The sequence below is a fragment of the Mucilaginibacter sp. GW821-FHT07H05 genome, from assembly GCF_059418485.1.
The window spans coordinates 692,055-749,725 of record NZ_JBWKPY010000001.1 but is presented as its reverse complement, the minus strand read 5'-3'; the positions used below and the strand labels follow the sequence as shown (position 1 = coordinate 749,725).

General features: G+C 44.4%; 52 protein-coding genes (2 of these 52 cut by a window edge). 25 read left to right on the top strand and 27 right to left on the bottom strand.

Annotated features, from left to right (window positions below; genetic code table 11):
- Positions 1-682, bottom strand: the 5' portion of a protein-coding gene (gene serC / locus AC07M6_RS03195) for a 3-phosphoserine/phosphohydroxythreonine transaminase (RefSeq protein ID WP_494887466.1). 389 nt of this gene lie to the left of the window's left edge; the window shows 682 of its 1,071 coding nt (coding positions 1-682); its start codon is at positions 680-682; the stop codon falls past the left edge of the window.
- A gap of 455 nt (positions 683-1,137) precedes the next feature.
- Here serC and AC07M6_RS03190 point away from each other — a divergent pair, with 455 nt between their 5' ends.
- Together AC07M6_RS03190 and AC07M6_RS03185 are read left to right on the top strand one after the other, a co-directional pair.
- On the top strand, positions 1,138-2,070 hold the full coding sequence (locus AC07M6_RS03190) for an MFS transporter (RefSeq protein ID WP_494887465.1): 933 nt from the start codon (positions 1,138-1,140) through the stop codon (positions 2,068-2,070).
- Positions 2,071-2,072: 2 nt separating this feature from the next.
- Complete coding sequence (locus tag AC07M6_RS03185; protein ID WP_494887464.1) at positions 2,073-2,378, top strand: hypothetical protein; 306 nt, start codon at positions 2,073-2,075, stop codon at positions 2,376-2,378.
- 56 nt (positions 2,379-2,434) lie between these two features.
- On the opposite strand, the gene gldC is transcribed toward AC07M6_RS03185, so the two are convergent.
- The 5 genes from gldC to AC07M6_RS03160 all read right to left on the bottom strand — a co-directional run bounded on the left by gldC (position 2,435) and on the right by AC07M6_RS03160 (position 5,083).
- Complete coding sequence (gldC, locus tag AC07M6_RS03180; protein WP_494887463.1) at positions 2,435-2,764, bottom strand: gliding motility protein GldC; 330 nt, start codon at positions 2,762-2,764, stop codon at positions 2,435-2,437.
- Between the two features lie 5 nt (positions 2,765-2,769).
- Positions 2,770-3,045, bottom strand: a complete 276-nt coding sequence (locus tag AC07M6_RS03175) for a hypothetical protein (protein WP_494887462.1) — start codon at positions 3,043-3,045, stop codon at positions 2,770-2,772.
- Between the two features lie 16 nt (positions 3,046-3,061).
- Entirely contained in the window at positions 3,062-4,405 is a 1,344-nt protein-coding gene (locus AC07M6_RS03170; RefSeq protein ID WP_494887461.1) for a DEAD/DEAH box helicase, read from the bottom strand.
- Between the two features lie 81 nt (positions 4,406-4,486).
- Positions 4,487-4,849, bottom strand: coding sequence for a DUF5615 family PIN-like protein (locus AC07M6_RS03165; RefSeq protein ID WP_494887460.1), 363 nt, complete (start codon positions 4,847-4,849; stop codon positions 4,487-4,489).
- Positions 4,850-5,083, bottom strand: coding sequence for a DUF433 domain-containing protein (locus tag AC07M6_RS03160; protein WP_494887459.1), 234 nt, complete (start codon positions 5,081-5,083; stop codon positions 4,850-4,852). It lies immediately after the preceding gene.
- 116 nt (positions 5,084-5,199) lie between these two features.
- On the opposite strand from AC07M6_RS03160, the gene AC07M6_RS03155 reads away from it, so the two are divergent.
- The gene (locus AC07M6_RS03155) at positions 5,200-6,540 is read left to right on the top strand and encodes a dihydroorotase (RefSeq protein WP_494887458.1); all 1,341 of its coding nucleotides are present in this window, start codon (positions 5,200-5,202) and stop codon (positions 6,538-6,540) included.
- A gap of 166 nt (positions 6,541-6,706) precedes the next feature.
- Here the strand turns inward: AC07M6_RS03155 and AC07M6_RS03150 are convergent, their stop codons facing one another.
- Complete coding sequence (locus AC07M6_RS03150; protein WP_494887457.1) at positions 6,707-7,759, bottom strand: winged helix DNA-binding domain-containing protein; 1,053 nt, start codon at positions 7,757-7,759, stop codon at positions 6,707-6,709.
- 31 nt (positions 7,760-7,790) lie between these two features.
- Positions 7,791-8,759 carry a helix-turn-helix transcriptional regulator gene (locus AC07M6_RS03145; RefSeq protein ID WP_494887456.1) on the bottom strand — a complete coding sequence of 323 codons (969 nt, stop codon included), beginning with the start codon at positions 8,757-8,759 and terminating at the stop codon, positions 7,791-7,793.
- 84 nt (positions 8,760-8,843) lie between these two features.
- Between AC07M6_RS03145 and AC07M6_RS03140 the strand changes: the two genes are divergently transcribed.
- The 3 genes from AC07M6_RS03140 (at position 8,844) to AC07M6_RS03130 (ending at position 10,983) form a co-directional block, all read left to right on the top strand.
- Entirely contained in the window at positions 8,844-9,086 is a 243-nt protein-coding gene (locus AC07M6_RS03140; RefSeq protein WP_494887455.1) for a putative signal transducing protein, read from the top strand.
- A gap of 77 nt (positions 9,087-9,163) precedes the next feature.
- Positions 9,164-10,177 (top strand): glycosylasparaginase, encoded by a 1,014-nt coding sequence (locus AC07M6_RS03135; protein WP_494887454.1) that lies wholly within the window; start codon positions 9,164-9,166, stop codon positions 10,175-10,177.
- A 62-nt stretch (positions 10,178-10,239) separates the two neighbouring features.
- Complete coding sequence (locus tag AC07M6_RS03130; RefSeq protein WP_494887453.1) at positions 10,240-10,983, top strand: copper homeostasis protein CutC; 744 nt, start codon at positions 10,240-10,242, stop codon at positions 10,981-10,983.
- Positions 10,984-11,189: 206 nt separating this feature from the next.
- On the opposite strand, the gene AC07M6_RS03125 is transcribed toward AC07M6_RS03130, so the two are convergent.
- On the bottom strand, positions 11,190-14,060 hold the full coding sequence (locus AC07M6_RS03125) for a TolB family protein (RefSeq protein WP_494887452.1): 2,871 nt from the start codon (positions 14,058-14,060) through the stop codon (positions 11,190-11,192).
- A 69-nt stretch (positions 14,061-14,129) separates the two neighbouring features.
- Between AC07M6_RS03125 and hscA the strand changes: the two genes are divergently transcribed.
- The gene (hscA, locus tag AC07M6_RS03120; protein ID WP_494887451.1) at positions 14,130-16,007 is read left to right on the top strand and encodes a Fe-S protein assembly chaperone HscA; all 1,878 of its coding nucleotides are present in this window, start codon (positions 14,130-14,132) and stop codon (positions 16,005-16,007) included.
- A 201-nt stretch (positions 16,008-16,208) separates the two neighbouring features.
- Here hscA and bioB read toward each other — a convergent pair whose 3' ends face one another.
- The 3 genes from bioB to AC07M6_RS03105 all read right to left on the bottom strand — a co-directional run bounded on the left by bioB (position 16,209) and on the right by AC07M6_RS03105 (position 18,962).
- Positions 16,209-17,210 carry a biotin synthase BioB gene (gene bioB / locus AC07M6_RS03115; protein ID WP_494887450.1) on the bottom strand — a complete coding sequence of 334 codons (1,002 nt, stop codon included), beginning with the start codon at positions 17,208-17,210 and terminating at the stop codon, positions 16,209-16,211.
- A 27-nt stretch (positions 17,211-17,237) separates the two neighbouring features.
- Positions 17,238-18,587: a magnesium transporter gene (gene mgtE / locus AC07M6_RS03110; protein WP_494887449.1), complete on the bottom strand. Its 1,350-nt coding sequence runs from the start codon at positions 18,585-18,587 to the stop codon at positions 17,238-17,240.
- A 93-nt stretch (positions 18,588-18,680) separates the two neighbouring features.
- A complete protein-coding gene (locus tag AC07M6_RS03105; RefSeq protein WP_494887448.1) occupies positions 18,681-18,962 on the bottom strand; it encodes a hypothetical protein in 282 nt (93 codons plus the stop codon).
- Positions 18,963-19,073: 111 nt separating this feature from the next.
- Between AC07M6_RS03105 and AC07M6_RS03100 the strand changes: the two genes are divergently transcribed.
- A complete protein-coding gene (locus AC07M6_RS03100) occupies positions 19,074-19,574 on the top strand; it encodes a P-loop NTPase family protein (RefSeq protein WP_494887447.1) in 501 nt (166 codons plus the stop codon).
- Here the strand turns inward: AC07M6_RS03100 and AC07M6_RS03095 are convergent.
- From AC07M6_RS03095 to ribD, 3 genes are read right to left on the bottom strand one after another with little or no spacing between them, the layout of a single operon-like run.
- A complete protein-coding gene (locus AC07M6_RS03095) occupies positions 19,571-20,185 on the bottom strand; it encodes an IMPACT family protein (protein ID WP_494887446.1) in 615 nt (204 codons plus the stop codon). The genes AC07M6_RS03100 and AC07M6_RS03095 overlap by 4 nt on opposite strands.
- Complete coding sequence (locus tag AC07M6_RS03090; protein ID WP_494887445.1) at positions 20,185-21,051, bottom strand: EamA/RhaT family transporter; 867 nt, start codon at positions 21,049-21,051, stop codon at positions 20,185-20,187. The genes AC07M6_RS03095 and AC07M6_RS03090 overlap by 1 nt, the downstream gene beginning before the upstream one ends.
- Before the next feature lie 8 nt (positions 21,052-21,059).
- Complete coding sequence (ribD, locus tag AC07M6_RS03085; RefSeq protein WP_494887444.1) at positions 21,060-22,109, bottom strand: bifunctional diaminohydroxyphosphoribosylaminopyrimidine deaminase/5-amino-6-(5-phosphoribosylamino)uracil reductase RibD; 1,050 nt, start codon at positions 22,107-22,109, stop codon at positions 21,060-21,062.
- Between the two features lie 33 nt (positions 22,110-22,142).
- On the opposite strand from ribD, the gene prmC reads away from it, so the two are divergent.
- Positions 22,143-23,006: a peptide chain release factor N(5)-glutamine methyltransferase gene (prmC, locus tag AC07M6_RS03080; protein WP_494887443.1), complete on the top strand. Its 864-nt coding sequence runs from the start codon at positions 22,143-22,145 to the stop codon at positions 23,004-23,006.
- A 67-nt stretch (positions 23,007-23,073) separates the two neighbouring features.
- Here prmC and AC07M6_RS03075 read toward each other — a convergent pair whose 3' ends face one another.
- The gene (locus AC07M6_RS03075; protein WP_494887442.1) at positions 23,074-23,973 is read right to left on the bottom strand and encodes a site-specific tyrosine recombinase; all 900 of its coding nucleotides are present in this window, start codon (positions 23,971-23,973) and stop codon (positions 23,074-23,076) included.
- Between the two features lie 27 nt (positions 23,974-24,000).
- Between AC07M6_RS03075 and aroQ the strand changes: the two genes are divergently transcribed.
- The 9 genes from aroQ (at position 24,001) to AC07M6_RS03030 (ending at position 36,085) form a co-directional block, all read left to right on the top strand.
- Positions 24,001-24,420, top strand: coding sequence for a type II 3-dehydroquinate dehydratase (gene aroQ / locus AC07M6_RS03070; RefSeq protein WP_494887441.1), 420 nt, complete (start codon positions 24,001-24,003; stop codon positions 24,418-24,420).
- 66 nt (positions 24,421-24,486) lie between these two features.
- Positions 24,487-26,967, top strand: a complete 2,481-nt coding sequence (locus AC07M6_RS03065) for a mechanosensitive ion channel family protein (RefSeq protein ID WP_494887440.1) — start codon at positions 24,487-24,489, stop codon at positions 26,965-26,967.
- 95 nt (positions 26,968-27,062) lie between these two features.
- Positions 27,063-28,241 carry an acetyl-CoA C-acyltransferase gene (locus AC07M6_RS03060; protein ID WP_494887439.1) on the top strand — a complete coding sequence of 393 codons (1,179 nt, stop codon included), beginning with the start codon at positions 27,063-27,065 and terminating at the stop codon, positions 28,239-28,241.
- Positions 28,242-28,249: 8 nt separating this feature from the next.
- Positions 28,250-29,164 carry a hypothetical protein gene (locus AC07M6_RS03055; protein ID WP_494887438.1) on the top strand — a complete coding sequence of 305 codons (915 nt, stop codon included), beginning with the start codon at positions 28,250-28,252 and terminating at the stop codon, positions 29,162-29,164.
- Positions 29,165-29,366: 202 nt separating this feature from the next.
- On the top strand, positions 29,367-30,860 hold the full coding sequence (locus AC07M6_RS03050) for a POT-type proton-dependent oligopeptide transporter (RefSeq protein ID WP_494887437.1): 1,494 nt from the start codon (positions 29,367-29,369) through the stop codon (positions 30,858-30,860).
- A 129-nt stretch (positions 30,861-30,989) separates the two neighbouring features.
- A complete protein-coding gene (locus AC07M6_RS03045; RefSeq protein WP_494887436.1) occupies positions 30,990-31,721 on the top strand; it encodes a polyprenol monophosphomannose synthase in 732 nt (243 codons plus the stop codon).
- A gap of 121 nt (positions 31,722-31,842) precedes the next feature.
- Positions 31,843-32,865: a Holliday junction branch migration DNA helicase RuvB gene (gene ruvB, locus AC07M6_RS03040; protein WP_494887435.1), complete on the top strand. Its 1,023-nt coding sequence runs from the start codon at positions 31,843-31,845 to the stop codon at positions 32,863-32,865.
- Between the two features lie 38 nt (positions 32,866-32,903).
- Entirely contained in the window at positions 32,904-35,192 is a 2,289-nt protein-coding gene (locus tag AC07M6_RS03035) for a GH92 family glycosyl hydrolase (RefSeq protein ID WP_494887434.1), read from the top strand.
- A gap of 74 nt (positions 35,193-35,266) precedes the next feature.
- Positions 35,267-36,085, top strand: coding sequence for a polysaccharide deacetylase family protein (locus tag AC07M6_RS03030; protein ID WP_494887433.1), 819 nt, complete (start codon positions 35,267-35,269; stop codon positions 36,083-36,085).
- Between the two features lie 52 nt (positions 36,086-36,137).
- Here AC07M6_RS03030 and AC07M6_RS03025 read toward each other — a convergent pair whose 3' ends face one another.
- On the bottom strand, positions 36,138-36,734 hold the full coding sequence (locus tag AC07M6_RS03025) for an acyloxyacyl hydrolase (RefSeq protein ID WP_494887432.1): 597 nt from the start codon (positions 36,732-36,734) through the stop codon (positions 36,138-36,140).
- Positions 36,735-36,929: 195 nt separating this feature from the next.
- Here AC07M6_RS03025 and AC07M6_RS03020 point away from each other — a divergent pair, with 195 nt between their 5' ends.
- Positions 36,930-37,940, top strand: a complete 1,011-nt coding sequence (locus AC07M6_RS03020; RefSeq protein ID WP_494887431.1) for a hypothetical protein — start codon at positions 36,930-36,932, stop codon at positions 37,938-37,940.
- An 8-nt stretch (positions 37,941-37,948) separates the two neighbouring features.
- Here the strand turns inward: AC07M6_RS03020 and AC07M6_RS03015 are convergent, their stop codons facing one another.
- On the bottom strand, positions 37,949-38,281 hold the full coding sequence (locus tag AC07M6_RS03015) for a Dabb family protein (RefSeq protein WP_494887430.1): 333 nt from the start codon (positions 38,279-38,281) through the stop codon (positions 37,949-37,951).
- Between the two features lie 362 nt (positions 38,282-38,643).
- Between AC07M6_RS03015 and AC07M6_RS03010 the strand changes: the two genes are divergently transcribed.
- Positions 38,644-41,874 (top strand): SusC/RagA family TonB-linked outer membrane protein, encoded by a 3,231-nt coding sequence (locus AC07M6_RS03010; protein WP_494887429.1) that lies wholly within the window; start codon positions 38,644-38,646, stop codon positions 41,872-41,874.
- Positions 41,875-41,885: 11 nt separating this feature from the next.
- Positions 41,886-43,352 (top strand): SusD/RagB family nutrient-binding outer membrane lipoprotein, encoded by a 1,467-nt coding sequence (locus AC07M6_RS03005; RefSeq protein WP_494887428.1) that lies wholly within the window; start codon positions 41,886-41,888, stop codon positions 43,350-43,352.
- 72 nt (positions 43,353-43,424) lie between these two features.
- On the opposite strand, the gene AC07M6_RS03000 is transcribed toward AC07M6_RS03005, so the two are convergent.
- The gene (locus AC07M6_RS03000; protein WP_494887427.1) at positions 43,425-44,852 is read right to left on the bottom strand and encodes an amidohydrolase family protein; all 1,428 of its coding nucleotides are present in this window, start codon (positions 44,850-44,852) and stop codon (positions 43,425-43,427) included.
- A gap of 149 nt (positions 44,853-45,001) precedes the next feature.
- Here AC07M6_RS03000 and AC07M6_RS02995 point away from each other — a divergent pair, with 149 nt between their 5' ends.
- The gene (locus AC07M6_RS02995; protein ID WP_494887426.1) at positions 45,002-45,196 is read left to right on the top strand and encodes a cold-shock protein; all 195 of its coding nucleotides are present in this window, start codon (positions 45,002-45,004) and stop codon (positions 45,194-45,196) included.
- Positions 45,197-45,374: 178 nt separating this feature from the next.
- On the top strand, positions 45,375-45,899 hold the full coding sequence (locus tag AC07M6_RS02990) for a hypothetical protein (protein ID WP_494887425.1): 525 nt from the start codon (positions 45,375-45,377) through the stop codon (positions 45,897-45,899).
- A 21-nt stretch (positions 45,900-45,920) separates the two neighbouring features.
- On the opposite strand, the gene AC07M6_RS02985 is transcribed toward AC07M6_RS02990, so the two are convergent.
- The 6 genes from AC07M6_RS02985 to AC07M6_RS02960 form a co-directional block, all read right to left on the bottom strand.
- The gene (locus AC07M6_RS02985) at positions 45,921-49,235 is read right to left on the bottom strand and encodes a glycosyl hydrolase (RefSeq protein ID WP_494887424.1); all 3,315 of its coding nucleotides are present in this window, start codon (positions 49,233-49,235) and stop codon (positions 45,921-45,923) included.
- A gap of 260 nt (positions 49,236-49,495) precedes the next feature.
- Entirely contained in the window at positions 49,496-49,939 is a 444-nt protein-coding gene (locus tag AC07M6_RS02980) for a QcrA and Rieske domain-containing protein (RefSeq protein ID WP_494887423.1), read from the bottom strand.
- Positions 49,940-49,970: 31 nt separating this feature from the next.
- Positions 49,971-50,879 (bottom strand): DUF5777 family beta-barrel protein, encoded by a 909-nt coding sequence (locus AC07M6_RS02975; RefSeq protein ID WP_494887422.1) that lies wholly within the window; start codon positions 50,877-50,879, stop codon positions 49,971-49,973.
- 22 nt (positions 50,880-50,901) lie between these two features.
- Positions 50,902-51,450 (bottom strand): YceI family protein, encoded by a 549-nt coding sequence (locus AC07M6_RS02970; RefSeq protein WP_494887421.1) that lies wholly within the window; start codon positions 51,448-51,450, stop codon positions 50,902-50,904.
- 5 nt (positions 51,451-51,455) lie between these two features.
- Entirely contained in the window at positions 51,456-52,769 is a 1,314-nt protein-coding gene (locus tag AC07M6_RS02965; protein ID WP_494887420.1) for an outer membrane beta-barrel protein, read from the bottom strand.
- Complete coding sequence (locus AC07M6_RS02960) at positions 52,769-53,404, bottom strand: RNA polymerase sigma factor (protein WP_494887419.1); 636 nt, start codon at positions 53,402-53,404, stop codon at positions 52,769-52,771. The genes AC07M6_RS02965 and AC07M6_RS02960 overlap by 1 nt, the downstream gene beginning before the upstream one ends.
- Positions 53,405-53,935: 531 nt before the next feature.
- Between AC07M6_RS02960 and AC07M6_RS02955 the strand changes: the two genes are divergently transcribed.
- The gene (locus AC07M6_RS02955; RefSeq protein ID WP_494887418.1) at positions 53,936-54,742 is read left to right on the top strand and encodes a glycosyltransferase family 2 protein; all 807 of its coding nucleotides are present in this window, start codon (positions 53,936-53,938) and stop codon (positions 54,740-54,742) included.
- Here AC07M6_RS02955 and AC07M6_RS02950 read toward each other — a convergent pair.
- Positions 54,723-55,940, bottom strand: coding sequence for a glycosyltransferase family 4 protein (locus AC07M6_RS02950; RefSeq protein WP_494887417.1), 1,218 nt, complete (start codon positions 55,938-55,940; stop codon positions 54,723-54,725). The two genes, AC07M6_RS02955 and AC07M6_RS02950, sit on opposite strands and share 20 nt — an antisense overlap.
- Positions 55,940-57,361, bottom strand: coding sequence for an oligosaccharide flippase family protein (locus AC07M6_RS02945; RefSeq protein ID WP_494887416.1), 1,422 nt, complete (start codon positions 57,359-57,361; stop codon positions 55,940-55,942). Before AC07M6_RS02945 ends, AC07M6_RS02950 begins: the two co-directional genes overlap by 1 nt.
- Before the next feature lie 243 nt (positions 57,362-57,604).
- Between AC07M6_RS02945 and AC07M6_RS02940 the strand changes: the two genes are divergently transcribed.
- Positions 57,605-57,671 carry the beginning of a hypothetical protein gene (locus AC07M6_RS02940; RefSeq protein WP_494887415.1) on the top strand. 1,598 nt of this gene lie beyond the right edge of the window, so 67 of the gene's 1,665 nt are visible here — the first part of the coding sequence; its start codon is at positions 57,605-57,607; its stop codon lies off the right edge, out of view.

Genomic DNA, 57,671 nt, shown 5'->3' with positions numbered 1-57,671 from the left:
CACCTTCAATTAAAGTCTGATAGTTAAACATCGAAGGTATTTTCCTGCCTGTTTTGCCTAACAATTCATCCTTAATAATAACCAGTGTAGTACCGGCAGGGCCCATATTTTTTTGCGCGCCGGCGTAGATCACACCAAAATCGGCCACGTTGATTTTACGGCTGAATATATCCGACGACATATCACAAACTACCGGTATCGGCGATGCCGGAAATTCCTGCAACTGTGTACCGTAAATGGTATTGTTTGATGTAAGATGCAAATACGCGGCATCGGCAGGTATGGTAAAATCTTTAGGGATATAAGTAAAGTTAGCATCCTTAGCGGTTGCAATAACTTCCACATCGCCAAAGTATTTGGCTTCTTTCAATGCTTTGTTAGCCCAAACGCCGCTTTCAACATAAGCAGCTTTGCCACCTTCCGGCAGCAGGTTGTAGGGTACTAAAGCAAATTGAGTGCTGGCACCGCCTTGTAAAAACAATACCGAATAACCTTCGGGTACGCCTAACTCTTCTTTAACAAGTTTAACGGCTTCATCTAAAACAGCCTCAAAATCGGGCGAACGGTGCGATATTTCCAGGATAGATAAACCTATTCCGTTAAAATCGATCACGCCTGCGGCGGCTTGTTTCAGTACCTCATGTGGTAAGATGCCTGGTCCGGCACCAAAATTATGTTTCATGTTATAATTGATTAAATTAAAACCCTTGTTTTTAGCGACCGGGCTTTAAGACGCCCCGAAGGTAAATATTTGAAATATAATTTTGATGATAAATCATATCATTTATTGCAAAAAAAACAGGAATGTGGATAATTTTATAAACCTTTCATAATCTGATAGCTATAAATAGACTATTTCAATAGACATTGTGGGATTTTTTGCAATTATGATAATAGTTTTCAACACATCTATGCCCACCCCCATTTGCTTAGCTTATTGGGGCTAAAGCCATTCTTTTGCATAACGATCCGTTAGCTAAACCTAACGACAATGAATAACATCCATCTGTTCATTGCTGCCCCATTTATGGGGCGGAATAGCTTATTAAGCTTAAGAGGCTTTAGCCAAACGTTAAGACGACAATTTGACTTTTACCTGTCTTTTATATCCATATGGATAAACCTATCTTTGGCTAAATGTTATCCCCTATCCAATTATATAAACAAGCTTATACCGGGCTTTCGCTCAACAGCTGGTACTTATCGGCGGTGATCCTTATCAACCGCAGCGGTACTATGGTTATTCCGTTTATGACCATTTACTGCACGCAGCAATTGCATTTCAGCATTATCCAGGCCGGTTATATTTTAGGGATATTTGGACTTGGATCCATCAGCGGGGCATTTTTAGGCGGCAAACTAACCGATAAATATGGGTTTTATGATGTGCAGGTAGGCGCGTTGTTATTAGGCGGACTGCTGTTTATCCTGTTAGGCTTTCAAAAAACCTTTGTTACCCTGGCCTTATTTACTTTTATACTGAGCCTTTGCAACGAGGCCTTCCGGCCGGCAAACTCTACAGCTATCGCGCATCACAGTTCGCCCGAAACTAAAACACGTTCTTATTCATTAAACCGCCTGGCTATCAACCTGGGCTGGTCTATAGGCGGGGCGCTGGGGGGCTTACTGGCATCAATTAACTATCATCTGCTATTTTGGGTTGATGGCTGTACCAATATATTAGCCGCGTTATTGCTATTAAAACTGCTGCCACGATCGGGATTTAGCAGATCGGGGAAAGTAAGCGGCCCGGGGACGCTGCCTGCATCGGCCTACAAGGACAAGATATACCTGGCATTTATAGTGATGGCGGTTTTATATGCTACCTGTTTTTTTCAGCTATTCACCATCCAGCCCTTGTTTTACAAAACCGAGTGGCATTTTAGCGAACGCTTTATTGGCCTACTCATGGCGCTCAACGGGATCCTGATCGTTGTATTTGAGATGGTGATCATCAATAACCTGGAGGGTAAAAGGCATCCCTTAAATTATATAACTATAGGCGTAGTACTTACCGGCTGCACATTTATGCTGCTGAATTTTTTACCGGCGGGCACCTGGTCGGGGTAATTGTGCTGATACTGATAACCATTGGCGAGATGATGAGCATGCCCTTTATGAACGCCTTTTGGATAGTGCGTACATCCGAACATAACCGCGGGCAATACGCGGCGTTATATTCCATGTCGTGGTCAACCGCGCAGATCTTAGCGCCTACAGTAGGCAGCCAGATTATCCTGTACGGCCATTTTACCATGCTATGGTGGGTATTGGCCGCCATGTGCTTCATATCGGCAACAGGTTTTACCCTGCTCTACCGTTTTGTTAAGTCTGGAGTCTTAAGTCGGAAGTCTTTAGTCCTAAGTTCGAAGTCCTAAGTTTCCGTTTAAAATCCTGACTTAAGACTATAGACTCCAGACTAAGGACTTCCCACTTACCGCGTAATCTCCATTTTTTCGGCAAAGTGGGCGCAGTAATCGCGCAGGTCCTCTATAATATTGGTTTCACCGGTGGCTTTTAAAAAGCTATCGCCAAGGGTCAGCAATGTTTCGTGGAAAAAGCGTTTCATTTCATCAACCGGCATGTCTTTAGTCCACAGGTTAATGTGCATGGTGTTTTTATAGTTATGGTCCCATACGGCCAGATTCATGCCCTTTACGGGGATAGCCTCCTTAGTAGTGGCATCAGTTGATTCCCAGGTAATGGTCTCGGGCAGGTTTTGATCGTCCAAACTAACGATCAGTTTTATTTCAGCAGTTTTCATTTGTATTATTTTCGGACAAGTAAGAATATGATGGTAGCTAAAGCGATAAAGCTTATTTCCACTATCCACAGTTTTTTGGTTTCAGGGAAAAAATTACGAAACATCAGATCAAGCACAAATATCACAAAGGCAAAAAGCAGGAAGATCCAGCTAAGCGTATGGCCTAAATGCAGCTGCTGGTATTGTACACCTGCTATGCTGGCCCCGTTTTTCCACATATACACAGCCAGGATTAAAAAAGCTGTAGTGACGAAGTTTAATGGCGTAATTCTGAATTTCATTTTTATATAAAGACGATCAATGTTTCTTTTTGAATTTTTTGGTCGGATTTTTTGAGCCCAAACGCGGATTGGCCTTTAATTTTTTAGCATCGAATTTTTTATGCTGGGCCAGGGTTTTCTTCTCGTGGAAGGCGCCTTTAAAATCGGGATCTTCCTTGCGTTTTTGCAGGTCTATTTCTTTGTTCTGATCCTGGCGTTCTTCGTAAGGGGTTTCCTCAACAAAAACGTCATCAGGTATGGGATACACGTCGATGATCTGCCTGATCAGCCTTTGGATCTTACCCATATAGTATACCTCGGTAGGGTTGCAAAAGGTAATAGCCTCCCCTGCCTGCAAAGCGCGGCCTGTACGGCCTATACGGTGTACATAATCTTCATATACCACCGGCACATCAAAGTTGATCACGTGGCTCACATTACTTACATCTATCCCGCGCGATGCTACATCAGTTGCCACCAATATCTTCACCTCGTCATCCTTAAACGAATTGATGGAATTGATGCGGGTATTTTGTCCTTTATTGGCATGCAGTACTTTAACCAGCTTTTGATTGTACTTGCGCACCAGGTATTTGTACACATCCTCGGCCACGACGCGGGTTTTGCAGAATACGATTAGCTTGGTGATCACATTCTCTTCCGCGTCCAGTAAATTACGCAACAGGTTGATCTTAGTTTTAATGTTGGGTACGTGATACAGCTTTTGTTTGATCGTTTGGGCCGGGGTTGCCTGCGGGGTAACCTCTATAATAGTTGGGAACTCCAGGAAATTAGTGGAAAGCTGCTGAATCTTATCAGACATGGTAGCCGAAAACAACAGATTTTGGCGTTTGCGCGGTACCACTTCCAGTATCCGGTTAATTTGCGGCATAAAGCCCATATCCATCATCTTATCGGCTTCATCCAGTACCAATACCTGCAGGGTTTTGGTAACGATGTGACCGGCCAGATAAATATCCATCAGGCGGCCGGGTGTAGCTACGATGATGTCCACCCCCTTTTTAATGTTCTCTATCTGCGTTTTAGGGCCTAAGCCTCCGTATAATACAACAGTGCGCAGGTCGGTATATTTAGAATAGGCTCTTACATTCTCTTCAATCTGCATGGCCAGCTCGCGGGTTGGCGATACAATGAGCGCCCGCGCGTGTTCGCCCTGGGCGTATTTCAGCTTCATAATAATGGGCAATACATAAGCAGCGGTTTTACCCGTGCCGGTTTGCGCAATACCCATCACATCCTGTCCGTTAAGTATGGGCGGAATGGCTTTTTGCTGTACAGGCGTCGGTTCGGTATAGCCGGCGTCGGCTATAGCGTTTAAAACCTGCTTGTTAAAATTAAAATCTTCGAAGGCTGCTGCCATAGCCGGCAAAGATAGGTCTTTTAGTCGGGAAGTCGGAAAAGTCCGGAAGACGGAAAGATATTTGACAGAGATGTGTTGGTTTTAGATAGGTAGTTTTCTAAACCTTATCCGGTTATCTTCAATAGTGATAATAAAATCCCCATCTAATTGGCCTGAAAGTTTTTCAAAAAGTAATTCCAGTTTGGTTATTATGTTTAGAGGAGTAAAATCCGATACGCGGAATTGTATAACTGATACTTGTTGATATTTATTAAAGGCTAATAATTGACCAAAATCCATATCGGCGGTTAAAATGATCCTGTTTTCTTTTATAGCCTTTTCAATGATTAAATTATCGGGTAAGGTGAAAAGGTTTTCATCATTTAAATGCACCGCATTATGCCCATGCTGCTTAAGCCATGTTGCAACATGCGCCGATATCCCCATATCCAATAAAAATTGCAATTAAGATACTTTTTGAGTGGTATATAATTCTTCTTCGGCTAAATATGCGGCATATTTTAAGCATTGATCTATATCTTCTGCCTCAAGGGCTGGGTATTGATCAAGTATTTCGGTTTTGCTCATACCATTTGCGGCAAGATTAAGCACCAGCGATACCGTAATACGCATGCCACGTATACAAGCTTTACCGCCCATAATGTTTGGATCCGATGTTATTCGATCTGTAGTTAGCATATCGTCTTTTTTATAAAATTACGATATTAAACGATGCATGTCAAATTTAAAGAATGATGGGGCTTAATTTAAAATTCCGACTTGCGGACTTCCCGACTTTCCACCATCTTTGCGTTATGCCCACCATCCTCATCAAACAAGCCACTATAGTTAACGAAAACCGCCAGTTTGTAGCCGATCTTTTGGTTAAAGATGGCCTGATAGACCGGATTGATAATCACATTGATGTACCGGCCGACCAGGTGATCAACGGCGAGGGTTTACATTTACTCCCCGGTTGTATAGACGACCAGGTGCATTTCCGTGAGCCGGGATTAACGCATAAGGGCGAGATCTATACCGAATCGCGGGCGGCTGTGGCGGGTGGCATCACCTCCTTTATGGAAATGCCGAATACCGTACCGAATACGCTTACGCAGGAATTACTGGCTGATAAATATGCCATAGCCGCGCAAAAGTCGTTGGCCAACTACTCTTTTTATATGGGGGCCAGTAATGATAACCTGGACGAGGTGCTCAAGACCGATATCCATAATGTTTGCGGTATTAAGGTTTTCATGGGGTCGTCAACCGGGAATATGCTGGTGGATAACCCGACCACGCTGGAGAAACTGTTTGCCGAATCGCCCATGCTGATTGCTACCCATTGCGAGGATGAGGCCACCATTAAAAAGAACCTGGCTTATTATAAATATATTTTAGGCGATAACATCACCATTAACGAACATCCCAAAATACGGAGCGAGGAAGCCTGTTACCTGTCTTCGTCCATGGCGGTTGAACTGGCTAAAAAGAACAATACCCGCCTGCATATCCTGCATATCTCTACCGAAAAGGAAACGCATCTGTTTGATCATACTACACCGTTAAAAGATAAACGCATCACCGCCGAAGCCTGTATACACCATCTCTGGTTCAGCGATGCGGATTATGCCACGAAGGGCAACCTGATTAAGTGGAACCCGGCCGTAAAAACCGCGCATGACCGTGATGGCATATTAAAAGCCGTTTTAGATGGCCGTATAGATGTTATCGCGACAGATCATGCCCCGCATACCATTGAAGAAAAAGCTCAGGCATACTTACAGGCACCATCCGGCGGGCCGCTGGTGCAACATGCGTTGATTGCGATGCTGGAATTGTATCATCAGGGAAAGATCACGCTTGAGCAAATCGTAGAAAAGATGGCGCATAATGTGGCTACCTGCTTCCAGGTTGAAAAACGTGGATTTATCCGCGAAGGCTATTGGGCCGATTTAGTATTAGTTGATTTAAATAAACCAAACAAAGTACAGGCCGACCATATTTTATACAAATGCAAATGGAGCCCGTTCGACGGGGAAACTTTCACTTCTTTAGTAACGCATACGCTGGTATCGGGTAATTTGGTTTACCAGAACGGGGAATTGATTGAAGGGGTTAACGGGAAGCGATTAAGTTTTGAGCGGCAGCTATGACTTGATACCTAAAACACCTTGTCATTGCGAGCGTAGCGTGGCAATCCCATAGGACAAGCAAGCGTATCTGCCTATGAGATTGCCGCGTCGCCCCACAGCACAACCCAGACTCCTCGCAATGACATGGTTGAACCCTTGAAGTTTTAAAATTTCGTAAGTCTGATATCTAAGTAGAAATAACAACAGTTTTACCCAAGTGCTTACCATACAACTCAGCCGCTTTTTGCAACTGAGTTTCGTCTACCTTGCCAAATATTTCGGGTTCAATTAACACGCTTTCTTTTTTAAGCGTTCGCTTCCAAATGCCGGCAACTTTGCCTTTTGCTATAATAGTATTACTGAATAAGGCATTATTCCTTGCGTTAATATGGCTGGCGGCAGCCAATGCCGATCTATCCGCATAACCTACAATATATTCATCATACGTTGGCAACAGGTATATTTTATTGTTCATTTTACCCGCATCAGGCATGTCAGCCGCAAACCAGTATGTCCGGTCTTTAATCGTTATTGTGTTAAGCTTATCGCCTGCAATGTCAATACCCCGCTTCACATCAGCCAATGTTAAACCCGACCACCAGGCGCAATCGTGTGCGGTTGCGGGACCATGACCGGTAAAATAGCGCTCCATTAGTTTTGCTAAAGCCTCATCCCTATCAATCGGTTGGGTTTTAGGCGCACGTTCATCTAACAAGGCATAAGTAAACTGGTTACCATTGCGCGGGCCGCTGCTTATTAATCCGGCCAGTTCGGCATGCATCATGATATGGGCGGCGCGGTTATTATGGGTGGCAACCCCTGCTTTATTCAATATAGCTGATAACTGAGTACGGGTAAGGTATTTATGCCCTTCTAAACTCCTGATCAGGATATCATGGCATTTATTCAAAACCTGTTCGGTGAGTTCAAATTCCCGGTAACGTGCTGCATTACCGGCGTTTATCCGTGGCGCGGTTAGTTCCAGCATCCACCTGATATCTGCAGGATCAACAAAATGCCATGTTGGGCGCAATACGTGGGTGCGTAATATTTTACCGTCGGTTAAGGCTTGCTCAATCACCTCGTCCTTCGCATTTTTCAGGCGTAAGGCTAAAGCCCATTTGGCGCCGGCATAGTCCTGCGCCTGCACAGCGCCAAACCAACCCACTACCTCTGCCACATGTTTAAATTGCTGTCGGGCTATCTGCTGATTGGCTAATCGTTGTTTAAGAATATCCATGATATAAATTAACAGCTGAGGGATGACAATCCTATGTCAGCAACAGATCGGGACTGGAGATATTTTTCGCCATCTCATCCAGTATCACCCTTATCCTGTCCCTTAAATAATCGGGGGTGATAATTTGTGCCTGGTCGCCAAACATCAGGTACCAGCGGGCAAAACCTTCGATGGAGGTAGTTAAAAAAGTCATCTGGATGGCGTCGCCCTGCTCCTCCTGCGATACAAAACCGTTATAAAATTTCTGCGCGTCAATATAAGCGCATATCGTCTTATCTACATTCATCACTACGGTATGTAGCTTTTGCTCTTTGGCTACTTGCGACAGGTATTGCTTTAGTGTAGGATGCTGTTTATCAAATTGCAGGCCGGTAGTATATAATTTCTTGATCCGGTCGATACGAAAATCGCGGTAATCATCCCGCAAGCGGCAATAGGCTATCAGGTGCCAGTAACCCTCCGCAAAAAATATCCCAACGGGCTCTACATGGCGTGTGGTATCGGCCTGGCTGTGCAGGGCAAAATAATCGATACCTAAAACGTTTTTATTAACGATAGCGGTTAATATCGGTTGCAGCGCATTGTGGTCGGTATCTTCAGGCCCTCGTTTTTTCGATCGTAGTACGGCTATGTTGCCATCCATATCCTCCAGCATGTGCTTATCGGCCGATCGTAAAACGGCCTTCACCTTGTACATGGCCGATTGATATTGCGCGGTGGTAGCCGCATCGGTCAACTTCTCTACAAATTTTTCGGCAGTTAAAAAGGCGGTGGCTTCCTCTTTCGTGAACATTACCGGCGGTAAACGATACCCATCCATAATAGAATAGCCTACCCCCGCCTCGCCGATGATGGGTACACCGGCTTCCTCAAGGGTTTTCACATCGCGGTAAACGGTACGCAGGCTAATATTAAAGCGTTCGGCTATATCTGCGGCCTTTACAACGCGGCGCGATTGCAGTTGAATTAAAATGGCGGATATGCGGTCGATGCGGTTCATTATTGATCAGACGAATAAAAATACCAATATCGCATAAAAAAGCTGCGATAAAAACCTATTATTGAAAAATCATGTTGAGTACTTATGGATAATAACGGACATATCATTACGTTTCAAACTTTTTATGACCCCATGCTGGCCCACATTATCCGCACCCGGTTAGAAGCTAACGGCATCTCATGTTTTATCAGTGATGAAAATACCATTGGCGCCAACCCGCTTTATAACCAGGCCATTGGTGGTATTAAATTAAATATTTTTGAGCACGACATAGAAAAGGCGAACGCTATTTTAGCGGATGATACCGGTTTGAATGAGGAAAAATAGCAGGACAAATTGAGGACAAATACGTATCATTCCGGATACAATCCGGATGATATTAGCCATAAATATATCTTAGCTTTATGTATAACAGGCGTAAGTTTATCAAATTATCGGCCATAAGCGCGTCTTTGGCCACATTTATTCCCCGCATTGCAAGGGGAAATTCCGATCCTTCTACCGTTTCTACATTGCCTGTAGTTATCTCTACCTGGGATTTTGGCGTAGTTGCCAATGCCGCTGCCTGGGAAGTTTTAAGTAAAGGCGGCCGGGCGCTCGACGCGGTTGAAGCCGGGGCCAGAATCCCCGAGGCCGACCTGAAGAACCACTCGGTAGGCAGGGCCGGTTATCCCGATCGTGATGGCTTTGTAACACTGGACGCCTGTATTATGGATGAGTTTGGTAATTGCGGCTCTGTAGCTGCCATGGAAGATATTGCCCACCCCATATCGGTTGCCCGGCTGGTGATGGAGAAAACGCCGCATGTAATGCTGGCCGGCGATGGCGCAAGGCAGTTTGCTATCCAAAACGGCTTAAAAAAAGAGCGTTTGCTAACCCCCGAATCAGAAAAAGCCTGGAAAGAATGGTTAAAAAAAGCGGAATATAAACCCATCATCAATATAGAAAACTCGCCGCAGATGCGTGGCAGCCAGTATAACCATGATACCATAGGCATGCTGGCTATTGACAGCAAAGGCAATATATCCGGCGCTTGTACTACCAGCGGAATGGCCTTTAAAATGCACGGGCGTGTAGGCGACAGCCCAATTATTGGTGCCGGCTTGTATGTAGATAACGAAGTTGGCGGCGCTACATCAACCGGTGTTGGCGAAGAAGTGATCCGCAATGTGGGCAGCTTTTTAGTGGTTGAACTGATGCGCCGTGGCTATAGCCCCGAAGATGCCTGCCGCGAGGCGGTAAACCGGATCATCAAAAAGAAGCCTGAAACCGCCAAAACTATACAGGTTGGATTTTTAGCCATTAACAAAAAAGGCGAATACGGCGCTTACGCCATTCAAAAGGGGTTTTCATTCGCGGTGTGCAATAAACAAAAGCAAGATTTATTGATCAAAGGCAAGAGTTTTTATAATAGTTAACCGTATATTTATAATTCTAATTCATTTAACTATAACAACTATCAACTACCACAGCCTAACCTATGATCTCATTAGAGGTATGTGCTAACTCTGCTATTTCGGCCATATCGGCACAAGCGGGCGGGGCAATCCGTGTTGAACTATGTAATAACCTGCACCAGGGCGGTACCACTCCTTCCCATGGCCATATTATGGTGGCCCGTAAAGAATTACATATTAAACTTTACACCCTCATCCGGCCGCGCAGCGGTGATTTCCTGTATACCAAAAACGAATTTGAAGTAATGCTGTCGGACGTGCGCCATAGTATTGAGTTGGGTTGCGATGGAATAGTTTTTGGCATACTGAACAAGGACGGAACGGTTGATATGGAACGCAACGCGCAAATCATAAACATGGCGCGCCAGCATGGTTTAGGCGCTACATTTCACCGTGCGTTTGATGTTTGCGCCGACCAGGAAAAAGCCCTTGAAGATATCATAGCATTAGGCTTTGAACGCATTTTAACATCAGGGGGCAAATCAAGCGCTATGGAAGGCGCCAGTGCTATTATACACCTGATAGAAAAAGCCGCGGGCCGTATCAATATTATGCCCGGTGGCGGCATTAACGAGAATAATCTGGGGCATCTGGTCCGCTTTACCGGTATTACAGAATTCCACTCATCCGCCCGTTCTGTTGTGAATAGCAACATGACCTATAAAAATCAAAATATTATGATGGGCAGCCGTTTTGTAGATGAATACGCTACCTACGAAACCGATATCGAAGTAGTAAAAAAACTGATCCGTATAGCTAATTCCTAATCATTGGGTCATTGGGTCATTGGGTCATTGGGTCATTGGGTCATTGGGTCATTGGGTCATTGGGTCATTGGGTCAAAATGCCTGCGGCATTTTTTAGACTAACTATTTAATGACTCAATGACAGCGCAGCGTAATGACTCAATGACGCGAAGCATAATGACAGCGCAGCGTAATGACCCAATGACGCGAAGCATAATGACCAATAACTAAAACAAAGTAAGCGGTACAATTAGCTCAATCCGGTTGCGTCCGTAACCGCCAAACAAGTCGTCATCCAGTAAACGGCTGTATCTTAATCCGAAGGTAATAGGCACCTGGTTAAACCACGATGTATCAAAATACAGTTCGGCCCCTACCGTGCGGAAATTGGCCTTAAAGGTATTCCCGTTGGTGAAAAAATCTTTGGCGTGGGTATAATCATAAAACAGGTTGCCACGCAAACGGGTAATATAAATAGCATTTGCCAAACCTGCATCCGGGTACGCTATCGGGAAATGATAGTTTACGCCCACCTTCTCCATCTGGTACAAGTTTTCGGCGGTATATCCCCGTGAGTAAGGAAAGTTGTTGGAGAAACTGATGACACTGTTCTTATTTCTTTGCTGAAATGCGGTGTTAACCACAAAGTTGTGGTTGGTTAAAAATCCCGGCAGGTAAAACGTACCCGATGCCAGGAACTGGTTTGCATTAGCCCCCGTAAGGCCAAACTTATAATTAAGCGTCAGGCTTTGCCCAAAGCGGGGATAAATATTCTGTTTAGCCTGGCCAATGCGGTTGCTAAATGTGATGGTATTATTGGAGTAGGTGTATGATCTATCGTTAAACAAACTGCGGTAGGCCGATTGAAAGCTGGTGCTGTTATAGATCACATCCGAACCAAACGATAAACCGGTAATATGGGTACCGTTGGTAAATGTTAATGGGATAAGGGCGCCGGCACGCAGCTCCATCTCATTCCAGTAAACATTACTGCCCTGATAGTATCCCTTGCGATCGACCGTATAATTTACCGAACCAATAAGGTATGGGAACAATGCGCCGTATACCGCCCCAAAGCCAAATTCTTTATAACCCTCATCGCGGTTATAATTAAACATCAGGCTGGATTGTAAGGTATTCAGCACGTTCTCTCCTTCAAGCGATATGGTATAGTTCGGGTCATCAAAGGATGGTATCAGGCTATGGAAATTAAACAGGTGGTACGCTTTATTGTATTTGGTAATAGCAAGCGGCTCATCTTTTACCTTAGTTAAGGTATTTGTGGCCGAATCTTTATTTAACGAAGTGATGCCAAAACCAGATAAGTGATCAATGGCAGAACCGGACACATTAGTCCATACAACAGACTTTTTATCAGCCTCATGAACTTTATAACCGTAAGCAGTAAAGCTTACCCAGGCCAATTTGTTGTTACTAACCGTAGCCTGGTAGTTACCGATTCTGTTCTTTAATGAATCATTATCCAGCAGGTATAATTTGCGGTTTTTCGTTGTCAGAGCAAACAATCGGTCGTTTACACCCATACTGGCCGAGAAATAAATGGTATCATTCCTAACCATCGGGAAGCCGGAGAGCGCTGTTTGCAGCAGGTAATCTACCTTACCGGTTTTAATATCAATAGTGGCCAGGTGCATTTCCCCCTCAGTATTCCTAATGGCCGATATCAGCTTTTCATCACCATAAAACTTAGGGTAAGTATAAAACAGCTTGCCGGGGTTTGGTACTTTGGCCAGCACTTTGCCATCAGCCGCGCTTAAAATATGGATCTCGCTTTTGCCCGACGGGCCAACTTCCACCGCCACTATCCGTTTACCGTCATTACTAAAATCGGGCGAAAAGTATTTGGTATGATAGGTTAAAGATCTTTGCCGGCCGGTGTTTACATCCAGTACACGCAGTTCGTTATAGGTACGGTATCCCCAGCGCAAATCGGGGCGGTAAGCGGCATAAACAATCTTACCATCGTGATAAGCAAAATAGTTATCCAGCGAAAAATCCCTCAGCCCTATCTCTTTTTCAATATTCCCTGTTTTCATCACAAACACCGCACGATGGTTGTAAGTGCTTTTCATGTAAATGATGCTTTGATCATTCACATAAGCCGGGTATTCCTGGTCGGCAATAAAGTGCTGATTTTTTTTGATGCCCGTTTCTGGTCGATCATTAAACGTTTGTTTAAATGATTGCAAAGCGCTAACCCTGAACTGATTAAAATCAATCCCCGCTTGCTGCTTAAACGCGTTTTGAAACGGATAAAAAGGGGTTTTATAAGCCGCGGCATTGTGTGTTACGTTTTTCCAAAACTCATTGCCGTATTTCTCGCGGCCATAGCTTACCAGCATATAGCCTAAAGGGTAATGGTCGGGCGTATAATCCAGGTACGATCCATTACGCAGCTTCATATAGCTATAATCCTTCCCGGCGGCCCATAAAGCGCGATATCCGTTAAAAAAAAACGGGATACGGCCCCTGCCCTGCTTGCTGACATGGGTTTCGTTATAAACGGCATCGCCTTCAAAAAACCAGTTGGGGATGGATAGTTCATTACCCAATGCCTGCCCGCCTTCGCCAAACAGCACTTTAAGGCCATGAGATACGCCTACATTAAAATTGTTGTACTGCTGCACGTGCCGGTATTCGTGTATGGCCAGTTGGTCTATCCAGGTAAGGCTGCCCAGTTCAAAACTGTTTTGATCGGGTGTTAAGTAAAACTCACTACGGAAGGGCGCCAGGCCTACGTACGCGTTTGATATGGTATTTTGGTTTTGGAGTACAACGCTCACCTGTTTTTGCTTAAAGCCTATGGTAGGTTGCGTGGCCCTGTTCATCCGGTGAATAATATCAGCCACCCGCCTGCCGGCGCTATCCATCCCTGCAGGGAAGATCACTTTTACCTCGGGCGTGTTTACCTGGTTCCACTTAATGGATGGCGGGTTGCCGCCAAACTCCTGCGCATGGGTTATGGTTATGTTTGCAATAACAAACAACAATACTACAAACCATTGTATGCTGGGGTAAGCAGGTTTAATCATCAGTGTGAAATTAGCTACAAAATAGATATAAAGCAATTCCCTCATTCAATTCACAATAACATGACACTCAATCTGTCAAAACTCGCTACATTTGCCGCTTGTTAATGCACATACATGGCTAAAGTTTCAATTAACCTGGCAACGGGTTCATTACAAAAAGAAGATATTATTGTAGGGATAGATCTGGGCACCACCAATTCACTGGTGGCCTTTATCAATCCCGATAAAAACCCGCAGGTAATTAACGATATCGGCAAGGGCGTTTTAGTACCTTCTGTAGTCCATTTTGGCCCGACCGGCGATATTACTGTTGGTAACGATGCTAAAGAATACTTAATCAGCGACCCAGCCAATACCATATTTTCGGTAAAGCGATTATTAGGCCGCTCGTACCATGATATTGAGCATTATAAGGACTTCTTTTCATACAAGGTGATCGACGATAACAGCGAGAGTTTGGTTAAGATTAAGGTCGGCTATAAATTTTACACCCCTATTGAGCTTTCGGGACTGATATTAAAGGAACTGAAAGACCGTGCCGAACATGCCATTAAAACCCCGGTTAACCGCGCGGTAATTACCGTCCCGGCTTATTTTAACGATAGTCAGCGCCAGGCCACCCGTGATGCGGGCAAACTGGCCGGACTGGATGTATTACGCATTGTGAACGAGCCTACAGCCGCCAGTTTGGCTTATGGCATTGGCTTAGATCCCGAAGAAACCAAAACCATTGCCGTGTACGATTTAGGCGGCGGTACCTTTGATGTTTCTATCCTGCAGATACAAAACGGCATTTTTGAAGTGCTGGCTACCAATGGCGATACCTTTTTAGGCGGCGATGATTTTGACCGCGCCATTGTGAACTATTGGATTGAACAAAATAAATTAGACAAAGCTATATTAACACAAGATTCGGGCTTGACCCAACAGTTGCGTTTAAAGGCCGAGGAAGCTAAAAAATCATTTGTTTTCCAGAGTTTGTTTAACGAAAAGCTTGGTGATATTTGGTGCACGCTGGATAGAAACACCTTTAACAGCCTGATCCTGCCCAAAGTGCAACAAACTATCGACTGCTGTAAAAGCGCGCTGAAAGATGCGGGCCTGGGCATTGAAGCTATTGACGAGGTGATTATGGTAGGCGGATCAACCCGTACTACTTTGGTGAAACAAATGGTGTCGGATTTCTTCGGGAAACCGGTGCATGATAGTGTGAACCCCGACGAGGTAGTTGCCCTTGGCGCTGCCATACAGGCAGATATTTTAGCCGGTAACCGCCGCGATATTTTATTACTGGATGTTACCCCGCTATCATTAGGTATTGAAACCATGGGTGGACTAATGGATGTGATCATTCCGCGTAACTCTAAAGTACCTACCAAAGCCGGTCGGCAGTATACCACGTCGATAGACGGGCAGGTGAATATGAAGATTGCCGTTTACCAGGGCGAACGCGACCTGATTAAAGAGAACCGTAAGCTGGCCGAGTTTGATTTGAAAGGCATCCCCGCCATGCCGGCAGGTTTCCCTAAAGTGGATATTAACTTTTTGCTTAACGCGGATGGCATCCTGAAGATTCAGGCAGTTGAATTACGATCGGGCGTGAAACAGGAGGTGGAAGTTACCCCAACCTACGGCATTACCGACGACCAGGTGGAGCAAATGCTGATGGATAGCATCACCCACGCCAAAGAGGACGTAGCCCAGCGCATGATTATAGAGGCCCGTACCGAAGGTGAGTCAATGATAAATCAGGCTAAAAGCTTTATTCGTAAAAATGCGGAATGGTTAACAATTGCTGAGATAACGGGTACGCAAACTTTAATAGATGCTTTACAATCGGTACTAACATCTGGCGATAAGGACCTGATCCACAAAAATATTGACGAACTGAACGAATTTACCCGCCCCTTTGCCGAACGCTTAATGGATCAGGCCATCAGCCATGCCATGAAAGGGAAAAGTGTGGAAAATCCGGATGGTGGGGAGAAATAATTACTGAAGTCACAGACTTCAGCTGATCTTTAAGTTTCAGTCACAGACTGAAACCAGACATGATATAACAAGGGCGGCATTGCTTTGCAATGCCGCCGTTTAAATTTTCAACTGGCTTCAGTCTGGGACTTATTCCGCCCCGCCCCCACTGGCTTCAGTCTGTGACTGAAGCCTACAGATAGAAATAAGTCTGCGACTTATTTACTCCGCAATAACCTCCTGCTGCAAAGCTTTCGGCCTGCCATTCTTAAACGCTTCGCGGGGTTTTAAACCCAGCAATTCAAACATGGCCATATCGGTATCAAACGACGGGTTTGGCGTGGTTAACAGCTTATCCCCGGCAAATATAGAGTTAGCGCCTGCCATAAAGCAGAAAGCCTGTTCAACCGTAGTCATTTCTGTACGGCCGGCGGATAACCTTACTACTGTTTTAGGCATAATAATGCGTGTTGTGGCTATCATACGCACCATATCCCAAACGGATACCTTAGCCTGATCGGCCAGGGGCGTGCCTTTTACAGGCACCAGGGCGTTAATTGGTACCGATTCCGGGTGTTTAGGCAGGTTGCTTAATGTTTTCAGCATCGAGATCCGGTCTTCCACCGTTTCGCCTAAGCCAATGATACCACCGCTGCATACGGTAATTTTAGCCTTGCGTACATGTGCTAACGTTTGTAGGCGTTCATCGTAAGTGCGGGTGGTAATAATGCGTTTATAGTCATCTTCAGATGTATCCAGGTTGTGGTTATAAGCGTACAAACCAGCGTCGGCTAAGCGCTGCGCCTGGCTTTCGGTCAGCATACCTAAGGTGCAGCATACTTCCATATCCAGTTCGTTAACGGCTTTCACCATTTCAATTACCTTGTCAAAGTCCTTATTATCGCGTACCTCGCGCCAGGCCGCGCCCATGCATAAGCGCGAGGCACCGCCTGCTTTGGCTTTTTCGGCCGCGGCAACAACTTCGTGCTTAGGCAATATGGCGTGCACATCCACACCTGTACTGTAACGCGCCGCCTGCGGACAGTAAGCACAATCCTCTGGGCAGCCGCCGGTTTTGATAGAGATCAGCGAACTGATCTGCACCTCCGAGTAATCCTTATTCTCGCGGTGAATAGTTGCCGCCTGGTAAATCAGGTCGAGCAATGGGGTATGGTATATTTCGGCTATTTGTTCTTTAGTCCAGTCGTTTCTTACAGGTGTCATATTGATATATAATTTCAGTGCCCAAATTTATAATAAAAGCTGGCTCGCTAACCATAGTGGTAATAAAAAGCCGATACAATCTGTAAAAGTGGTGATGATAATTGACGATCCTACAGCCGGATCAATCCCTAAGCGCTTTAAAATTAAGGGGATAGACGCCCCTGTTAATCCGGCAACAATCAGGTTACCTGTCATCGCTAAAAACAACACCAGGCCCAGTTTAAGGTTAGCATCATAAAACAACGCAAACAGGAATACGATGAAACCGTTAACCGCGCCATTGATCATCCCTACCAAAAACTCCTTCAAAACAGTTTGGTAAGACTGCTTATCTGTTAAATCACTTAGCGAGATACGCCTCACCGTTACCGCAAGCGCCTGGGTAGCGGCATTGCCGCCCATACCGCCAATAATGGTCAGATAGGCCACTATAACCGGGATCTGCGCTTCTATGCCGCTGTAATGCCTGATTACGGCCGCTGCCAGGAAAGCAGTAGCCAGGTTGATAATCAGCCAGGGCAGGCGGCTGATCACCGCGTCGCGCCAGTTACCGCTCAATTCTTCGTCTTCAGATACACCGGAGATCTTCAGGATGTCTTCGGTGTTTTCTTCCTCCATTACGTCGATGATATCATCAACCGTAACACGGCCCAGCAGGCGCATATTATCATCTACAACGGGGATACTGGTCAGGTTATATTGCGATATCAGCTTGGCCACTTCCTCCTGGTCAAGATCGGCTTTAATGTAAACGTAATCCGTTTTCATCAATTCGCCAACTATCGAATTACTTTTGGCTTTGATGATATCCTTTACCGAAACGATACCCTGCAGCACATCGGCGTTATCAACTGCGTAAATGGTGTAAAACTCCTCCATCTCTTCCGATTGGCGGATCACCTCGTCCAGCGCTTCCTTTTTATTCAGACTGATGTTCACCTTGATCAGGTCGGTGTTCATCAAACCGCCGGCCGTATCTTCCTGGTAAGTTAACAGCGCGCGGATGCTGGTGGCATCTTCCTGGTCAATATCGGCTAATATTTCCTGTTGGTCTTCTTCGGTTAGCTGGGATATAATATCGGTAGCATCATCATAATCCAGTTCTTCTACAATCTCCGACCGTTTTTCGGGATGCAGGCCCACCAGTAATTCGCCGGGGTTATGCTCCTCGTCCATTTCGGATATCACATCCGAAGCCAGGTCGGCAGGCAGGATATTGATAATGCGTTCACGGTCTTCAACCGGGAGTTTCTCAAATAAAATAGCAATCTCCGAGGAGTGGTATTCCTGCAAAACCGCTTCCAGTTCGACATCGCTACCCTCCAGTGCCGCTTTAATTTTAAGCAGGTCGGATTTATTAATTTCAAAAGATTGCATATCGTGCCAAATTAGGTATTATATGGGCAATGGGCAACAAAAAGGGGCGATTTTATTCGCCCCGAGATGTTATTCGTTAACAAACAATTACAGTTATGCGATCTTTCGCAACTTGTAAGATGTATTATTGTGATTGATAACCAGTTCATCCATACCCATAGATTCGATCATGATCTTGCGGTCGCCGGTACGGTCGTAATTGTGGATGAGCAGGTAAAAATGATCATCATTTTTAATCAGCCTGAATGGTGAAACAATAGTGCCCCATACACGGTTTTGCTCATAGGTTTTTATTTTTAGCAGGTAATGCGCAAAGTCGAACTCAAAGCGTTTGTCATTTTCCTGGTAAATACCGTTAGGTAAAGTTGTTTGCATGGCGTGTTGAAGGTTTGTTTTTATAGGATAATAGTATAACAACGGCCTTAATAGCGTGTTTTAAAAAGTTTTAATTTTTATTTTTGTGTACAACATCGTTTCCTGCAGTTTATGAAAGTATTGATCTTTGGCCCCTCCGGCTCGGGTAAAACTTATGTAGCACACGCCCTCAAACAGCAAGGGATAAATGCATTTGACGATGCGGATATACCAGGTTTGTCAAACTGGTACAATGCCAATGGCAAAAAAGTTTCCCCGCCGCCCGCAACAGCCGATGAAGCATTGAACAACCGTTATTCCTTTTTATGGAGTGTGAAGGCCATGCAGGCGTTTCTTAATCAGTTTAACGAAGTTTATGTTTTCGGTGGTTCGGGAAATGTAGCGGGTGTTTTTCATCTTTTCGATAAAGTCTATTTCCTGCATGTGAGCCCTGAACTACAGAAAGAACGAATACTGAGCACGGCAAGACCAACCCCGATGATGGATAAAAACGACGATGGTGTAGTAATATGGGGCGGCTGGTTCGAAGAATTGGCTAAAGACCGTAATATCCCGTTCATTGATGCATCGCAAACGCCCGAAGAAATCTACAAACTCATTAAAAGCATTTAAGCGGTGTAGTCAAACATTGTTTTAATGCCTGTGATACATTCCAACTTATTTAAAACCTGGTTCACCTGCATTTTGCGGATGGCGAGGGTAACACTGCAATTATTATCAAAAACCTGGTTCAATACGGTTAACTGATCGTCTTTAATCACTTTCATAACCTCGTTCATTTGCAAATAATCGAAGTTGATGGTGTAGATATCCTTAACTGTTTGCTCCATCACTTTAGCTTCGGCCAAAGCCATTTCGGTTGCAGATTTATAAGCATTGATCAGTCCGGGGACGCCAAGCAGCGTCCCGCCGAAGTAGCGCACCACCACTACCAGTATATTGGTGAGGTTTTTGGAGAGCAGCACATTCAATATGGGGCGGCCTGCCGTACCCGATGGTTCGCCGTCATCATTCACCCGAAAAACAGACCTGTCGGGACTTAAACGCATGGCCCAGCAGTGGTGATTGGCCTTGGGATGCTCGGATTTTAGTTTGGTGATGATCTCCTTAATTTCGCCATCGGTACGGATAGGATAAGCAAAGGCTAAAAACTTGCTGCCCCTATCGCGGAATATGGCCCTGGATGGCTGCGCTATGGTTTGGTAAGTATCGTCAAAAAGCATTAATGTGTTTGGGCATACGCTATTATCATAATAGCTATAACAGCCAGTACTATACCAGCCTTATTTAAATTACTCAATTTCTCTTTAAATACCGCTAACCCGATGATGGCGCCAAGGGTAATTACCCCAATATTCATGGCCGAAAACACGGTTGACGGACTACCCGACAGGGCTTGGTGGGCTTTTAAATAAAACAGGATATTACCAAAGTTAGCCACGCCCAATATCCAGCCAAAAAAGATATGCCTGATGGTAAATTTGATCTTCCTGGCTGCCACCATGGCTATCAGTACAATCAACGATAAGATAAATGCCGCAGAATAGATGAGAAACAACGCCGTGGGAAAGGGAACGGCTTTAAACGCGGCTACTTGTTTAAACAGCACATCTATAACTCCCATGCCTATAAACACAATAATGAGGTATATCCAGGTGTTACCCGTTTTGCGGCCGCGTGCATCCTGCTTTTGCCATGGGACGGAACAAATAATAGCGATAATACCAATAGCCAGCCCGATAAGTTTAAGCGGTGAGGTTGGCTCGTTAAAGATGGTAAAGGCAGCAATAAGAGGGATAAACAGTGATAGCCGCTGTGCCACATCGGTACGCACTATGCCGGTATATCTTACCGATAAGCCGATAATAACAAACAAGGCCGGCAGTAATACCGCCAATGCGCCGTAGATATAAACCGGTGCACCGGTTAAATTACCCAGACCTGGCCGGTAAAAAAACCAGGTCAACAGCATGGCGATAGAGTAATTCCAGGTGATGGCCTGAAAAACATCTATCATGTACCGCCTGGCCATTTTTAACAAAACGGATACGATAACACTGCAGCAAACACTTAAAAAAACGTAGATCATTAAATATACTATCGGCTATGATATAAAATGGTTAATTGGTCGGCCCCTACCGGGTATCCATCTATAATAACTCCATTAATTACAGGACTTTGTATTCCACTACCTAAAGTTTTATTACCGGTAAATATCCTGGCTTCATCCCATAAACCGGCTTCAATAAACCTGTTTAATGTGGCGGCGCCACCCTCAATAATTACCGATTGTATATCCTGTATATATAATTGGAACATCAAATATTGCGGCACGTAATTATCAAAATCCTCCAGCGCAATGTATTTGATTTTGCCGTCAATATCGGTCTTAATTTCGTTAAAAACTAATGTTTCTACGCTCTGGTCAAAAAGGTGCAGGTTAGGGCTCAGTTCCAGCCGCCTGTCAATCACCACCCGCTTGGGCGAACGGCCTTCCCATTCGCGCACATTTAACTGCGGATTATCTATGCGGGCGGTGTTTTTGCCTACCAGTATGGCATCCTCTTCACTACGCCATTTGTGTACCAGCTTACGGGCTTCAGGGCCGGTGATCCAGTATTGGCTGTTATCATCAGGGGCAAAAAAGCCATCCCGGGTTTGGGCCCATTTGAGTATAATATATGGCCGTTGTTTTTGTACCCGGGTAAAAAAGCGTTTGTTCAGGTCTATACACTCCTGCTCCATTATACCGGTTATTACCTCGATACCTGCTTCCTCCAATTTCTCTATCCCCCGGCCATTTACCTGGCTAAAGGGATCGCGACAGCCTATAACCACGGTTGGGATCCGGTATTTAATGATCAGATCGGCGCAGGGCGGCGTTTTGCCGTAATGTGCGCAAGGCTCAAGCGATACATAGATTGTTGAAGTGCGCAGCAACTCTTCCGCGTTGTTAAACTTGCTTAAAACGCTGTTAACCGCGTTAACTTCGGCATGGGCTTCGCCGTATTTTTGATGGTATCCCTCGCCAATGATCAATCCATCATGCACAATCACAGCGCCAACCATCGGGTTTGGACTTACATAACCGGCACCCAATTGGGCCAGGTCTATACAACGCTGTAAATATTTATGATGCTGAGGCATGGTGCAAAAGTAGCTTTTATGTTTCTTTGTTGCATGAAAACCGTAAAGGATGTATTCAGCAGCTTTAAGCAGCAACTGGCCGATGTGTATGATCTGCAGGAATCAGAAGCCATTACCCTGTTAGTTTTAAGCGATTTACTGCATACATCCAAAGCCAAACTCAAAGCATTTCCTGAAGCGGAAATTAATGATCTGCAGACTGCGCGATTGCAAAACATCCTGGATGAATTAAAAACCGGCAAACCTGTTCAATATATTTTAGGGCACACCGAATTTTATGGCTTGCTTTTCAACGTTAACCCATCAGTACTGATCCCCCGGCCTGAAACGGAAGAATTGGTGGAATGGATCATTCAATCGGTTAAAGGCTCCTCAACACCTGTTCATCATTTGCTGGATATAGGCACCGGCAGCGGCTGCATAGCTATCACCTTAAATCAACATCTAACTTATTTAAAGGTATTTGTAATAGATATCTCAACCGAAGCTTTACAAACGGCAAAAGATAATGCCGACCTAAATTATGTTGATATCAACTTTATAAAAGCCGATATCCTGAATCTTGACCCTGCCATTCAACTGCCAAAATTCGATATCATCGTCAGTAATCCACCGTATGTTACCCTGACTGATAAAGCGCAGATGCATCAAAACGTAACCAGCTTTGAACCCCATACCGCCCTGTTTGTACCCGAACATGATCCGCTGCTATTCTACCGTGCTATTGCCGATTTTGCAAAAGAAAGGTTAACGGATAATGGTCAGCTTTATTTCGAGATCAATGAAAGTTATGGCAAGGAAACGGTTGAATTACTGGCGGGTAAAGGGTTCACTGATATTGAATTAAGGCAGGATCTTTCGGGCCGGGACAGGATGGTGAAAGCTACAGCCCCATAAGCAGTCGCTCATATATCCCATAAGCAGTCGCTCGGCTCCAGCCGAGTGATTGCGGTCATTTAAAATATCAACTCCTCGGATGAAAAGATATGATCGTGCTGCGTAAAAACTCCCTGTCCAGGTGCGTATAGATCTCGGTTGTAGTAATGCTTTCGTGCCCCAGCATTTCCTGTACGGCACGCAGATCGGCACCGCCTTCAATTAAATAGGTGGCAAAGGAGTGCCTGAAGGTATGCGGGCTAATTTGCTTTTTAAGCCCTATAGAAGCCGCCAATTGCTTAATGATGATAAACACCATCTCCCGGGTTAAATGCGCTCCCCTGCGGTTTAAAAACACGTAATCCTCCTCTCCTTTTTTAATGGGAACATGTACCCGCACCTGCTCCAGCCAAATTTTCAGGGCTTGTTTGGCATGGCTGCCTATCGGGATCAGCCGCTCTTTATTACCTTTGCCGGTTACCTTTATAAAATCGATATCCAGGTAAAGGTTTGATATTTTAAGCGTGGTTAATTCGGTTACCCGCAGGCCGCAGCTAAACAACACCTGTATAATGGCCTTATTGCGCGGCCCTTCGGGTTTAGATAGGTCTATCGCGCCAAGCACATTGTCAATATCTTCAATAGTCAGTACATCGGGTAGTTTACGGCGGGTTTTAGGCGCTTCCAGCAGCTCGGATGGGTTAGTTTTAATCACGTCTTCCATCAGCAGGTATTTATAAAAGGTTTTAATACCCGATACCATACGCGCCTGTGTTGTTGGGATCATACCCAGCTCTACCGTCCAAACCAAAAACGTCCGTAAATCGTTCAATACAATCGTATCGGGCTTAAGCTTTGGTTCCTGCACATCGCTAAACTGGTACAGCTTTTCCACATCGCGCTCGTAGGCCATAATGGAGTTTTCCGCAAGCGATTTCTCCAGTTTCAGGTACGATTTAAAACCTTTTATTGCCGAAGCCCAGTCCAATTGATTTTTTATATTTAAGTTTGATTGATGAAGATACAAATTATAAATGGCCCCAATTTAAACCTCCTGGGGGTTAGAGAAAAGTCTATTTATGGCGATAGTGATTTTAACACTTACCTAAACCAACTGCAAAAGCGCTACCCAAGCCACGAAATTAGTTATTACCAAAGCAATGTAGAGGGCGAACTGATAAATAAACTGCACGAAGTTGGTTTTAGCTTCGACGGTATAGTGATGAACGCGGGGGCCTATACACATACCTCGGTAGCTATTGCCGATGCTATTGCCGGTATTAATACGCCTGTGGTTGAGGTGCATATCTCTAATGTTTACAAACGTGAGGAATTCAGGCATGTATCTATGCTGGCTAAAAACTGTAAGGGCGTTATCGCCGGTTTCGGGCTCGATTCCTATCGCCTGGCTATTGAAAGCCTGGTTACTACCTAACAGATACGTTTTTATCAGGATAAAACGTTTGATACATTTTAACGTTTAGCCTTTGCTATATTGGATATGATTTTCCGGATAAATAACCTTGCCAGATACGTTGCGTTGCTGATTATCGTATTGATAATTAGCGTTAACGCTAATGCCCAATCTAAAAAGAAAAGCATTTCCGTCCGCGATTCCCTGCGCCGCTCTATCCTGAAACGCGATTCGATGATGCGGACCTTTAAAAAGTCTGATACCTCCATCAACAGCCTGCTGCAAAAGGTAGAGTATTACAATACCAATTTCAACCAGATTAAAACCAATCTTTCGCGCGGTATGGATACGGCCGAGATCAGCGTTCAGCTGCCACGGTTTGAAAAACGGATAGTACTGATTAAAAGGCTGATAGATAACGACAGATCGAGCACCCTGCGTTATCTGTATACCATCCGCGACCTGCTTACCCGCAGCGACGACCAGTTGGATGAATGGCAGGACAAGCTATCTGAAATGAACGCCAAGCTGATACAATCGGAAAACGAGCTGCAGCAAATGCAAAAAGATTCCCTGCTAAAGATCATTCCGGCTGATAGCGCCTTGCTTGCAACCTTTCTTGATCAAAAGCTGGCCATCCAAAAAAAATGGCATCAGCTGGATGCGCTCAATAAAAAACTGCTGCTTAAAATCGGACTGCTGCAAAACCGGGTGGCCGCAGTTTATATCACCATACTGGACGATAAAGACCAGATAGATTTAAAGATCCATGATTTTGGCATCCGGGCGCTCTCGTGCGAGAATAACTACATCTGGGCCATGGAGCCTACTCCGGGCAGTAACTTCCGGATCGCGTTCAGCAAATCGCTGGTGATGAATACCAGGCTGTTTAGCTTTATGATCAACCGCGATACGCTGATCCACCTGTTTAGCTTTTTACTGTTTGTGATATTCTTCAGCTGGGTATATTATAACCGTCGTAAAGTACTATCTGTTAAGGATTTGCCGCATGATATCTTAAGTCAAACTACATATACTGCAAGGTATCCGTTTGCCGCGGCTATTATCGTTACAACGGCTATCGTACCTAATTTTTACGATCATCCCCCGGTTGTTTTCCTGGAAGCTATATTCCTGGTAATGGCTTTAACCGTGTTGTACCTGATTAAAAGGACAGACAAATCTGGCATATTCAGCTTTTTACATCCCCTGTTTTGGATCACACTGATTTTTAGTATCAGTAATTTATTTATAGAAGTATCCAATGTAGACCGGGTGGTGGTGCTGCTGTTATCGGCAGTAGCGGCCTGGATAGCTATCCGTTTCCTAAAGACTGTAAAAACAGACCCCGATCAATACCTGCCCTATACCCGTATTATATTGCGGGTTTTTGTTGCCTTGCAAATCATTTCTTTCTGGTGTAACGTATTCGGGCGTTTTAGTATGGCCAAAATTATTGGCATCACCGCTGTTTATAACCTTTGGCTGGCGCTTGGCCTGTTCCTAATGGTGCAGATCCTGATGGAAAGTCTGTTCCTGCAGCTGGAGGCCAATAAGAATAACGACGGCATCAGCTCCTATATCGATTTTAAGATCCTGCAGAAAAAATTACGCAGCCTCCTTAACGTGGTTGCCGTTATACTGTGGCTAATTATGCTGACGCAGAATTTAAATATAGAAGACGCGGTATTTGATTATGTAAGCGCCTTTTTAACACAATCGCATCAGGTCGGTAGTACACTGTTTAGTATTGGCAGCATCATTGTTTTTATAGCGGTGTTATGGCTATCGTCGGTTTTGGCCAAGATCATCAGCTACCTGTATGATTTTGCCGATCAGCATAAAGACGCCCCCCTGTTTAAGCGCAAAACACGCACTTCTATCCTCATTATCAAAATAGGCATCTTCGCCGCAGGCTTTATGATAGCTGTGGCCGCCTCAGGCTTCCCGCTGGATAAGATCACCATTATTATTAGCGCCTTTGGTATAGGCATTGGTTTTGGCTTACAGAACATTGTAAACAATCTGGTATCGGGATTGATATTGGCTTTTGAAAAACCGGTACAGGTTGGCGATTTAATAGAGGTAGATAACCGGGCCGGCCGGATAACGGAAATCGGCATCCGGTCCAGCCGGATTGCTACCAGCGATGGCGCCGAGGTAATTATACCCAATGGCGACCTGATAGCGCGCCATGTGATCAACTGGACCTTGAGCAATGATAACCGCCGGGTCGAACTGATCGTCGGCGTGGCTTACGGATCGGATATTGAACAAGTAAAGGAGATATTGAGCGGCTTATTAAGTAACAGCACCGATATCATGGCTGATCCGGAACCGTTGGTATTTGTTCATAATTTAAGTGAAAACTCGGTCGATTTCAGGCTGTTATTTTGGGCCGATGATATAGCCACCTGGCTGCAGTTAAAAAGCCGGATGCTGACAGATATCTATAATGCCCTTAACGCGGCGGGTATTGCTATCCCCTTCCCGCAAAGGGAGGTATATGTACATTTACCGGAGGGGCAAAAAGTTGATATAGTGAAAGAGGAACCTAAAGAAGAATAATAGAATTTAATCACAAAGTGCGCAAAGCCTTTGTGACTAAATTAATTACAAAGCTTGGTTAAAAAGCCTAAATTTGCACACCAATACCATAATTTATGAAGGAAGTAGTTATTGTTGCGGCTACCCGTACGCCTATTGGCAGTTTTGGTGGTTCGTTAGCATCATTTAGCGCCACACAGTTAGGCGCTATAGTTATAAAAAGTGTTGTGGAAAAAGCCGGGTTAAAGCCGGATCAGGTTCAGGAAGTGTATTTTGGCAATGTAATGTCGGCTAACCTGGGGCAGGCGCCGGCTACACAGGCGGCCAAATTTGCCGGCTTGCCCGATCTGCCTGCTACTACTATCAATAAAGTTTGTGCATCAGGCATGAAAGCGGTAATGCTGGCCGCGCAAAGTATTGCGCTGGGCAACCAGGATATTATTGTTGCCGGTGGTATGGAAAGCATGAGCAATGTGCCTTATTACCTGGATAAAGCCCGCACCGGTTACCGCTTAGGCCACGGACAAATTACCGACGGCCTTGTAAAGGACGGGCTATGGGATGTTTATAATGATTACCACATGGGGTCGGCGGCGGAATTGTGCTCGGCCGAGTGCAATATCAGTCGCGAAGAGCAGGACGCCTTTGCTATTGAATCATATAAACGTTCGCAAAAGGCAATTGCTGACGGGAAGTTTACCGACGAGATCACCCCAGTTGAAATAAAAGACCGCAAGGGCGACGTTACCTTATTTGCTACCGACGAAGAACCGGCCGCGGTTAAGTTTGATAAAATACCATCGTTAAAGCCGGTGTTTAAAAAGGATGGTACTGTTACGGCCGCCAATGCATCTACCCTGAATGATGGCGCCGCAGCATTGGTTTTAATGAGCCGCGAAAAGGCCGACCAACTGGGCATAAAACCCTTAGCACGGGTTGTTGCTTACGCCGATGCACAACAAGCGCCCGAATGGTTTACTACCGCGCCGTCCAAAGCTATCCCATTGGCTTTGCACAATGCCAAATTATCTGCCGGGGAGGTTGATTTTTTTGAGATTAACGAGGCTTTTTCGGTAGTGGCTATTGCCAATAACCAAATCCTGAAAATTGATCCGGCTAAAGTAAATGTAAATGGCGGGGCGGTTTCTATGGGCCATCCGCTGGGGGCCTCGGGTGCGCGGATCATTGTTACACTGATCAATGTGCTTCAGCAAAACCAAGGCAAATACGGCGTAGCCGGAATTTGCAACGGTGGCGGCGGCGCCAGTGCAATTGTTATCGAAAATTTGCGTTAATTGTAATAATGAAAAAATTATTGTTCATCGTATTTATAATTGCCTCTGCCCATGGTGTTTTCGCCCAGCATTCTGATGAATCTGTGCGCCTTAAACAGCTGAACATTTACCAGGATAGCCTTACCCGCCTGGGTAAAAAAATGATCAATCATGATAATGACCTGGAGCGTAAAAATGCTAATTATACCTTTATTAAAACTCTGGTAAGCGCGCTAAAGATCAATAACTCTTATTTATTTAAATTCGATTCGGTAAAAAGCATCAGCATCCTTACTTCGCCCGATAATAAATTCCGCATATTTAGCTGGTACGTTATGAATGACGACGGCAGCTACCGTTTTTATGGCAGCATACAAATGAATACTGGCGGTCCGCTGCAATTATTTGGATTAGAAGATTATTCGCCGCTTCAAAAAAATCCGGAAGACTCCGTTGTTAATAACCGTAAGTGGTATGGGGCCCAGTATTATAAGATCATCCCGGTATATGGCGCCAGGCCTTATTATGTGCTATTAGGCTGGAAAGGCAATACTGTTGAATCAAACAAAAAAGTGATAGACGTGCTCTCTTTCCAGGATAACAAGCCCGAATTTGGCATGGGCGTTTTTGATGGTAACGGCAAGACGCGTAAACGGGTGGTGTTTGAATACGCGCGCCAGGTTTCTATGCTGCTGCGTTACGTCCCCGCGCAAAACCTCATCGTATTCGATCATCTTTCTCCTCCCGATGTTAAGCAAAAAGGCAAGCCGCAAACCTATGGCCCCGATATGACCTATGATGGCTATAAACTCAGTAACGGCCGCTGGCAATTTGTGCAAAACCTGGATATGAAAAACATTCCGGACGGAAGCGACGAGAAATATATCGCCCCCGAAAAACAGCTCAGGTCGGAAATATTAAAGAAGCCTTTAAAAGGAAAATAAGTAGGAGTCCGGAAGTCGGTAAGACGGAAAGTCCGAAAGATAAGCATGTATGTAAGCGCACCTTGCGTAGTAAGTACCACTGCTTTCGGACTTTCCGTCTTACGGACTTTCGGACTAATTTTATACTTACATCTATAATAAATTCAGCATAAAATTTTGTTTTGCGGGAATAATAGTATTTTAGAAAAATTTTAAAAGATTTATGACAAACGACACATTGACTGTCCCGGCAGAAAAGAAATCAAGATTCCCCAAAGCAGTACCCTACATCATAGGAAATGAAGCGGCAGAACGTTTTAGCTTTTACGGTATGCGGTCAATACTTACACTATTTTTGGTTAACCAGTTTTTTAATCCCACGCATAACCCGGCGTTAACTGAACAAGCTAATGCACATGGTAACAAGCTACACCACCTGTTTGTGATGGTGGCATATGCCCTACCATTTGTAGGAGGCATGATAGCCGACTGGTTTACAGGCAAATACAAGCTTATCTTATACGTATCCATGATTTACTGCCTTGGGCATTTTTTATTAGCGACTTTTGACGGCGGTCTAAATGGCTTTGAAATAGGATTGCTTGTTGTAGCTATTGGTGCCGGTGGTATTAAGTCTTGTGTATCGGCCAATGTTGGCGATCAGTTTGATGCTACAAATCAGGATCTGCTTTCAAAAGTATATGGCTGGTTTTATTTCAGTATCAATGCCGGTTCTATGATTTCAACTGTTGCCATCCCATGGACTTATGAGCATTTTGGCCCGAGATGGGCTTTCGGTATTCCCGGGCTCTTAATGGCACTGGCTACCATCATATTCTTTTCCGGCCGTAAAAAATATGTGAAGGTACCTCCGCAGGGCGTTAACCGCAATAATATGGTGTTCATAACCTGGTATGCGCTAACTCACTTAAGTAAAAGAAAACCCGGTCAATCACTGCTTGATATCGCTAAGGAATCTTATAATCCCGAACGTGTAGAAGGTGTTAAGGCGGTTTATCGGGTTATGGTGGTATTTTTCTTCGCGCTGGCATTTTGGGCTGTTTGGGATCAGTGCTTATCTGAGTGGACACTATATGCCGATAAAATGGATCGTGCCATTAACCTTGGCTTTACCTCGTTTACTGTGCTGCCTGGCCAGCTGTCAACTATTAATACGGTATTCCTGTTACTTTTTATTCCTTTATTTAATTATGTGATATATCCGTGGTTTGATAAAAAGGGACTTAAAACCACACCTCTGAGAAGGTTAGGAACAGGTTTAATTTTAACGGCTTTATCATTTGTGGTGATCGGCTTTACTCACAAAAGTATCGAGCTTGGCAGCACGCCATCAATATGGTGGCAAGTATTAGCTTTCATGATACTTTCTGCTGCCGAAGTACTGGTTTCAATTACTGGTCTGGAGTATGCTTACACACATTCCCCTAAGTCAATGAAAAGCACAATGACCGGTATTTGGTTCCTTGTAGTATCATTCGGTAACCTGATCACAGCACTGGTAAATGGGCAAATTGAAAGTGGCGGCTGGTGGGCACGTAATCTTAAAGGTGCAAACTATGAGTGGTTTTTCGTTGCTTTTATCAGTGTATTTATAATTGTGTTCATGATAGTTTCGCCCCGGATGAAAGAGCGCAACTACATAACTGATCCTTATGTAGGTGAAAACGAAATTGCTGCAAATGCTGAAAAACTTTAATTCATTATTAAAGTAACAATTATAGTGATGCCGTTTAAGTGTTAAAAACATTTAAATAGCATCGCTATATTTGTTTATTAAAATATAAGCCTTTAGCTTCGCAGCTTTTATTTAAATTACATTTTGCCTGTGTCCGATAGTATAGTCATTATACCTACTTATAACGAGAAAGAGAACATTCAACGAATGATCCGCAAGGTGATGTCGCTTGAAGATGATTTCGACTTGCTGATTATTGATGATGGATCTCCCGATGGCACAGGATTAATTGTAAAGCAGCTACAGTCAGAGTTTCCCGGAAGATTGTACCTGGAAGAACGCACGGGCAAGTTAGGCCTTGGTACAGCTTACATCCATGGTTTCTACTGGTGCCTTGCCCGAAACTACGAATATATCTTTGAAATGGACTGCGATTTTTCGCATAACCCCGACGACCTGAGCAGGCTGCGTGAGGCCTGTATACAGGGTGCCGATATGTCGATAGGTTCGCGTTATATTAAGGGCGTAAATGTAGTTAACTGGCCTATGAGCCGCGTGCTAATGAGTTATTTCGCATCGGTATATGTACGCTTTATTACGGGTATCGATATCCAGGATTCCACAGCCGGTTTTGTATGTTACAAGCGCAAGGTATTAGAAACTATCCAACTGCATAAAATTAAGTTTGTTGGCTACGCTTTCCAGATAGAAATGAAATATACCACCATTAAACATGGTTTTAATGTAGTGGAGATCCCTATTATTTTTACCGATCGCACGGTTGGCACTTCTAAAATGTCGAAAGGGATATTTAAGGAAGCTTTTTTGGGTGTGATACAAATGAAGATCAACAGCATATTCAGGAAGTATCCTGAAGGTTAGATGATTAGTGAGCGGTTAATTAGAGATTAGGATATTGTATATCACCCGCCATTAATTCTTCATACTAATTAACTAATCTCCAATTAACTAATCACTAACAAAAATCCTATTTTTGTTTCCAATGAACGAACATCTGGATCCTGACCGGGAAAAACTTTCATCTGCAGAATACGACATTGAAAAAGTGCTTCGTCCGCAGGCATTTGAGGATTTTACAGGTCAGCACAAAATATTATCCAATCTTAAAATATTTGTCCAGGCGGCACGCCAGCGTGGCGAAGCGCTGGATCATGTACTGCTGCATGGCCCTCCGGGATTGGGTAAAACAACACTATCGCATATCATCGCCAACGAAATGGGTGTTGGCATCAAAATCACATCGGGCCCGGTGCTGGATAAGCCCGGCGACCTGGCCGGACTATTAACCAATCTGGAAGCCGGCGATATCCTTTTTATAGATGAGATCCACCGTTTAAGTCCACTGGTAGAAGAATACCTTTACTCGGCCATGGAGGATTTTAAGATAGATATTATGCTGGAGAGTGGCCCCAACGCGCGTTCGGTACAATTATCCTTAAATCCGTTTACCTTAGTGGGTGCAACGACACGTTCGGGCTTATTAACAGCTCCGCTGCGCGCCCGCTTCGGCATTAATTCGCGCCTGGAATACTACGATGCCAAGCTACTGACAACCATATTGTTACGCTCGGCATCGATATTAAAAACACCTATTAGTGACGAGGGTGCTTATGAAATTGCCCGCCGTAGCCGTGGTACCCCCCGTATTGCCAATGCCTTACTGCGCCGTACCCGCGATTTTGCCCAGATAAAAGGCGATGGCAATATTGATACCGGCATAGCCAAATACGCCCTCAATGCCCTCAATGTTGATGAGCATGGACTGGATGAAATGGATAACAAGATCTTATCCACTATTATCGAAAAATTTAAAGGCGGCCCGGTTGGCTTAAAAACCATTGCCACCGCAGTGGGTGAAGATGAGGGTACTATTGAAGAAGTATACGAGCCATTCCTGATACAGGAGGGTTTTTTAATGCGTACATCGCGCGGCCGCGAGGCTACCGAACATGCCTATAAACATTTGGGCCTGTTTAAATCTGGCGGAAGCCAAACCTTATTTTAGCATTTACTGAAACTATTATATTTACTGACTAACATCTGATGAGAAAAACATTATTTACGATGCTTTTTTTGGGGGCGGCGATTGCCACCAAAGCCCAAATGGTTAACAAAGTAATTGACCCGGTGGAATATGTGAACCCGCTGATGGGGTCGGCATCAAAGCCCGATCTGTCTAACGGTAACACCTACCCTGCCATAGCGTTGCCATGGGGCATGAATTTCTGGACACCGCAAACCGGCAAAATGGGCAACGGCTGGGCCTATACTTACGATGCTGATAAGATCAAAGGCTTTAAGCAAACCCATCAACCATCACCCTGGATGAATGATTATGGGCAGTTTGCCATTATGCCGGTTACAGGCGGCATTAAACTATCCGAAAACGCGCGGGCCAGCTGGTTTAGCCACAAGGCCGAGGTATCTAAACCCTATTATTACAGCGTTTATTTAGCCGACCATGATATCACCACCGAAATTACCCCTACCGAGCGCGCCGCGCAGTTCAGGTTTACTTTCCCTAAAAGCGATGACGCGTCGATAGTTATTGATGCTTTAGACCGCGGATCGTACATTAAAGTGATACCGGGCCAAAACAAGATCATCGGCTACACCAAGCGCTATACCCGCAGCAAGCTGATTAACTTTAAAAACTACTTTGTTATTTATGTAGATAAGCCCTTCACGCTGTCAAACACCTGGAAGGATTCGACCATTGTAAAAGACTCGTTAGCGTTAACCGCTAACCATGTAGGCGCGGTGATTGGCTTTAAAACTAAAAAGGGCGAAGTGGTTAACCTGAGGGTTGCATCGTCATTCATCAGCTTTGAGCAAGCCGAACTGAACCTTAAACGCGAAGTAGGCAGCAACAGCTTCAATACCACCATGACTAACGCTAAGGCCATCTGGAATAAAACCTTAAGCCGCATACAAGTTGAAGGCGGTTCGGTTGATCAAACCCGCACCTTTTATAGCTGCCTGTACCGGATGCTTTTCTTCCCGAATAAGTTATATGAGCTGGACGCCAACAACAAGCCCGTGCATTATAGTCCTTATACCGGCCAAATTTATCCGGGCTATATGTTTGCAGGGACAGGCTTTTGGGATACATTCAGGGCACTGTACCCTTTCTTAAACCTGATGTACCCATCTATCAATAAGGAAATGCAGGAAGGCCTGATTAACGATTATAAAGAAGGCGGCTGGTTGCCGGAATGGAGCAGCCCGGGCTATGCGCCAATTATGATCGGCAATAACTCGGCTTCTATCGTATCCGACGCTTATATTAAAGGCGGCCGTGGTTATGATATCAATAAACTATACGAAGCCCTGGTGCACGGCGCCAATGCCGAAGGCCCCGGTGGTACCGGCCGTAAAGGTGTTGAATATTATAACACCCTGGGATATGTACCTTACGATGTAAAAATTGATGAGAACGCCGCGCGCACGCTGGAATATGCTTATGACGATTTTACCATATATCAATTAGGTAAAAAGCTGGGCCGCCCGGCATCGGAAACAGAGATCTACAAAAAGCGGTCGATGAATTATAAAAACCTGTTCGACCCGCAAAGCGGGCTAATGCGGGGTAAAAACAAAGATGGCAGCTTTCAATCACCTTTTAATCCGTTTAAATGGGGCGATGCCTTTACCGAAGGCAACAGCTGGCATTACAGCTGGAGCGTTTTCCACGATATCAATGGTTTGATTGGCCTGATGGGTGGCAAAAAAGCATTCGTAAACAAGCTGGATTCGGTATTTATTTTGCCGCCTGTGTTTGATGATAGCTATTATCATGATGTGATCCACGAGATCCGCGAAATGCAGATCATGAACATGGGCCAGTATGCACATGGTAATCAGCCTATTCAACACATGATTTACCTGTATAACTATGGCGGCGCTCCATGGAAAACCCAATACTGGGTACGCGAAGCCATGAACCGCTTATACAAAGCTACCCCCGACGGCTATTGCGGCGATGAGGATAACGGCCAAACATCGGCCTGGTATGTGTTCTCGGCAATGGGCTTCTACCCTGTTTGCCCGGCAACGGATCAATATGTTTTAGGTGCGCCGCTATTTAAAAAAGCAACGCTGAATTTAGAGAACGGCAAAAAAGTAGTGATCAACTCGCCAACTAACAGCGCCGGGAACCGTTACCTAAACAGCATGACTTATAACGGCAAACCTTACGGGTTAACCTGGATAAGTCATTCGTCCCTGCAAAAAGGCGCGGTGATTGATATGAAGATGTCGGCTACGCCAAATAAGCAAAGGGGTATTAAGGACAGCGATGTACCTTACTCATTATCAAACGAAAAAAAATAATTAAAACTTAAATTTTTGTACTAAATAAATATAATTTTAGCGCATCATTTACCGTCAATACCCTTATAATGTATATGTTTAAAAAATCAGCAATTATAGCCTTATTGGGCTTATCCGTTTTCTCTGCCGCAAAGGCACAAAGCAGCGCTTCTATCCTGGCCCGCAAACAGGTGCCAATTGTATGTTATCACCAGATCCGCGACTGGAAACCGACCGATTCTAAAGGCGCTAAAGATTATATTGTACAGATAGCCAACTTTAAAGAACACATTAAAATGCTGGCCGATAGCGGTTATCATACCATCCTGCCCGATCAGTTATACAACTACCTGACTAAAGGCGCTCCCCTGCCCAGCAAGCCCATTATGCTTACTTTTGATGATACCGACGAGGATCAGTTCACTATTGCTAATCCTACGCTTAAAAAGTATGGTTTTAAAGCTGTTTATTTTGTAATGACGGTATCCATTGGCCGCCCGCATTATATGACGGCCGATATGGTTAAAAAACTATCAGACGAAGGCAACGTGATTGGCAGCCATACCTGGGACCACCACCGGGTTGATAAATACACCCATAACGGAGTATTAAAGATCATTGGCAAAAACGGTAAAATAACCAACCGCCCGGTTGATGATTGGGTTACCCAGATTGATAAGCCGACTAAAAAACTGGAAGAAATTACCGGTAAAAAAATAACTTACTTCGCCTACCCTTTCGGGATCTGGAAAAAGCCGGTTTTACCCGAGATCCAAAAAAGAGGTTTCAAAATGGCATTTCAGTTAGCTGATAAACGCGACCCTGAATATCCGCTGTTAACTGTGCGCCGCATATTGGATAGCGGCTACTGGAGTACCAAAACATTCAGTAATAATGTAAGGGGCAGTTTTTAATAAAAACGCCATACCTTAAAAAGGCCATCTCCAAAAGGGATGGCCTTTTTGTTTAAAATACCACCATAAATCCCCCGTTCAGCAGCATATCGTTTATACCGGCATTGGGTACCTTAACCCCGCCGTTACTCATATGCCTTATCCCGGTCCTGAGATCGGCATATAGATTTTTGTATATTTTAAAATTTGCCCCGGCGCACAGGTTGTTTGCAAAAACAAATCCGTTTGACTGGCGCACCGGCGTATCAGAAATATAATGCGGGCCCGAACTGATGAGCAGATAAAAACTAAAAAAATCATTTGCCGTATTCTTCCTGAACAATAATCCAACATTCACCCCTGCTTCATACCCGGTCAGATATTCGGTCTGGTCGGCGTCCCGGTATTTTTTGTATTTAGTGGTATTATATTGCGGTTGCGCCAGGATATCAATCCCGAAAGTCTTTTTCCGTGAAACAGAAAAATAGTATTGCAGCTGATAGAACTTTACTTGGTAGTAATAGGTTGTTTTTAAGGCGATGTTATGGTTATTATTGTTCAGCAGCTGGCCAATATACTGGATGCCGCTGCCCGTAATAAACCCGGCCTTATGCTTTTTGCCATTAAATAAAGTGTCTTGTGCAAATGCGGAATTTACTGTGATCAACATATTTATAAAGACCAGTAGCAACAGTAAATTTCTCTTCATCCAGCAAATACGGCCAATCTATCCATATAGTTGCCTTATCATCATCAGCAATTTTTGATCTGGTGAACCCTAATTGTATTGAAAATAATTTTGCAATTCAAATGCAAAACGCTATCATCGTATAACTAAAATTACCGTTATCGATCCTATTACCTTATGAACATTAAAACCACCACTCCTCTGGTATATCCGGCCTTTTGTTTGTGTTTTATTTTGTTGTTGCAGGCTTGCAGTCCGGCAAAACCCGGTATCTATAAAAATGACCAGATCCCATCGGGGACGAGGAATAAACTGCATGATTTAAATGCCGATCTTTTAAGCGCATTGAAAACCAATATCCCGCAAACGCTTGAAATGATGATGTCGCGGGAAATGATTGACGACAGGCACGAACGACTGACTACAACCGAACAGATCAGCATCAGGATGAAAACCGGCGATTACAGCCTGATGTCGGAATACTATATTGTTAATCAACCTGGTTTAGATAAGGGAAAGAATATCATTCACGAGCGGGATATGGGTATCAATAATTTTGACCTGACCTTTATTAAGGACGCGCATGAAATGTATATAGCACTGTTTACTGCCAAAACCGCCACGCAAAAATGGATGATCACTGCTATTTATCACAAATATGATTATGGCTGGAAAGTGGATAAACTGGAAATTAACCCTTATGCCGAAAACGGAAAAACTGCCCCTGAATTGATGGAGCAGGCTAAAGAACAATTAAAAAACGGTTACTGGCTCGATGCATCAAACACGGCATCGTACGCGGTAAATTGTTTACGCCCGTATAGTTATTGGAACTACGTGGCCGAACCCGCCATCTACAAATTTAATACGGATGCGCTGATGCAGGTAATGGCGCACTATAAACTGCCGCTACTCATGAAAGATGTACCTACCCACCCGCGTATATGGCGTATAAGGGTTGAACGGACTCCCGAAGGTTCTTTCCCCAATGTGAACTATATCAGTAATATTAAATTATACGATAAAGAAGCGCTTAAAAAGGAAAATGAAGCGGTGGGTAAAGCTATAGGCAATATCATGACCGGCATTGATAAGGATAAAAAATACATTTACTACACCATTTACAACGAAACACCCAAAGGCGTTCCCTATAACGATCATTACGACCTGAAGCAGACGCTGCGATAATATTGTATTTATACCTCTACCGAATCATAAACCACTACCTTCTTCCAAAGGTGGCTGTAGCTTTTGATGAAATCCTGATGCAGCGGATGGCTTTGATAAATGGCCTGTCCGGCCACGTCGCTAAAAAACATCAGTTCGGATACATCCCAGGTGTTTTCTACTACGTCGCGCTTTTCGGTGCTGGCTACTACGCCTACATGCAGGTTGTGTACTGTTTCAATTGCCGCTAAGGTTTTTATGCCTGCTATAAGTTGCTCCCTGTCTGCTATCGACCCGGAATTTCTAAGCCAGAAAAACACATGATGGATTACAGGATATGTTTGATTTTTTAATGCGTTCATGATTGATGTGATAGAACTGTCAATTTAGTAAAATATTAATATCCTTCCGCCTTAATAACAAATCCTTTATTATCTCACCCAATAGGCTAAAAAGAAGCCGGAAACTATCTCGCATACTTTCCGGCCACAATTAACTATCAACTGCCTTCTTAATAACTAATGGTTAATTTTTAACAGGGGCAGTATTTTTTTACAAAACACAATAATTTTTCTTTTGTTTAAATTATTAACTGAAAAGTGTTAAATATTTAAAAAAACAGACGGATTGGTATGTTAAAGTGAAATCCATTTGCATTTAAAGCAATACGGAATAGCTTTGCAAACACAATACCCATTAACTATTAACTAACTGACGTTCATTTATGAAGAAATTTCTACTATGGAATTTGTGTATCATCCTGTTTTCTACAACAGGCGCGTTTGCACAAAACCGTGTCGTGACCGGGAGGGTTACGGCAAAACAAGACGGCATGTCATTACCAGGAGTAACAGTTGCCGTAAAGGGGACCACCACGGGGACCCAAACAAACGGAGAGGGGCGCTACTCCATCACAGTACCCAATGGCGCCCAATTAACATTTAGCTTTATCGGCTTTGCCACTCAGGAAACAACGGCCAATCGTGACGTTATCGATATTACACTGGTCGAATCGACTCAGCAATTAGGCGAAGTTGTGGTTACCGGCGCGCTGGGCATTACACGTACCCGCAACCAGCAGGCCTATGCAGCCCAGCAGGTAAGCGGCGATGAAGTGAGCAAGCAGCGGTCATCTAACTTTGTTACAGGCTTATCGGGCAAAGTGGCTGGTTTAGAGATCCGCCAGAACAACACGGTTGGTGGTTCAACCAACGTTGTATTACGCGGGTATAAATCAATAACCGGCAACAACCAGGCCCTGTTTGTAATTGACGGCGTACCTATTGGCAATACCAATACCAATACTACCGACCAAAAAACGGGCGGTGGCGGTTATGATTATGGCAGCCCTGTATCAGATATTAACCCCGATGATATTGAAAGCATCACGGTGTTAAAAGGCGCCGGCGCTACGGCATTATATGGGTCGAGAGGCAGCAATGGTGTAATTTTGATCACCACTAAAAAGGCCAAAAAAGGACTGGGTATTTCCTTAAACTCAACCATCACACTGAGTGAAATTGACCGCTCAACCTTTCCGCAATACCAAAAACAATATGGCGGCGGATATGCCAAATATTTTAACAGCGGAGATATATTTGGCCAAACAGGTGTAAATGTTGCCCCTACTGCCGATGACGCATCAAACGGTACCGAATTTGATCCTAACCTGCTGGTTTATCAATGGAATGCCTTTGACCCAACGTCGCCAAATTATGGTAAACCTACACCTTGGGTGGCAGCGGCCAATGATCCAAGCACTTTCTTTATTAAACCCTTATCTACCATACAAAGCTTAATGATCACCAATGGTGGCGATAACGGCAGCTTTAAATTGGGGTATACCAAAAGTATAGACAGGGGTACTATTCCTAACAGTAAACTGGATAAAAACCTGGTTGACTTTGCGGCAACCTATAATATCGCCCCGAACCTAACTGTTGGCGCAAACATTAATTTTTTCAATACCAACGGCACGGGCCGCGGCGGTACCGGCTATGATGGCACCGACTCGGATAACCGCAACGTAATCACCGGTTTCAGGCAATGGTGGCAAACAAACGTAGATATTAAAGAATTGAAAGCGGCATACGACCGGACAAATTCAAACGTATCATGGAACATGGCCGACCCCGCAAACGGAGTTACTTTCCCGGCATTTTGGAATAACCCTTATTGGGTGGTTGACCATAACTACGAAACCGATACCCGCAACAGGTACCTGGGCAATATTAACGCCAGCTACAAACCGGTTTCATGGATCACCATTACCGGCCGGATCTCATTAGATACTTATGCCGAATTACAACAGGAACGTTATGATGTTGGCAGCATCGGCGTACCTTATTATTCAAGGTATAACCACACCTATTCTGAAACCAACTACGATTTGGTGGCCAACATGAACAAGGATATTGTTAAAGACCTTAATTTAAAAGCTTTATTAGGCACCAATATCCGTAAGAATAATGAGAACAGTATATTAGCCAGCACCAACGGCGGGCTGATCATTCCCGGGTTGTACTCCTTATCTAATTCATTGAACGCGCCTTTAGCCCCTACCGAAGTTGATGGCAGCAGGGAAGTTGACGGCTATTTTGCCGGCGCCACGCTAACCTGGAAAAACATGGTTACTGTAGACGGAACCATCAGAAGGGACCAATCATCTACCTTACCGGCTGCAAATAATACCTATTATTATCCATCAGTATCGGCAGGTTTTGTCTTTTCTGAACTGCTTAAGAACTATAATTGGCTTTCATACGGTAAAATAAGGGCCAGCTACGCACAGGTAGGTAGCGATGCACCTTATCATAGCATCCTGGATACTTATACCATCCTGCCTCCTATCGGCGCCAATCCGCAAACGGCTGCAAACACCACTAAAAACAATCCCGACCTGAAACCGGAGCAAACCAAAAGCAAGGAGGTTGGGTTGGAGCTATCTTTCTTTAACAATCGTTTAGGGTTTGATGGTACTTACTATGAGACCAATACCTTTAATGAGATTTTGCCGGTGAATGTATCCGGATCAACCGGTTATAACTATAAGTACTTAAATGCCGGCTCGGTACAAAACAAAGGTGTCGAGCTTTCATTAAACGGCACGCCTTTAAAAACAAAATCGTTTAGCTGGAAGGTGATGTTAAACTTTACAGCATCGCGCAATACGGTTACTTCATTATTTAAAGATGCCACCGGTAACGAAGCCAGTAACCTGCAGTTAGCCAGTTTCCAAAATGGCGAGTCGCTTAACGCGCCGTTGCACGAGGCTTTTGGCACTATCCGCGGTACCGATTTTGTTTATGACAAAAATGGCAATAAAGTTGTTGGCTCTGACGGGCAATACCTCATCAGCGATAATAACAATGTTAACCTGGGCAACATTAATCCAAACTGGACCGGCGGTATTAATAACAGCTTTACCTACAAAAACCTGTCGTTAAGCTTCCTGATCGATATCCGTAAAGGCGGTTCGGTATTCTCTAACGACCTGGCTTATGGTTTAGCTGATGGCATTTATCCCTTAACTGCTTATCTTAATGATTTAGGCAAGCCTGTGCGTAACTCGTTAACCGATGGCGGCGGATTCATCCGCCCGGGTGTTACCGAAACCGGGCAACCCAATACCGTACGGGTAAGCGGGGAAAACTATGGCGATTTTGGCGATGGCGCCGGCTTATTACCACTTAAAGAGTTTGTATACGATGCCAGCTACGTGAAACTGCGCGAAGCCATTATTGGCTACAGCCTGCCAAAAAGCACCTTACGTAAACTTGGCCCTATAAAAGATGTTACTTTCCAGCTGATTGGCCGCAATTTATGGATCATCCATAAAAACATCCCGTATGCCGATCCTGAAGACGGTTTAAGCGCCGGTAACCTGCAAGGTATACAGGAAGGATCGTATCCGGCTACGCGCACATTTGCACTTAATTTAAAAGTAACCTTTTAACATTTACTGAGATGAAAAAAACAGCATATATTTTTGTACTGATGTTGACATTTTCAGCATGTACAAAAGATTTAACGTCGTTAAATGTCGACCCTAAAAACCCGGCGTCCGTACCGTCCTACAGTCTTTTTACACAGGCGGAGCGCTCAATGGCCAATACGCTGACCTCTTCCAGCGTCAACCTGAATATATTCAGGCTGATTGAACAGCAATGGACAGAAACCACTTATTTAAATGAAACCCGGTACCAGCTGCCATCGCGCAACCAGCCGGATGCGATATGGAGCGCGTTATATACCGGGGCTTTGGCCAACTTTCAGCAGGCTAAAACCAAATTGGTTACCGATGTTCCCGATGCCGGCACTCAAAAAAACGAGACCGCTATTATTGACATCCTGCAAGCGTATACCTATTTTTACCTGGTTACTACTTTTGGCAATGTACCCTACTCGCAGGCGCTGGATATCAACAATCCTTTCCCAAAATATGATGATGCCAAAACCATATATAATGATCTGCTGGCCAGGTTAGATAAGGATATTGCAGCCCTTGATCCATCAGCCGGTAGCTTTGGCGATGCAGACGTGATCTACAAAGGCGACCCAGCCGCCTGGAAAAAGTTTGCTAATACGCTAAAATTAAAGATGGCCCTGGTTATTGCCGATACTGATAATACAAAGGCGCAATCTACCGTTCTATCGGCGATTGCAGGTGGTGTGTTTACTTCAAATGCAGACAATGCTACTTTCAAATATGTATCATCGCCGCCTAACACTAACCCTATTTGGGTTGATCTGGTGCAAAGCCAAAGGCACGATTTTGTGGCAACAACCGAGTTTATGAACTACCTGAAACCCAATACAGCCAACCAGGACCCACGGACGCCCTTTTATTTTGCGTTAAGCAGTAATGGTGTGTATGCAGGCGCACCTAATGGATCGGGTAATGGCGGTTTGGTTTATAGCCAATATTCCCTGCCGTCGGGGCCGCTGCTTACACCTGGTTCTACCGGTTCTTTAACCAATCCCGATTTCCCGGGTTTGTTACTGGATTATGCAGAAACACAGTTTAACCTGGCCGAGGCCGTAGTACGCGGTTATATTGGTGGTAGCGCAGCCACATATTATAATAATGGGGTTACTGCATCCATAACCTACTGGGGAGGCACAACAACCCAGGCAACAGCCTATTTATTGCAACCAGATGTAGCTTATCTAACCGCAAGTGGCACCGCACTGCAAAAAATTGCCCGTCAGGAATACGTTGCGTTATATAACAGAGGTTGGGATGCCTGGACGTTAACCAGGAGATTAGACTTCCCGGTATTGATTAAGCCAACAAAGGCTTATACCGATTTCCCTGTCCGCTTTACTTATCCTGTTAGCGAGCAGAATGTAAACGTGACCAATTACACACAAGCATCATCGGCTATTGGGGGTGATGATGTAACCACCAAGCTTTTCTTTGATAAGAATTAATGATGGCTATTATTAAAACAGGAAAAGCTGCTCGCAAGGGCAGCTTTTCCTGTTTTATCACTCCGGCTGATCTCAATTCATCCCCACATGCCCTTTTACCGAATCAAAGATCTTTTGCGAATCAAACCCTACGCCATTTTTAAACACCAGTTCTGTTTTGCGGATATTTTTGATATCAGTGGTCAGGTCGCCGTCAATCAATACCAGGTCGGCGTTTTTGCCGGGTGCTATGCTGCCTATTTCTGTTTGCCGGCCTAAATAAGCAGCGCCGTTTAGCGTACAAATTTTGATGGCTTGCTCGGGTGTGAAACCGCTTTCAACCAGCAATTCAATTTCCCGGTGATTAGAGTAGCCGCTTATTACCCGCCCGGCTCCTGTCGGGTCGGTTCCGGCAACCAGCAAGCCGCCCATGACTTCATACTGCTTTTCCCAGGCCTGTTCTTTTTTAAATAACGCGGTACTGGCCTGGTCCCGGTTTTGGGCAGCCTGCCATTTCTTTTGTACCATATCCCTCACTTCAGGGATAAGCGCTTCATCGGCGCCACCGGGGAAAACCTCACGCCCTGTTGATGGTTCAAAAACGGTGAGTGTTGATGTTAACGCTACATGCTTGCTGATCATGTACTTCATCAAATCCTTCATTTTAGGGCTGTTCACGTCCAGCTTCATCAGCGATTGGCGTTCGTGGTTATCGTCAACTGCATTCTCTACTTTAAGACTATCAAAATCGCCGCTGGCCATAAAACCGTGTTCCAGGTTATCTATACCAATTTCTGCTGCTTCACGATAAGTAACCGCGCCTATATGACCGGTTACTTTAAGATGCCGTTTATGTGCTTCGCGGACTACCGCAGCCATATCGGCTTTGGTGGCGTGTACATACATTTTAAAAGAAGTGCATCCCCTGTCGGCCCAAAAATTCACAGTTGCAGCGGCATCTTCAGGGCCTTTTATGGTGTTCAGCCCGGGGATATCATAGCCCTGCTCCTCAATATACGGAGCGGTTACATCCATGTCCGGGCCAATCATTTTGCCTTCGCCTATCAGGCGTTTAATAGCCAGATCGGTTTGCGGTTCAATACTCCCGGCTGTGCGGATGGTAGTAGCGCCACCCGCTAAATATAAACGCGGGAAAGAGTAAGGCATTTCGGCAATATTGAAAAAGCTGCCGGCTGGCATGGTATAATACATATGCTCGTGCAGCATCACTAAACCGGGGATAAGGGTTTTGCCGGTCCCATCAATTAGCTGCGCGCCTTCGGGCACTTTTATTTTGGCGGCATCACCCACCTGCTCTATTTTGCCTTTGTTAATAATAACCGTTTGGTTAAGTTTTGCCGGTTTACCTGTGCCATCAATCAATTTTACATTGGTAATAGCGGTAATTGGCGTGTTCACTTTAATAAAAGCTGATACCTGCGCGGTATATTGTTGTGCTATAGTCTGCAAAGCCAGGCCTTGCAGCAGGCAGAAAACCAGGAATAAACTATTCTTTTTCATGGATACAAATTAGGCAATTTGCTGCAAAGTTAATAGCTGTTAAACACCCTGTTGTAACTACTTATTTAAAATATATTTAAATACTTTAACCAAAAGTGAAATACACCGTTTATTATACCTACCTTGCGCACTTAGTAAAAAACAATATAATGCAATTACAAGGAACAGTAAAATTTTTTAACGGAACAAAAGGTTTCGGCTTTATTACACCTACAGCAGGTGGCCAGGACGTATTTGTTCACTCAACCGGCCTTATTGATGAGATCCGCGAAAACGACCAAGTAGCTTACGAAGTTGAAAACGGCAAAAAAGGCATCAACGCGATAAATGTAAAAGTACTTTAATATAGTATAAAATTAATCGTAAGCACCCCGTAACAGGGGTGCTTTTTTTGTTTAACAGGGTTTCGAATACACCTATAAAACACCATCCACGAAAGTGTAAAGGTTAAAATTTTGATTTATAGATAATAATTACTATTATTAGTTATTAATTATCCGGTCACATTTTAATCTTATCAAGATGCCTAATCACCTTTCAGTTCTGGGTATTATTCATACCGCCATTAGTATCCTTGCCATAATTGCAGCCTTATACGCATTAGCGCGCGATGGAAAGATCAATCCAACAAATTCATCAGGTAAATTATATATCCTGCTAACAGTAATTGCCTGCCTTACCGCGCTGCCTATTATGCGTACCGGCCACCCAACTCCGGGGCACCCGCTGGCTATTATTATTTTAGTTTTATTGCCTGTTGCGATATATGCCAAACCCATCCGCATTTTTGGTAAGGTGGCAGATTATGCACAAACCATTATCATGTCTTTCACCCTATTTCTGTCTATGATCCCGGCTACGGTTGAAACTTTAACACGCATACCCATCAGCCATCCTTTAGCCGTTAGCGACCAGGATCCTTTAGTAAAAACAACGCTTGGGATTGTTTTTATCATTTTCTTAGCCGGCGTAATTTACCAGGTATTGAAAATGAAAGCCAAAAAGAAAGCAACGTTATTACCCGATAACAGCATTAACTTGAGTTAACGCTGTTACCACAATATCTATTTATTCTTTATCATCCACACCCCAAATCTCAACAGGTCCCAATAAACCTGATGCATTCAGTGTTGTTTTAGGTGGCCCGAATGGCGGCGGCCCCGGGCTCAGGAACTTTTTATCGGCCGGCAGTAGCAAATCACCCGCTATGCGGTTAGACCATTCGTTGGTTACCTTCACCTCGATGGTGTTTTTACCGGGTTTTAAATACTTGCCCAACGCGGTAGTATAAGGCACCTTCCAAAGTGTATCGGGTTTGCTGCCGTTTACCGTTACTACGGCTATGTCCCCTACCTTACCCAAATCTATCCATACCGCAGCTTTGCCTTTTAGCCAGTCCTTTTTAATATCAAAGGTTTTGGTATAAGTAGCCGTCCCCGAGAAATATTTAATAGCGGGATCGGTATTTGCTGTCCACGAATTAAGGCTATCTGCCTGCATCGCTGCCGGCGCCCCCCAACCCGCCGGAAAGCTTAGTTGCCATGGCCCTGATATTGGGGCTATCAATTTTTCGGGCTGGTGGATAACCATCCGGGATATCGCGTTGGTGCTTTTATTAAACAGTATGTAAACAGCCTCACGCGGCAATAAATGCAAATGTACAGATGTTCCATTATCCATCGTTTTAAAAGCAGCGGGTTCTGCCGAGGCATTATCCGCATGCCATAATTCAGGTTCCTTACCGCTTATGCGGAAATCGGCATCCATGTCCTGCACTATATCGGTACGGTTCACTACCAGGTATATTTCAGTATCGCCATCATGGCGATGGATCCATGATACTTCTTCCAGTGTGCGGTGCGCATCTACATCTTTAACAATACCTTTTGCCTGCAACACTTTTTGGATGGGCAATCCCCATACCACTTTCCCTTTACCATAGGTACGTGTGGTACGGCTTACGCCATCCAAATCGCCCCAAACATTAAATGCTATTTCTTTTAACTCCTCATCGGCAGTTGGATAGCCCGTTAATCCGGGAGATTTTAATGGCTTTGGCCCTATTACGGTTGCACCAGCTAATACCAGCGCTTGTATTTTACGCAATACAGGCAAAGTCATTTCCTGGGTTTCGGGCAGTACCAGTACCGCATAATTCATCCCATCGGGCAATATCAGCTTGCCATTACCATCCGCCGACATACGGGTTAACAGGGCATCGGCATTAATATAATCAAAGGCATATCCGTTAGGTGTTGCCGGCTGTATACCCGGCCCCCAAAATGGCATGGTTGATGGCGCGCCTTCGTTCAGCAGGTAAACAATATCGGCTGTATACATGCCCCGCTGCATCATGTACGAGTTACGCGCGAGGTAGGTCATAAACGGGCGGCCCAATTCGGCCCAGGTGATATTGCGGTTAATGTGGGTACCCACCATGGTATTACCGGGTTTAGTATCCAGCGGCTGATGTGCCGAGGTATGGAACACCAGTCGGTTCACTCCTTGTGTAAACCAGTAATCAGCGAGTTTTTTTAAGGTGTTCGGCGATTCGTAATTACCGCCGGTGTAAGCTTCGGCAGCAACCAGCCCTTTACCATATACGTGCGATGCAGACGCCGCGCCGCGCATATCCTCGTAATACATGGATGACGGATGCAAGTCCCTTACCCAAAATTCCCCCATGGGGATATCCACATACTTCTTGTTCAGTAAAGCATCCTCCATCGATTCCAGTGAAACACCGCCTGCTTCACTATAGGTTTTTATACCTTGCTTATTCAGATAATTGGTTACCGTGCCATAATGGTTCTCGGCAAACATATCCACCAATGTGCGGCGGAAATCCCACAGAAAACGTTCGCTGGCATCGGCATCGCCCACAACATAGCCAGCAAGCGCGGGCAGGTAAGGCAGTATACTGTATCCACGGCGTTTCATAAACTCGGCCGGCATTTCGTCGGTCCAGTTTTGGATGTTGGCTTCCCAGCTATCCATTACCATATATTGCAGACTTTTGCCATACAATGGGCCAAGCGCTTTTTTAAGCGGAGCGGTATAACCATCCATGTAGGCTTCCACATGCTTTTTGCTTAACTTATCAGACTCATAACCTAAACCCGATGGTACCGCCGGTCTGTTTTTTGCACCTGTAAGCGCATAGCCGAAGCGCATAATAGTCCATTGGCCTTTGGGTGCATCAGTCCAGTTTAAAGTGCCATCGGGCTGCATTTTGGAGCTGAGGTCTACAACGTCCGATTTTGCAATGTAAGACGTATTGGGTTGCACAGGCGTTTCGGTACCGGCATATTCAAACAGGAAGTTAAACCCCGCTTTATCTTCCCAGCGGTTTATCCGTGCGCCGCTGTGTAATTCCACTTCGGTGATCTGGTAGGCTGTATCGATAGCGGTTGTTACTTCCGATATTACATCCGCGGGGCGGACGGGCGCATTGGTAAACTCTATCTTATAATACTTAGCCGTTACCGGCGAAAACGCATAGGTGCGGATATTACCGCCCCTGTATCCCGATTTGCCCGGTATGGTAGTTAGCGTGCGGTAACTAATACCATCATCGCTGGCCATTACCCTGCCAAAAGGTATCCCCCTGCGCCCGGCTATGGTAATAGCTTTGGCAGTATAAGGTTTGTTATAGGTGAGGATTAAGGAAGCTTTTTTAGTGGCAGGATCGGCTGGTACCGAGATGCCTGTAATGAGGTTTTGATCAAACAGGTCTTGCGTGTTCAATTTGCCTTTAAACGTACTTAAAGCTGGGGTTTCATTACCTGTCCGGGTAAGCTCATCGGCCGGGGTGCGGAACGCGATCACCGTGAAATCTTTATAGAAACCTTTAGTGCTGGTGCCATTTTTTAACAATGGCCCCGCCCCTTCATTTGATGGCGGTTGTGGCAGTGTTAACTTTACCGGTGCCGATGTCGCGTTAACCGAACTGGTGCTCCATACCAGTTTTTTCATAGCCTGCCCGGGTTTTACCCATGGGCCCCCTGTCAGGCTCCAGCCGGCAGAAGTAAACATGCTCATTTCCAATTGAAGCCGTTCGGCCTCGGTTGCGGTATATTTTACGGCATCCAGCCATTCGGGCGAGCCGAAAACTATTTTGTTGGGCACTACCTGCCCGCCGCCTGATGCTACATCGCCCAGTTGCATGCCCTGGATCCCTACACGCTTCATCCATTCCAGATCCTTCGTAATCCCCTCCTTGGTTACATTGCTGTTTGTCCAGTGCCACCATGCCCTTGGCCAGGCACCCGGCGGCGGATTTTTAAAGTCGGATCGAAGGTCGTTAGTCTGAGCAAAGGCCGGCAAACTAAATAGTAGCAACAGGCTTGCCCCTGCATGAATGATCGGGCGATAAACGTTCATAATAAAGGCTAAATCAGGTTATTGTGGTTGCTCAAATATAAATCAATGCAACAGTTGAAAAGCTTTTATTATTGTAACGATTTAGATGAAATCGGGCTGAGGATAATGATTGATCATCGGCATAGTGATAATGCAGTAAGCTTTTATTTGTTTGGCAGCAATTACCGGTTTAGCCTAAAAGAGAAAACCCGGTATCGTTAAATACCGGGCTTTTCCCAAAACAATCCTACATTCACAATTAGCGTTTAATTATTATTCCTTTAGGCTATCACCGTTAAGGTTGTGCCTGTTATACTTACCGTATATTGCTGCAAGGCAATTGCCGCCGGCCCTAACAAAACCGAGCCGGTTTTACTAAACTGACTGCCATGTAAAGGGCAAATAAAAATGCCCTGCCCATTATTATAGCCAATAGCAGTACCTTCATGCGTACAGGCAACCTGTACGGCAGTAAACGATGTTGCCACGTTACCGGCCGCAATACGCACCAGTATTACCCCGTTTGCTGTTTTTGAAGCGCCTATTGTTGTCAGTTCGGAACCAAGATCGGCCGAAAACACATTGCCGCTGCCTTTGGCCGGGCCCGAACCACCGCTTGCCGGCGTAGGCGAATCACTTTTGCTGCCGCACGAGGCTATCCCGCAACCGGCACATACAGCCAGTAAGCCTATTCCTAATTTTGATAAAAACTCATCTCTTTCCATAAGGCATTGTATTTAAGATTTATAGCTCTGGTTATTTATCTTTCTTTTTGTGTTTATTAAAATCAAACATCCTTGATATGGTGAAGCCCAGGCGGTATTGCCCACGTCCATACGCCATACCAATGCCATTGCTCAGGTAATTAATTTCGTTAACGGCACGGCTGTTTGTTACGTTCATCGTAAATACGTGCCCGCCTGTTTCAATTTCAAAACCTATCCCCAGCGGATCAGACCAATCGGTATTGTTTTTGGCGAACGTTGAAAAGTTTTTGGCGTAATCTATTATTATGCCCGCACGTTTGCTAATCGCTATCCTTGCCGTGCCCGCTAATGCGAAAAACTGCTGAGTGTTACCCACAACCAAAGGTATAGGCGTATTATTGCGCACATAAGATGGGGCTATTTGGACAGACAAGCCCGGCGAAAATTTACGGGCGAATAAGGCCTGAGCGAAGTAAGAAAACCTATCGTTTAAACTATTAAATGTACGGTATGGCCTCACCCCCATTTCACCAATCAGGGTGATAGCTATAGGCGAGCCTCCGTTGGTGGTTTGATGCAGCAGCGCGTATTTTAATTCCAGGTCGGCCAGGCCGCCTATGGTGCTCCTGCCGATATCGATGTTAAAATTATCTGTCACACCGTATTCAAACCCCAGGTATACATCGTTAACCGCGTCTAAACCAAAATAGGTTTGGCCGCCTCCGTTTTTCCCGGCAAAGTCGCCAAAGCGGTGGATCACCAAAAAGTTAAGGTTCTTTTTCTTGATCATTTCGGTTGATTGCAATAGCACCATCCGCGATGATTTGAAGATAACCACCGGCTGATTGGTTGTATCCTTGCTCAGTGCATTCATTAGCGAATCGGCCGTGCTTGTTTTTTGGGCCATCAATGTACCGCTTGTCATTAACGCGGCTAATAATATGATCGTCTTTTTCATCTATTGTGTGGTTATTTGTTGATTATTTGCTTTGATATTTACTATAAGTGGCCGCTACCTGTATTTTAATAGTTTCGGCTATGTTGTGAAAAACCAGGGTGGGTATCTTAATTTTATGATCGGCGCATTTCACCATAAACTCCGTACTCAGGCTAACTGTGCCGCCTTTTACCGTAAGGGTGCCGGGTATGGTGCGCGCTTGTTTAATTCCGTGTACATCCAAATCGCCGGTGGCATTTACGCTATAGGTCCCATCTTTGCTCAAGTCCGGGTGTTCCTGTATCTTTCCTTTAAATACGGCGTTGGGATATTTATCACTTTCCATATAATTCTCGTTAAAGTGTTCCTGCATCAGCGATTTATCAAACTTGAACGATTTGATAGATACGCTAAAGGCGATGTCGCCTGTTGCGGAGTTATAAACGGAAGCGCCGCTGCCTGTTTTAGCTTCGATATCCTCAATAGGCGCCTTTGAATAAAGGCTTACGCTGGCGGTTTTACAGATATAGGTGTCCCCGCCTGCCTGGTAAAACGCTAACCAGGCAAGTAAAATAATACTGATATGTTTCATGTTCTCTAAGGTGTTATCGACTGATTGATGTTCCAGCGAAGGCCCAAAGCAACCCCTGCCGACTGGAGTTTAACCTTACTGTTACCGATATCCGTTAATGGTACTTTTAAATATGGTTGTGCTGCAACGCTGAATTTTGAATTGAGCCGATGCTCGTAAGTAGCATTTAAATTAAGTACACCGAAAAAGTGCCGGTTACGGTTAATAATGGTTGTACTGGACGGCCCCGGAGTGCCTGGAGTTGCATAATCATAAAAATACTTTTCCTTCAGCATAATATATGATGACAAGCCCGAGCCTACACTAAAGGAGTTTTTACTTTTGCTATATAGCTTATAATCAATATTTAGAGGAATGTCCAGCACCCGGCAATCGGCAGATACGCTCTGCGGATCATTCCTGAATTTATAACCGATATAATAATTATCAAAAGTGGTAGCGTAGGGCTTTTTAGAATATGCTGCCCCCGTGCTAACGGTTAGCCTTTTAGTTAATCCGACTGAAAAAAGCACACCTATGTTAGCACCTACCTGGCTATTTTTAAAGGACCCGGCACCATTGATATCCGGCGATACCATCATTGCTAAACCAAATTGCGGTTTAAATTTAGATGAGCTGCTTACCTTAGGTTTTTTAACCTGTGCCTCGGATGGATTAGTTACAGCCTGCGGAGCATCGGGTGTTGCAGTATTGGCAGATGCCATACTTTGCCCGCTTAATACATCTTTTGCCGGGGCATTATCGGTACCGGTTACTGTAGTATTTACAACATTATCATTCTTAGCACCATTTGAAGCCAGGGCATTTTGCTGCTGAGGTGCGCTTACAGGCGGACTAACCGATTGCTTGCCAGCATTTACAGGCGATTGTGCCTGACTGTTCCCTTGCCTGCGATGGGGTTTGCTTACTGTGCCTGTATACACAGGCGCAACAGTTGTACCCACACGAGGCACCACTGCAACAGCGGGTGCATTAATAGCTGCTGTACCTGCGGCGTTGTTGTTATTTATTCCTTTTGCACCGGTGTTTGTATGGATCGTATCAACCGGCAATTGTTTTGCAGGCAAGGGTTTAGTAACCACAACTTTTTGATCAACCCCCGCGGGTTTAAATAGCCACCAGCCTAAAAACAATAATAATATAGCGGCTGCAGCACCAAGCCTTGGCAGCCAGTAAATAACGCCGCGACGCCTTTTGCCAGCATCCATCAGCCGCTCAAGGTTATCCCAATCCTGGTCATTATATCCAGCATGGGTATCCGGTATATCCAGCCCACTTTTGAATAGTTCGTCCAGTTTATTTTTCTCTTCCGCGCTCATTACCTTATTCCGTTTTTAAAGAAAACACCATTCACATTAGCAGCGTTTATGGCTACCACGGGCGAATAGTTGAAGTTACCGCCTCCGTTATCTGCGCGAGGCTCGTCGGCTTTTAATATCATTAGTTTTAGCTTTTGGCGTGCTTTATGAAGGTTTGATTTTGATGTACCGGCGCTGATACCCAGCATTTCGCCAATTTCATCGTGCCCGTAACCCTCAATAGCAAATAAGTTAAATACTGTTCTGTAAGCTTGCGGCAAACGCTGCACCATATCCAGCAACTGATCGTAGTTTAGCTTTTTATCTGCAAACTCCCCATCGCTTATATGTTCTGCTTTGTCCAGGTCATCTGTATAGGCCATTTTTAAATTGGCCCTGTAATGATCAATAGAAGCATTCATCATTATACGGCCAAGCCATGCTTTAAAAGGCCTGTCGTGATCGTACCTGTCAATATGCGTAAACACCTTAAAAAATCCCTGGTTCATTACTTCCGCCGCCTCATCCCTGTTACCCGCATACCTTAAACAAATGCCCATAGCAAAGCCATAAAATGCTTTGTACAGCAATTTCTGGCATTTCCTATCCTGCTTAGCGCAGCCTCTGATCAGTTGATGTAAATCTTCCTCTGTCATATATCCGGAGCTACCTGTTAAAGTATTGCGATCGTTTTAATAGTTTATTACCTACATCACGGAATAGTAAATATAAAGGTTGCCTGCGACATAATTTTTTTTAATTATAGTGTTGCTCCTGGTCAATATTTTCAGAAGGCCCTTATTTAATTAGTAATAAATGCCCTTTATTAAACAAATAAAAAACAATAGGCAACCATTTGCATTTTAGATACGTGTTAGGTACTAAATAAACCAGTTATAGTGTCTTCAAAATTTTTAACTATTCAGGATAGCTTTAAAGTAGAGCCGTGCATTAAATGCGGGCGCCGGCCAGTTATTGAACAGCGTGGAACAGCATGGATAGTATTATGCAAAAAAGACGCATGCAATAATGAAGTAGCCGGTAAATATGTTGATTTTGAGGCCTGGAATGACCGAAACAAAAAATAATGCCAACAATCCCTGTTATCAGGCAACCCTATCCATCTGGCCGACGATATATAATTATAAGCATCTTAATTTTTAGATGCCTGTCAGCACACACTCGCTATGGTTCCTGTTTCGGTTGTTATTATTACTAAAAACGAAGCTGAAGTTATACAACGCAGCATTGCAATGGCCCGGTTAGTTACCGATGACATTATTATTATTGATAACGGCAGTACAGACGACACTGTAAAAATAGCCACAGCCAACGGCTGCCAGGTATTTAGTGAAAGTTGGGATGGTTATGGTGCCAATAAAAACAAAGGCATAGCACATGCACGCTATAGCTGGATCCTGAGCATAGATGCGGATGAAATTATTGATAACGATTTGATCACATCGCTGCATCGCCTGGATTATCATAACCCGTCGGCGGTTTATAACATTCGTTTTAAAACTTATTTCGGCCATAAACTAATCCGCTTTGGCAGTTGGGGGCGCGATCATCATATCCGCCTGTTTAATCGCAATACCGTTAAATGGTCTGAATTGCCTGTCCACGAAACATTGCTACTCTCTAAAAAAACAGTCAAAAAAACACTGCAGGGGTATATCCATCACTATTCGGTAAAAGACCGGGACGAATGCCGCGAAAAAGCAATTCATTACGCATCGCTGAGCGCTAAAAAATATTACAGCTGCGGCAAAAGGAGTAATTTCATCAAATTATACTTCTCCCCAGCCTTTAATTTTTTACGCAACTATTTTTTATACCTCGGGTTTTTAGATGGCCCGGAAGGCTGGTATATCGCTAAAAATACGGCTAATAACACCTGGCTTAAATACCATTATCTGTACAGTCTGGAAAATACCGATACTAAAAAGCACTATGCTAAAGCCAATTTACGCTTTACTTATTTAACAGAATAGTGTTGAGCACTTGTTGATAATAGCAGATATTCTGTCCGGCTATCTTACTTATTTCAAAAACGTTTTTAACTTTTTCGTTGCCTTTTTCAGCCAGGCTATCAGTTACTTCCGGGTTATTCAATAAATACAAAATAGCTTCGGCTATTTGCCCGGTGTTACCGGGATCTACCAGCAATCCGTTTACCCGGTCGTCAACCAGCTCGGGGCCGGATGTACGGTTTGAATTGATCACGGCTGTACCGCAGGCCATAGCTTCTAATGGCGCTAAGGCAAAAGCTTCGGCGTATGATGGGAAAACAGCCATGACCGATGCCGCTAAATGATGGTATAATTCACCGGTTTTAACATGGCCCATAAAAGTTACGGTACTTTTTGCCTGCGCATTTAACAGGCGTACTACCTTTTGCCTACTGCCTTTACCCAATATCACCAGGCGGGCAGCCGGCATTTGCTCAATTACGATATTCCATGCTTTAGCTAACTGGTAGATGCCTTTTTTTTGCACCATAGTCCCTGTAAAAATTACCTGCAGCGGATTTTTTTTTACATCGCCTGTTGGCACATTTGTATTAATGCCATTATACAGCACTTCAATTTTATGCGGATATGAAAAATATAAGGCACTTTTTTTAGCTGTATAATTACTTACACCCGCTACCGCCGCCGCCTTGTTTAAAATATCTTGCTCCATTTTTAATATATGCGGCAATACAGATTTACCAGCCTCCCTATTAAAATAGGTGATGGAACCGTTCATTTTAACAACCACAGGAACAGATAAAGCGGGGAAGGGGATGTAAGATCTGCAATGATGGACGTAATCATTATAGTCAGGCATTTCAATAATGTCTATTTTATACTCCGCAATAATACTTTCCAATTTGTTTTTGTACAATGCCAGGCTTTTTTTAATGATCCTGTCCATGATACCGGTATCTTTAAATACCCGGTTAACCACACGCACAAAAAAGTTTTGCTGGTTGCAGCACCAGTTCCCATCTATTGTCCACCTGTAACGATAAACTTTTACCCCTTCGTCATTAAACTCATCCGGTCCGCCATATCCCGGGCTATATAAGCCTGCAACTACAACTGTATGCCCCATTTTAGCCATTTGTCGCGCCAATAATTGCACAGACGTACCTATGCCGCCATGCCTGCCGGGGGGATATTCATCGCACAGGTAAAGGATATTCATCAGGATAAAAACTGTTTAAAGTTGTAAAGATGCTGTTTGGTTATTTGCTTTGATATCAGCCCAATAAAAATATAAAGCGCAACAGCTATCAGTAACTGCACCGCAAAATGAATATTTAACCGGATAATGATAAAATAGATGATGCCGGCCAATGCGGTAAATATGATAAGCGGACGTAACGAAATAATCATCACCTGCCGGCCTACCAGGCGGTAGTATAAAACAACCTGCAGTAAAGTAGTGATTAAAAATGCAACCGATGCGCCCAGACCGTTAAATTTAGGGATAAACACCAGGTTCAAAACGATATTAACAACTGCACACGCAACGGTGATGCTTGTAACTGATCTGTACTTTTTAGCGCTAAAACTGACAGACCATAACAGGTTAATAAAAAACAGGAACGGGATACCAAGCGATAGTATAAAAAATTGAAGTGAATTAGTTGCTCCATATTTGCCGTGTGTAATTAAACCAACCAACGGTGTCCATAAAATATTAAGTGATAAGGGTATCAAAGCGGCAAAAAACAGTACAGTAGAATTAAACGACACGATCTGTAGTTGCTGCTGCGCATCCGGCTTATTCCCGCCAGCTAATAATCGCGAAAAGCGGGGCAATATCATAGGGGCTATAATATACATAGGCAGGCGGGCCAGTTCTGATGCCCGGTAAGCAAAGCTGTAATCGGCCAATACGGCATTGGTAGCCATGGTGCCCAACAATATCCAGTCCATACGTGATAAGCTGATATCAAAAATTACAGATATATACTGCGCCGCCGATTCCCTGATCAGTTTAAGATATGCCTTAAAATAAAACCTAAAGCCGAAGTTTGTTGTGATAATAATATAGGTGAGCAAACTAATAAATTCAAATCCTGAAGTACTGATCAGCGTGATAGTAACTGTAGCTGTATTAAGCAGGTGCAACTGCATGAGCCAATAGGCTGCTATTATTTTGCAGCTATTGCTGATCATGGAGATAATAGCATAAGGCGTAAAGCGTTCTTTTGCGTTTAAGAACTGTTTTAGCGGGATCCCCATATAAATAAGCCCCTGCGCAGCGAAAAACCAGGGCAGGTAATGCAATACGCCTGCCGCATTTTTAACCATTATATTAATGATCAATAAAATGGCCAGGGTAATGATAAACCCGGTAACCGAATGCCATAAAAGAGCGGCAGCGGCCCAATCCGACCGGTTCGACGCGGCTATCCTGCGGGTAACTACCTGTTCTAACCCTAAACCCAATACTGTGGTGAGAAACGTCGACATGGCATTCATCCAGCTGATCATCCCAAAATTATCCTTAGACAGGTAGATGGATATCAGGTAAAAAAAAGCCGCTGCCAGCACCTGCACCGCAATTGCCTGTAAACCGGATGAAAATAACCTGATCAGTAATTTATTTTTCAGCAATGCAATTAGTATTGAGTATCTATCAAAACTAATACAATCTTTTTTGTAACCGGGTTGCCTTTAATAATTATTATATATCATGACCGATAATAATTCCGGCTGCCAGTACCTTATCACATTATAATATATAGTTATAAAGCTGGCGCTATTAAGGCAACCTATTTAGCCGCCGTGTCGTAATGTTTAATACCAATCAGAGACACAGATCAAAGGCCCTGACAGGTAATTAAACTAATTGTTAACATGGTTAAACAGGTTGTTTCGGGCTTAAAAAAAGTATTGGATAAGGTAGATTGGAAGATCCTCATTT

What these genes read in the sequence shown, in the direction of transcription:
- AC07M6_RS03155 (WP_494887458.1), top strand. Translation starts at nt 5,200, where the DNA reads ATGCCCACCATCCTCATCAAACAAGCCACTATAGTTAACGAAAACCGC.
- AC07M6_RS03160 (WP_494887459.1), bottom strand. Translation starts at nt 5,083, where the DNA reads ATGCTAACTACAGATCGAATAACATCGGATCCAAACATTATGGGCGGT.
- AC07M6_RS02980 (WP_494887423.1), bottom strand. Translation starts at nt 49,939, where the DNA reads ATGGAAAGAGATGAGTTTTTATCAAAATTAGGAATAGGCTTACTGGCT.
- AC07M6_RS03025 (WP_494887432.1), bottom strand. Translation starts at nt 36,734, where the DNA reads ATGTTGATCACAGTAAATTCCGCATTTGCACAAGACACTTTATTTAAT.
- AC07M6_RS03175 (WP_494887462.1), bottom strand. Translation starts at nt 3,045, where the DNA reads ATGAAATTCAGAATTACGCCATTAAACTTCGTCACTACAGCTTTTTTA.
- AC07M6_RS03030 (WP_494887433.1), top strand. Translation starts at nt 35,267, where the DNA reads ATGTTTAAAAAATCAGCAATTATAGCCTTATTGGGCTTATCCGTTTTC.
- AC07M6_RS03140 (WP_494887455.1), top strand. Translation starts at nt 8,844, where the DNA reads ATGGATAATAACGGACATATCATTACGTTTCAAACTTTTTATGACCCC.
- AC07M6_RS03150 (WP_494887457.1), bottom strand. Translation starts at nt 7,759, where the DNA reads ATGGATATTCTTAAACAACGATTAGCCAATCAGCAGATAGCCCGACAG.
- AC07M6_RS02960 (WP_494887419.1), bottom strand. Translation starts at nt 53,404, where the DNA reads ATGACAGAGGAAGATTTACATCAACTGATCAGAGGCTGCGCTAAGCAG.
- AC07M6_RS03105 (WP_494887448.1), bottom strand. Translation starts at nt 18,962, where the DNA reads ATGCAAACAACTTTACCTAACGGTATTTACCAGGAAAATGACAAACGC.
- AC07M6_RS03005 (WP_494887428.1), top strand. Translation starts at nt 41,886, where the DNA reads ATGAAAAAAACAGCATATATTTTTGTACTGATGTTGACATTTTCAGCA.
- AC07M6_RS03145 (WP_494887456.1), bottom strand. Translation starts at nt 8,759, where the DNA reads ATGAACCGCATCGACCGCATATCCGCCATTTTAATTCAACTGCAATCG.
- AC07M6_RS03020 (WP_494887431.1), top strand. Translation starts at nt 36,930, where the DNA reads ATGAACATTAAAACCACCACTCCTCTGGTATATCCGGCCTTTTGTTTG.
- AC07M6_RS03060 (WP_494887439.1), top strand. Translation starts at nt 27,063, where the DNA reads ATGAAGGAAGTAGTTATTGTTGCGGCTACCCGTACGCCTATTGGCAGT.
- AC07M6_RS02950 (WP_494887417.1), bottom strand. Translation starts at nt 55,940, where the DNA reads ATGAATATCCTTTACCTGTGCGATGAATATCCCCCCGGCAGGCATGGC.
- AC07M6_RS03000 (WP_494887427.1), bottom strand. Translation starts at nt 44,852, where the DNA reads ATGAAAAAGAATAGTTTATTCCTGGTTTTCTGCCTGCTGCAAGGCCTG.
- AC07M6_RS03015 (WP_494887430.1), bottom strand. Translation starts at nt 38,281, where the DNA reads ATGAACGCATTAAAAAATCAAACATATCCTGTAATCCATCATGTGTTT.
- AC07M6_RS03190 (WP_494887465.1), top strand. Translation starts at nt 1,138, where the DNA reads ATGTTATCCCCTATCCAATTATATAAACAAGCTTATACCGGGCTTTCG.
- AC07M6_RS03055 (WP_494887438.1), top strand. Translation starts at nt 28,250, where the DNA reads ATGAAAAAATTATTGTTCATCGTATTTATAATTGCCTCTGCCCATGGT.
- ribD (WP_494887444.1), bottom strand. Translation starts at nt 22,109, where the DNA reads ATGCCTCAGCATCATAAATATTTACAGCGTTGTATAGACCTGGCCCAA.
- AC07M6_RS02990 (WP_494887425.1), top strand. Translation starts at nt 45,375, where the DNA reads ATGCCTAATCACCTTTCAGTTCTGGGTATTATTCATACCGCCATTAGT.
- aroQ (WP_494887441.1), top strand. Translation starts at nt 24,001, where the DNA reads ATGAAGATACAAATTATAAATGGCCCCAATTTAAACCTCCTGGGGGTT.
- AC07M6_RS03170 (WP_494887461.1), bottom strand. Translation starts at nt 4,405, where the DNA reads ATGGCAGCAGCCTTCGAAGATTTTAATTTTAACAAGCAGGTTTTAAAC.
- AC07M6_RS02965 (WP_494887420.1), bottom strand. Translation starts at nt 52,769, where the DNA reads ATGAGCGCGGAAGAGAAAAATAAACTGGACGAACTATTCAAAAGTGGG.
- mgtE (WP_494887449.1), bottom strand. Translation starts at nt 18,587, where the DNA reads ATGCAATCTTTTGAAATTAATAAATCCGACCTGCTTAAAATTAAAGCG.
- bioB (WP_494887450.1), bottom strand. Translation starts at nt 17,210, where the DNA reads ATGACACCTGTAAGAAACGACTGGACTAAAGAACAAATAGCCGAAATA.
- ruvB (WP_494887435.1), top strand. Translation starts at nt 31,843, where the DNA reads ATGAACGAACATCTGGATCCTGACCGGGAAAAACTTTCATCTGCAGAA.
- AC07M6_RS02970 (WP_494887421.1), bottom strand. Translation starts at nt 51,450, where the DNA reads ATGAAACATATCAGTATTATTTTACTTGCCTGGTTAGCGTTTTACCAG.
- AC07M6_RS03135 (WP_494887454.1), top strand. Translation starts at nt 9,164, where the DNA reads ATGTATAACAGGCGTAAGTTTATCAAATTATCGGCCATAAGCGCGTCT.
- AC07M6_RS03050 (WP_494887437.1), top strand. Translation starts at nt 29,367, where the DNA reads ATGACAAACGACACATTGACTGTCCCGGCAGAAAAGAAATCAAGATTC.
- AC07M6_RS03100 (WP_494887447.1), top strand. Translation starts at nt 19,074, where the DNA reads ATGAAAGTATTGATCTTTGGCCCCTCCGGCTCGGGTAAAACTTATGTA.
- AC07M6_RS03125 (WP_494887452.1), bottom strand. Translation starts at nt 14,060, where the DNA reads ATGAGGGAATTGCTTTATATCTATTTTGTAGCTAATTTCACACTGATG.
- hscA (WP_494887451.1), top strand. Translation starts at nt 14,130, where the DNA reads ATGGCTAAAGTTTCAATTAACCTGGCAACGGGTTCATTACAAAAAGAA.
- AC07M6_RS03095 (WP_494887446.1), bottom strand. Translation starts at nt 20,185, where the DNA reads ATGCTTTTTGACGATACTTACCAAACCATAGCGCAGCCATCCAGGGCC.
- AC07M6_RS02995 (WP_494887426.1), top strand. Translation starts at nt 45,002, where the DNA reads ATGCAATTACAAGGAACAGTAAAATTTTTTAACGGAACAAAAGGTTTC.
- AC07M6_RS02985 (WP_494887424.1), bottom strand. Translation starts at nt 49,235, where the DNA reads ATGAACGTTTATCGCCCGATCATTCATGCAGGGGCAAGCCTGTTGCTA.
- AC07M6_RS03065 (WP_494887440.1), top strand. Translation starts at nt 24,487, where the DNA reads ATGATTTTCCGGATAAATAACCTTGCCAGATACGTTGCGTTGCTGATT.
- prmC (WP_494887443.1), top strand. Translation starts at nt 22,143, where the DNA reads ATGAAAACCGTAAAGGATGTATTCAGCAGCTTTAAGCAGCAACTGGCC.
- AC07M6_RS02975 (WP_494887422.1), bottom strand. Translation starts at nt 50,879, where the DNA reads ATGAAAAAGACGATCATATTATTAGCCGCGTTAATGACAAGCGGTACA.
- AC07M6_RS03130 (WP_494887453.1), top strand. Translation starts at nt 10,240, where the DNA reads ATGATCTCATTAGAGGTATGTGCTAACTCTGCTATTTCGGCCATATCG.
- gldC (WP_494887463.1), bottom strand. Translation starts at nt 2,764, where the DNA reads ATGAAAACTGCTGAAATAAAACTGATCGTTAGTTTGGACGATCAAAAC.
- AC07M6_RS02955 (WP_494887418.1), top strand. Translation starts at nt 53,936, where the DNA reads ATGGTTCCTGTTTCGGTTGTTATTATTACTAAAAACGAAGCTGAAGTT.
- AC07M6_RS03090 (WP_494887445.1), bottom strand. Translation starts at nt 21,051, where the DNA reads ATGATCTACGTTTTTTTAAGTGTTTGCTGCAGTGTTATCGTATCCGTT.
- AC07M6_RS03010 (WP_494887429.1), top strand. Translation starts at nt 38,644, where the DNA reads ATGAAGAAATTTCTACTATGGAATTTGTGTATCATCCTGTTTTCTACA.
- AC07M6_RS03035 (WP_494887434.1), top strand. Translation starts at nt 32,904, where the DNA reads ATGAGAAAAACATTATTTACGATGCTTTTTTTGGGGGCGGCGATTGCC.